At 37.3% G+C, this 57,671-nt stretch carries 53 protein-coding genes and 1 tRNA gene (2 of these 54 only partly in view); 22 read left to right on the forward strand and 32 right to left on the reverse strand.

Features of this window, described 5'->3' with window-relative positions:
• The 17 genes from J4051_RS01205 to J4051_RS01285 all read right to left on the reverse strand — a co-directional run.
• Nucleotides 1-112: the beginning of a cupin-like domain-containing protein gene (locus J4051_RS01205; protein WP_208231782.1), read on the reverse strand. Its footprint begins 773 nt before the window's first position; 112 of the gene's 885 nt are visible here — the first part of the coding sequence; its start codon is at nucleotides 110-112; its stop codon lies beyond the left edge, outside the window.
• Between the two features lie 213 nt (nucleotides 113-325).
• On the reverse strand, nucleotides 326-2,764 hold the full coding sequence (locus tag J4051_RS01210; protein WP_208231783.1) for an MMPL family transporter: 2,439 nt from the start codon (nucleotides 2,762-2,764) through the stop codon (nucleotides 326-328).
• Nucleotides 2,757-3,956 (reverse strand): DUF2062 domain-containing protein, encoded by a 1,200-nt coding sequence (locus J4051_RS01215; protein WP_208231784.1) that lies wholly within the window; start codon nucleotides 3,954-3,956, stop codon nucleotides 2,757-2,759. Before J4051_RS01215 ends, J4051_RS01210 begins: the two co-directional genes overlap by 8 nt.
• Nucleotides 3,957-3,971: 15 nt before the next feature.
• Nucleotides 3,972-4,343: a 3-hydroxyacyl-ACP dehydratase gene (locus J4051_RS01220; protein ID WP_208231785.1), complete on the reverse strand. Its 372-nt coding sequence runs from the start codon at nucleotides 4,341-4,343 to the stop codon at nucleotides 3,972-3,974.
• Nucleotides 4,344-4,370: 27 nt separating this feature from the next.
• Nucleotides 4,371-5,006: an outer membrane lipoprotein carrier protein LolA gene (locus tag J4051_RS01225; RefSeq protein WP_208231786.1), complete on the reverse strand. Its 636-nt coding sequence runs from the start codon at nucleotides 5,004-5,006 to the stop codon at nucleotides 4,371-4,373.
• Nucleotides 4,996-5,763 (reverse strand): polysaccharide deacetylase family protein, encoded by a 768-nt coding sequence (locus J4051_RS01230; protein ID WP_208231787.1) that lies wholly within the window; start codon nucleotides 5,761-5,763, stop codon nucleotides 4,996-4,998. The genes J4051_RS01225 and J4051_RS01230 overlap by 11 nt, the downstream gene beginning before the upstream one ends.
• Nucleotides 5,760-6,779 (reverse strand): beta-ketoacyl synthase chain length factor, encoded by a 1,020-nt coding sequence (locus J4051_RS01235; RefSeq protein WP_208231788.1) that lies wholly within the window; start codon nucleotides 6,777-6,779, stop codon nucleotides 5,760-5,762. The genes J4051_RS01230 and J4051_RS01235 overlap by 4 nt, the downstream gene beginning before the upstream one ends.
• Entirely contained in the window at nucleotides 6,776-7,972 is a 1,197-nt protein-coding gene (locus J4051_RS01240; RefSeq protein WP_208231962.1) for a beta-ketoacyl-[acyl-carrier-protein] synthase family protein, read from the reverse strand. The genes J4051_RS01235 and J4051_RS01240 overlap by 4 nt, the downstream gene beginning before the upstream one ends.
• 2 nt (nucleotides 7,973-7,974) lie before the next feature.
• Nucleotides 7,975-8,232 carry a phosphopantetheine-binding protein gene (locus J4051_RS01245; RefSeq protein ID WP_208231789.1) on the reverse strand — a complete coding sequence of 86 codons (258 nt, stop codon included), beginning with the start codon at nucleotides 8,230-8,232 and terminating at the stop codon, nucleotides 7,975-7,977.
• Nucleotides 8,220-8,846: a 3-oxoacyl-ACP synthase gene (locus tag J4051_RS01250; protein WP_208231790.1), complete on the reverse strand. Its 627-nt coding sequence runs from the start codon at nucleotides 8,844-8,846 to the stop codon at nucleotides 8,220-8,222. Before J4051_RS01250 ends, J4051_RS01245 begins: the two co-directional genes overlap by 13 nt.
• Nucleotides 8,847-8,851: 5 nt before the next feature.
• Nucleotides 8,852-9,913 carry a methyltransferase gene (locus J4051_RS01255; protein ID WP_208231791.1) on the reverse strand — a complete coding sequence of 354 codons (1,062 nt, stop codon included), beginning with the start codon at nucleotides 9,911-9,913 and terminating at the stop codon, nucleotides 8,852-8,854.
• Between the two features lie 6 nt (nucleotides 9,914-9,919).
• Nucleotides 9,920-11,065 (reverse strand): beta-ketoacyl synthase N-terminal-like domain-containing protein, encoded by a 1,146-nt coding sequence (locus J4051_RS01260; RefSeq protein WP_208231792.1) that lies wholly within the window; start codon nucleotides 11,063-11,065, stop codon nucleotides 9,920-9,922.
• Nucleotides 11,058-11,504 (reverse strand): acyl-CoA thioesterase, encoded by a 447-nt coding sequence (locus J4051_RS01265; RefSeq protein ID WP_208231793.1) that lies wholly within the window; start codon nucleotides 11,502-11,504, stop codon nucleotides 11,058-11,060. Before J4051_RS01265 ends, J4051_RS01260 begins: the two co-directional genes overlap by 8 nt.
• Complete coding sequence (locus J4051_RS01270; RefSeq protein WP_208231794.1) at nucleotides 11,501-11,944, reverse strand: hypothetical protein; 444 nt, start codon at nucleotides 11,942-11,944, stop codon at nucleotides 11,501-11,503. Before J4051_RS01270 ends, J4051_RS01265 begins: the two co-directional genes overlap by 4 nt.
• Nucleotides 11,941-12,816, reverse strand: a complete 876-nt coding sequence (locus tag J4051_RS01275; protein ID WP_208231795.1) for an LpxL/LpxP family acyltransferase — start codon at nucleotides 12,814-12,816, stop codon at nucleotides 11,941-11,943. The genes J4051_RS01270 and J4051_RS01275 overlap by 4 nt, the downstream gene beginning before the upstream one ends.
• A gap of 90 nt (nucleotides 12,817-12,906) precedes the next feature.
• Nucleotides 12,907-13,647: a 3-oxoacyl-ACP reductase FabG gene (fabG, locus tag J4051_RS01280; protein WP_208231796.1), complete on the reverse strand. Its 741-nt coding sequence runs from the start codon at nucleotides 13,645-13,647 to the stop codon at nucleotides 12,907-12,909.
• 259 nt (nucleotides 13,648-13,906) lie between these two features.
• Nucleotides 13,907-15,427: an HAL/PAL/TAL family ammonia-lyase gene (locus tag J4051_RS01285; RefSeq protein ID WP_208231797.1), complete on the reverse strand. Its 1,521-nt coding sequence runs from the start codon at nucleotides 15,425-15,427 to the stop codon at nucleotides 13,907-13,909.
• Nucleotides 15,428-15,533: 106 nt separating this feature from the next.
• Here J4051_RS01285 and J4051_RS01290 point away from each other — a divergent pair, with 106 nt between their 5' ends.
• Both J4051_RS01290 and J4051_RS01295 read left to right on the forward strand, forming a co-directional pair.
• The gene (locus J4051_RS01290) at nucleotides 15,534-16,781 is read left to right on the forward strand and encodes an NAD(P)/FAD-dependent oxidoreductase (protein WP_208231798.1); all 1,248 of its coding nucleotides are present in this window, start codon (nucleotides 15,534-15,536) and stop codon (nucleotides 16,779-16,781) included.
• Nucleotides 16,782-17,145: 364 nt separating this feature from the next.
• On the forward strand, nucleotides 17,146-17,376 hold the full coding sequence (locus J4051_RS01295) for a hypothetical protein (RefSeq protein ID WP_208231799.1): 231 nt from the start codon (nucleotides 17,146-17,148) through the stop codon (nucleotides 17,374-17,376).
• Here the strand turns inward: J4051_RS01295 and J4051_RS01300 are convergent.
• Nucleotides 17,373-17,963: a riboflavin synthase gene (locus tag J4051_RS01300; protein WP_208231800.1), complete on the reverse strand. Its 591-nt coding sequence runs from the start codon at nucleotides 17,961-17,963 to the stop codon at nucleotides 17,373-17,375. The genes J4051_RS01295 and J4051_RS01300 overlap by 4 nt on opposite strands.
• A gap of 137 nt (nucleotides 17,964-18,100) precedes the next feature.
• Here J4051_RS01300 and pdxA point away from each other — a divergent pair, with 137 nt between their 5' ends.
• The 9 genes from pdxA (at nucleotide 18,101) to J4051_RS01345 (ending at nucleotide 25,867) form a co-directional block, all read left to right on the forward strand.
• Nucleotides 18,101-19,147: a 4-hydroxythreonine-4-phosphate dehydrogenase PdxA gene (gene pdxA / locus J4051_RS01305; RefSeq protein ID WP_208231801.1), complete on the forward strand. Its 1,047-nt coding sequence runs from the start codon at nucleotides 18,101-18,103 to the stop codon at nucleotides 19,145-19,147.
• A 72-nt stretch (nucleotides 19,148-19,219) separates the two neighbouring features.
• Entirely contained in the window at nucleotides 19,220-19,759 is a 540-nt protein-coding gene (locus J4051_RS01310; protein WP_208231802.1) for a YceD family protein, read from the forward strand.
• A gap of 12 nt (nucleotides 19,760-19,771) precedes the next feature.
• Nucleotides 19,772-19,975 (forward strand): 50S ribosomal protein L32, encoded by a 204-nt coding sequence (rpmF, locus tag J4051_RS01315; RefSeq protein ID WP_066430995.1) that lies wholly within the window; start codon nucleotides 19,772-19,774, stop codon nucleotides 19,973-19,975.
• 181 nt (nucleotides 19,976-20,156) lie between these two features.
• Complete coding sequence (locus tag J4051_RS01320; RefSeq protein WP_208231803.1) at nucleotides 20,157-21,152, forward strand: beta-ketoacyl-ACP synthase III; 996 nt, start codon at nucleotides 20,157-20,159, stop codon at nucleotides 21,150-21,152.
• Between the two features lie 36 nt (nucleotides 21,153-21,188).
• Nucleotides 21,189-21,665, forward strand: coding sequence for an acetyl-CoA carboxylase biotin carboxyl carrier protein (gene accB / locus J4051_RS01325; RefSeq protein ID WP_208231804.1), 477 nt, complete (start codon nucleotides 21,189-21,191; stop codon nucleotides 21,663-21,665).
• Between the two features lie 88 nt (nucleotides 21,666-21,753).
• Complete coding sequence (gene accC, locus J4051_RS01330) at nucleotides 21,754-23,106, forward strand: acetyl-CoA carboxylase biotin carboxylase subunit (RefSeq protein ID WP_208231806.1); 1,353 nt, start codon at nucleotides 21,754-21,756, stop codon at nucleotides 23,104-23,106.
• A 452-nt stretch (nucleotides 23,107-23,558) separates the two neighbouring features.
• The gene (locus tag J4051_RS01335) at nucleotides 23,559-24,674 is read left to right on the forward strand and encodes an NAD(P)/FAD-dependent oxidoreductase (protein ID WP_208231808.1); all 1,116 of its coding nucleotides are present in this window, start codon (nucleotides 23,559-23,561) and stop codon (nucleotides 24,672-24,674) included.
• Between the two features lie 46 nt (nucleotides 24,675-24,720).
• A complete protein-coding gene (gene mtgA / locus J4051_RS01340) occupies nucleotides 24,721-25,416 on the forward strand; it encodes a monofunctional biosynthetic peptidoglycan transglycosylase (protein WP_208231810.1) in 696 nt (231 codons plus the stop codon).
• On the forward strand, nucleotides 25,394-25,867 hold the full coding sequence (locus J4051_RS01345) for a 3-oxoacyl-ACP synthase (protein ID WP_317192684.1): 474 nt from the start codon (nucleotides 25,394-25,396) through the stop codon (nucleotides 25,865-25,867). Before mtgA ends, J4051_RS01345 begins: the two co-directional genes overlap by 23 nt.
• A 104-nt stretch (nucleotides 25,868-25,971) precedes the next feature.
• On the opposite strand, the gene J4051_RS01350 is transcribed toward J4051_RS01345, so the two are convergent.
• From J4051_RS01350 to J4051_RS01375, 6 genes are all read right to left on the reverse strand, one after another.
• The gene (locus J4051_RS01350; RefSeq protein ID WP_208231812.1) at nucleotides 25,972-26,895 is read right to left on the reverse strand and encodes an ABC transporter ATP-binding protein; all 924 of its coding nucleotides are present in this window, start codon (nucleotides 26,893-26,895) and stop codon (nucleotides 25,972-25,974) included.
• Nucleotides 26,896-26,964: 69 nt separating this feature from the next.
• Complete coding sequence (locus J4051_RS01355) at nucleotides 26,965-29,130, reverse strand: prolyl oligopeptidase family serine peptidase (RefSeq protein WP_208231814.1); 2,166 nt, start codon at nucleotides 29,128-29,130, stop codon at nucleotides 26,965-26,967.
• 135 nt (nucleotides 29,131-29,265) lie between these two features.
• Nucleotides 29,266-30,255, reverse strand: coding sequence for an aspartate-semialdehyde dehydrogenase (locus J4051_RS01360; RefSeq protein ID WP_208231816.1), 990 nt, complete (start codon nucleotides 30,253-30,255; stop codon nucleotides 29,266-29,268).
• Nucleotides 30,256-30,377: 122 nt separating this feature from the next.
• Nucleotides 30,378-30,779, reverse strand: coding sequence for a large conductance mechanosensitive channel protein MscL (gene mscL, locus J4051_RS01365; RefSeq protein WP_208231818.1), 402 nt, complete (start codon nucleotides 30,777-30,779; stop codon nucleotides 30,378-30,380).
• A gap of 74 nt (nucleotides 30,780-30,853) precedes the next feature.
• Nucleotides 30,854-31,960, reverse strand: coding sequence for an alanine racemase (gene alr, locus J4051_RS01370; RefSeq protein ID WP_208231820.1), 1,107 nt, complete (start codon nucleotides 31,958-31,960; stop codon nucleotides 30,854-30,856).
• Nucleotides 31,953-32,600: a thymidine kinase gene (locus J4051_RS01375; protein WP_208231822.1), complete on the reverse strand. Its 648-nt coding sequence runs from the start codon at nucleotides 32,598-32,600 to the stop codon at nucleotides 31,953-31,955. The genes alr and J4051_RS01375 overlap by 8 nt, the downstream gene beginning before the upstream one ends.
• A 103-nt stretch (nucleotides 32,601-32,703) precedes the next feature.
• On the opposite strand from J4051_RS01375, the gene J4051_RS01380 reads away from it, so the two are divergent.
• The 8 genes from J4051_RS01380 to J4051_RS01415 all read left to right on the forward strand — a co-directional run bounded on the left by J4051_RS01380 (nucleotide 32,704) and on the right by J4051_RS01415 (nucleotide 42,514).
• Nucleotides 32,704-33,438 (forward strand): hypothetical protein, encoded by a 735-nt coding sequence (locus tag J4051_RS01380; RefSeq protein ID WP_208231824.1) that lies wholly within the window; start codon nucleotides 32,704-32,706, stop codon nucleotides 33,436-33,438.
• Nucleotides 33,439-33,441: 3 nt separating this feature from the next.
• Nucleotides 33,442-34,119: a 16S rRNA (cytidine(1402)-2'-O)-methyltransferase gene (gene rsmI / locus J4051_RS01385; protein WP_208231826.1), complete on the forward strand. Its 678-nt coding sequence runs from the start codon at nucleotides 33,442-33,444 to the stop codon at nucleotides 34,117-34,119.
• A gap of 204 nt (nucleotides 34,120-34,323) precedes the next feature.
• Nucleotides 34,324-35,694 (forward strand): dihydrolipoyl dehydrogenase family protein, encoded by a 1,371-nt coding sequence (locus J4051_RS01390; RefSeq protein ID WP_208231828.1) that lies wholly within the window; start codon nucleotides 34,324-34,326, stop codon nucleotides 35,692-35,694.
• A 13-nt stretch (nucleotides 35,695-35,707) separates the two neighbouring features.
• Nucleotides 35,708-36,298, forward strand: a complete 591-nt coding sequence (locus J4051_RS01395) for a uracil-DNA glycosylase family protein (RefSeq protein ID WP_208231830.1) — start codon at nucleotides 35,708-35,710, stop codon at nucleotides 36,296-36,298.
• An 868-nt stretch (nucleotides 36,299-37,166) separates the two neighbouring features.
• Nucleotides 37,167-38,585: an aspartate ammonia-lyase gene (gene aspA / locus J4051_RS01400; RefSeq protein ID WP_236027145.1), complete on the forward strand. Its 1,419-nt coding sequence runs from the start codon at nucleotides 37,167-37,169 to the stop codon at nucleotides 38,583-38,585.
• A gap of 255 nt (nucleotides 38,586-38,840) precedes the next feature.
• Nucleotides 38,841-39,263: an OsmC family protein gene (locus J4051_RS01405; protein ID WP_208231832.1), complete on the forward strand. Its 423-nt coding sequence runs from the start codon at nucleotides 38,841-38,843 to the stop codon at nucleotides 39,261-39,263.
• A 76-nt stretch (nucleotides 39,264-39,339) separates the two neighbouring features.
• Entirely contained in the window at nucleotides 39,340-41,031 is a 1,692-nt protein-coding gene (recJ, locus tag J4051_RS01410; RefSeq protein WP_208231967.1) for a single-stranded-DNA-specific exonuclease RecJ, read from the forward strand.
• Between the two features lie 202 nt (nucleotides 41,032-41,233).
• Nucleotides 41,234-42,514: an MFS transporter gene (locus J4051_RS01415; protein WP_208231834.1), complete on the forward strand. Its 1,281-nt coding sequence runs from the start codon at nucleotides 41,234-41,236 to the stop codon at nucleotides 42,512-42,514.
• On the opposite strand, the gene J4051_RS01420 is transcribed toward J4051_RS01415, so the two are convergent.
• Together J4051_RS01420 and J4051_RS01425 are read right to left on the reverse strand one after the other, a co-directional pair.
• A complete protein-coding gene (locus J4051_RS01420) occupies nucleotides 42,511-43,263 on the reverse strand; it encodes a UDP-2,3-diacylglucosamine diphosphatase (RefSeq protein ID WP_208231836.1) in 753 nt (250 codons plus the stop codon). The two genes, J4051_RS01415 and J4051_RS01420, sit on opposite strands and share 4 nt — an antisense overlap.
• A gap of 450 nt (nucleotides 43,264-43,713) precedes the next feature.
• Entirely contained in the window at nucleotides 43,714-44,163 is a 450-nt protein-coding gene (locus J4051_RS01425; protein WP_208231838.1) for a 6-pyruvoyl trahydropterin synthase family protein, read from the reverse strand.
• Nucleotides 44,164-44,281: 118 nt separating this feature from the next.
• Here J4051_RS01425 and J4051_RS01430 point away from each other — a divergent pair, with 118 nt between their 5' ends.
• Nucleotides 44,282-44,923 carry a 2OG-Fe(II) oxygenase gene (locus tag J4051_RS01430; protein ID WP_208231839.1) on the forward strand — a complete coding sequence of 214 codons (642 nt, stop codon included), beginning with the start codon at nucleotides 44,282-44,284 and terminating at the stop codon, nucleotides 44,921-44,923.
• Nucleotides 44,924-45,225: 302 nt separating this feature from the next.
• Here the strand turns inward: J4051_RS01430 and J4051_RS01435 are convergent, their stop codons facing one another.
• Complete coding sequence (locus tag J4051_RS01435) at nucleotides 45,226-45,726, reverse strand: GNAT family N-acetyltransferase (protein WP_208231842.1); 501 nt, start codon at nucleotides 45,724-45,726, stop codon at nucleotides 45,226-45,228.
• 260 nt (nucleotides 45,727-45,986) lie between these two features.
• On the opposite strand from J4051_RS01435, the gene J4051_RS01440 reads away from it, so the two are divergent.
• Nucleotides 45,987-46,060, forward strand: a tRNA-Ala gene (locus J4051_RS01440).
• Between the two features lie 77 nt (nucleotides 46,061-46,137).
• Here J4051_RS01440 and J4051_RS01445 read toward each other — a convergent pair.
• The 4 genes from J4051_RS01445 to J4051_RS01460 all read right to left on the reverse strand — a co-directional run bounded on the left by J4051_RS01445 (nucleotide 46,138) and on the right by J4051_RS01460 (nucleotide 54,815).
• Nucleotides 46,138-48,894: a PD-(D/E)XK nuclease family protein gene (locus J4051_RS01445; RefSeq protein ID WP_208231844.1), complete on the reverse strand. Its 2,757-nt coding sequence runs from the start codon at nucleotides 48,892-48,894 to the stop codon at nucleotides 46,138-46,140.
• A 66-nt stretch (nucleotides 48,895-48,960) separates the two neighbouring features.
• Nucleotides 48,961-50,322: an OmpA family protein gene (locus J4051_RS01450; protein WP_208231846.1), complete on the reverse strand. Its 1,362-nt coding sequence runs from the start codon at nucleotides 50,320-50,322 to the stop codon at nucleotides 48,961-48,963.
• A gap of 124 nt (nucleotides 50,323-50,446) precedes the next feature.
• On the reverse strand, nucleotides 50,447-51,640 hold the full coding sequence (gene kbl, locus J4051_RS01455) for a glycine C-acetyltransferase (protein WP_208231848.1): 1,194 nt from the start codon (nucleotides 51,638-51,640) through the stop codon (nucleotides 50,447-50,449).
• Nucleotides 51,641-51,662: 22 nt separating this feature from the next.
• Nucleotides 51,663-54,815: a UvrD-helicase domain-containing protein gene (locus tag J4051_RS01460; RefSeq protein WP_208231850.1), complete on the reverse strand. Its 3,153-nt coding sequence runs from the start codon at nucleotides 54,813-54,815 to the stop codon at nucleotides 51,663-51,665.
• A 211-nt stretch (nucleotides 54,816-55,026) separates the two neighbouring features.
• On the opposite strand from J4051_RS01460, the gene J4051_RS01465 reads away from it, so the two are divergent.
• The gene (locus J4051_RS01465; RefSeq protein WP_208231852.1) at nucleotides 55,027-55,635 is read left to right on the forward strand and encodes a superoxide dismutase; all 609 of its coding nucleotides are present in this window, start codon (nucleotides 55,027-55,029) and stop codon (nucleotides 55,633-55,635) included.
• 634 nt (nucleotides 55,636-56,269) lie between these two features.
• Here J4051_RS01465 and J4051_RS01470 read toward each other — a convergent pair.
• Nucleotides 56,270-57,671: the 3' portion of an amidophosphoribosyltransferase gene (locus tag J4051_RS01470; protein WP_208231854.1), read on the reverse strand. The gene runs 497 nt beyond the window's last position; the window shows 1,402 of its 1,899 coding nt (coding positions 498-1,899); its start codon lies off the right edge, out of view; its stop codon occupies nucleotides 56,270-56,272.

Genomic DNA, 57,671 nt, shown 5'->3' on the forward strand with positions numbered 1-57,671 from the left:
TCGTAAGATCCTCGATTAATACCGGCTTTTGTGGCTTGAAATAGTTGTTGATAAAGTCTTCCTTGCTGATGGATTTTACTCTGTTAATTGGTGATGTTTTGATGGTTCCCATAATGAAGGCTTTTGGTTGACAAATTACTTAAAGTTTTTCGGATTATTTCCCGCTGTTTTTTTCCCGCGGATTTCGCGGATTTCCGTAGAATCCTGTCATTCACTTTGATGATAATATGCGAAATATTCCGCAGAGTTTTTTGTTTCCCGCTGATTTTGTTTCCCGCAGATGACGCTGATTTCCGCAGATGGTTTTCTCAAACTTATGTCTGCGTTAATCTGCGGGAGATCTTTTTTCAGTTGAGTTTTTAGAAATTAATAAATTATACAATATCGGCTGCAATACAAACGAAATAAACATGGCTGTAAGAATTCCAATAATAGAAATGGTCGCTAAAGAATGTAGTGCTGGATGCTTGGCGAAAATCAATACCCCAACGCCCAAGATGGTGGTTAAAACAGACAAAATAATGGAGGTTTTATGTGTAGCCATGGATGATTTTCCTGACCGCATTCCGTTGGTCATAAAAATACTATAATCGACTCCCAATCCAAAAATAAAGCTGGAAATGATGATGTTGAAAATATTAAATTCCAGATGAAACAGTCCCATGATACCAATAGTAATAAACCAGGTTATGATAATAGGAAGGATCGTCACCAAAGTCAATCTGAAGTTTTGGTAAAATAGGAGCAACAATAGCACCACGACAATAACACAATAGACCAACAATTTGTTAAAATCGTTTTTAAGATGTCCCAACAATGTTTCATTTATCGCTTGACGATCAATAACAAGTGTGTTTTCCGAATTTTTAAAGGTGTTTTTAATCACATCAATATGCTCGTCTTTAACATTGACAACAGAGGTGATGGTCATGAAATTTTCGTCTTCGGCAATAAAATCGGAAATCGGGATCACATTGATTTTTCTGTAATCCTCAATCGATAAAGGTTGAAATTCGTGATTTAAAAGCGCGTAGAATTCTTGAAATGTGGTGGGTTTAAACCCGAATTTACTTCCGTTTTCAATTAATTCAGATTGGGTTTGCGATTTTAGTTCTGCAGTCCAAAACTGATCCCAAATACGGATAGATTCTTTTTGTTTTCTATCCGAACCGACCAAAGCGCCAACCGAATTGTAATTGATGATCTTGTTTTCTGTTTCCAAATCTTGAAGTTGATTGAAAATAGCATCGTTGGTTTCCAATACGTCTTGGTCGTTAGTTCCAAAGACGATAACGTATAATGACTTGGATGAAATATTGATCAGGGTGTCCAGTTTCGCTTCCGCAGATTTGATCGCTTCAGGTTGAAAATTTAAATTGGAAATATCCTGGTTAAAAGTCACGCGTTGGTAGCTAAATCCACTTAAAATAAGAAGAGCGGCAATGCTGGCAATTAGGATTTTATTTCTATGAAAATCGTACGATGCTATTTTATCAACTATAGAGCGTTTCTTATTCTTAATAAAACTTCCTTTATAAACCTGAGGAATAAACACCAAAGCAAAAACAGACGCACCCATAACACAGATGGCCGCAAAAACGCCTAAATCTTGAAGTGCAGGTGAATCGACAAACAATAAACATAAAAATGCCAATGCGGTTGTCAGGCCACTCATTAAAATCGGTTTTGAAACACCATAAAAAAGTTCTTTTGCCGTTTCGTTATTTCTGATGTGGGTCAGGATGTGCAACGAGTAATCCAATGTAACGCCTAAAAGTACGGCACCAATTCCCAGCGAAATTGCAGAGATTTCAGATCGGATCACTGATAAAACAGAGATGGCTAAAAGTCCGCCAAAAAGAGTCGGTACAAAGAGAATAATAGGGATGGTCAATTTTTTATAGAACACAATGAAAAGCGTCATCAGTAAAACCATGGCAATGGTTACGGTAATCTGAATGTCGTTTTTGATTTGTTGGGCATTGGCCACCGCAATCAGCGTTCCACCAAAATAGGAACTTTGTGCTTTGTCTTTAAAAACGCTATTCAGATCGTCTTGGAACTTATAGAGTTGTTCGGAAAACTTCGCATTGTCCGTGGTGTTATTACTTGGATATGTAGGCGTTATAAATAGGAGTAAATGTCGCCCATCTTTGCTGACCAAAAAACCATCATTTATGGTGAAATCATCTGAAACACCCAACTGCTGTAAATGTTTTAGAGCCATTAATGAGATGCCCAGCGGATCCTTTATGATGGTTTGTTTGGAAACAATCCCAGAAGGTGAAATCAGGGTTTTATAATTGCTCTCTGTGATTTTCGCAATGGAATCGGGCTGTAATTTATTTGAAATGCTGCTATAATCCTTAGTATTTAAAAATAATGGGACATTGTTATAAACGAAATCCATGGTTTCAAAAATGGTTTCATCTTCAATTTTTCCTTGAATGTCTTTTATAAATGAACTTGAGTGTGTAGAAAGAGAATCTAAAAGTTGAGAGGCATATTCGGTCAAGTCATCTGTCGTTCCGTTTTTTTCTTTTTCAATATTGACGATGATTTTATCGGTAAATTGTGCGGTCTTTAAGACTTTTTGTAATTGTTTGTTTTCTGAATTGCTCGGGATTAATTTGGAGATGTCTTCATCAAACTTAATGGTGGAAGCAGTCCAAATAAGAGTCCCGAAAATTATAATCAAAGCAATCCTAAAAACCGTTTTGTGCCTTTGGATCTTGTTATATAAAGCGTAGAAAAACTTAGCCATGTGTCAACACTTTTTTACTGTCAATAATTAAAAAAAACACATAACCCAAGAGCCCAAATATCAAAGCAGAAGTTGTGGAGAGCACCAAACTGCCAACAAGATAGGACTCCAAATGTAGCATCAAATCAAAATTTTCTCGAATGCCTTCCAAAGTGTAATGGGATTCGATGCCCAATACCCAATTTCCGGTTTGCAAGCTCAATAAAAGCACAAAAGGAATAAATGGAGGAAAACTGATATTAGAAAAAGCGAAGGCAATAAGCTTGTTGAGTCTCAATAAAATAGCCAAGAAAATGACAATTACGGTATGAAATCCCCAAAGTGGCGACAAGCCCAGAAAAACACCTAATGCGATGGACAAGGCTTTCTTTTTAGGAGAATCCTGATTTCTTAGAAAGTCTTCAAAAAAAAATCGTTTTAGACCTTTTTTTTTTAGTTTTCTGAAAAAATTGCGCGGTGTGATATAAAACAATCTAACAAGAAGAAACCAAATATAAAGAACGACCATACGTGCAATATCCATAAACGGTCGGAAGTGTGAGACCCGCTCCTCTAAGTCATAAAGTATTTCGATGGGTACGTGTACAATATCAATACCCGCCCAATAGGATTTGACGATGACTTCAATCTCAAATTCAAATTTTTTGGTGGCCTTCATGAATCTGATGGAGGTCATTTCCTTGATAGGATACAGACGAAAACCAGATTGTGAATCCTGAAGTTTCAGTCCCGTGGCGGCTTTCATCCAATAGGTGGACACCCGGTTGCCTTTGGCACTTCTTGCCAAGACATCGGCAGTGTTCATGTTGCGATCCCCAATAATCAACATATTTTTGTTTTCGGACGCCACAAGTGCTTCAATAAAATTAGGAATATCCGATGGAAAATGCTGACCATCAGTGTCTAAGGTTATGGCATAAACAAAACCCAAATTAACGGCATGTTTAAAACCGGTTTTCAAAGCATTGCCTTTTCCAACGTTTTGAGGCTGATGGAGTTGGATTATTTGTGGGTAATTTAATAAAATTTCTCGTGTGCTATCATTTGATCCATCATTGACGACAATGACGTCCTTGGTGTATTGTAAAACACCGTTTAAAACCCGTTCCAAAGTCTTCTCGTTGTTGTAAGTGGGCAAGACCACACAACAGCGTAAAGATTTTATTTGAGATTGGATTTCAGGGAGCGTCATAAATTTGAGACGTAATTAGCGTTTGTCAAAGGTAATATAACATTTCAATACTGGCGTTCCGTCTTGAAAAGAAGTGGTGTTTTTTACCTTAACATGCTGAAAATCTTCCTCTAAACTGATGTTGAATTTTAGGATCGAGTTTTCATTTGGATCCACCAACGATAAGAATTTGACATTGGATGCCGATTTCAAAAACAAGGATTGTTCGAGCTGATTTTCAGTAAGTTCTTTAATTATCTGCAACATGGCAACTCCTGGAGTTACTGGGAAATTGGGGAAATGACCGTTGAAAATAGGGTGTTCTTTTTGGAGGTCAATAATGGTCTCAAATGAATTCTGCTCCAGAGATTTAGAGGATTGAATTTCGTAGAAATTTTTTAGTAGCATAATTTGTCCTGTAAATCTTTCTCAAACTCAGTTCTTAAAGGCACTATTTGAAACCGTCGTATTTAATTTTCTGTTCTGAAAGGTAATCAATGTATAATCATCATTGGGTTCAATTAGTTTGACCTCATCAACTTCTGTAGTTGTACCCGAAAACTTAAGCTCAAACGACGCCATGAATTTTTTTAACCGTTTATCTTTCGGAACAAATTTCACCAAATAACCCTGATCAACTTTAAAATATTCCAAATCAAACTGTGATTCGTCAAACATATCACCTTTAATACTGTTAACAATCAACGAGTTTAGACTTCTGAACATTTTATTGGCGCCCAAATCGATGTTTTGTCGTTTTCCTTCGTTATTGACAAGCAGTTGGTCGTCTTTAAAAATCGCGGTATTTTGATAGGGTTTAAGATATTCCCATTTGACAAAATCGGGGGCTTTAAACACCAGTTTTCCTTCCGAAGTAATCTCATTATCTAAAACGGAGATATGTTTGGTTTGCACAAAATCACTGACTATGGTTTGTGTGTTTTGAGCGGTTTTTTGAACTTTCGCTTTGAATTTGGTTTGTTCTGATGCCGAAAGTTTTGTTTGTGAAATCCCGTTGAAAACAGATAGAACGGTAAACGCTAAAATGAGGAAGTGATTTTTAATTGTCATGGAGAAGTTCTTTTATGGTCACGGCTTGATACTCGTGTTCTTGGAGGAATTGCAATAAATGTTCCAAAACGAACAAAACATTTGATTGTTTGTCGTGAAGGAGAATTATCGCTCCGGGATGCACGCGTTTTGTAATGCGTTTGAGAATCTTCTGCGGATTACTGATAACCGTATCAAAAGAACGAATGTTCCAACCGATGACTTCATGTTCAGTCACTTTTAATGCCCTTGCCAATTTGGGAGTGGTCACCCCAAAAGGAGGTCTAAAGAGCGTCGTTTTTTTACCAGTGATCTTATGGATGCTATTGTCGGTTTGTTTGATTTCTTGCAACCATCTTTCTGTGGAATTAAAATCGATCATCAAGTCGTGGGAAAAAGAATGGTTACCGACGTCGTGACCATCAATGGCGATTGCTTTTAAAATTTCTGGATAGGTTTCAATATGTTGACCGAGGCAGAAAAAAGTTGCTTTCGCATTGTAATCTTTCAGAATCTGTAGCACTTGTAAGGTGAACTCTGGGTTTGGTCCGTCGTCGAAGGTAAGTGCGATTTTTTTCTCGGTAAGGACTTTATTAGAAGTGATTGGGTTTAGATAGAATTTCCAGCTCATGGAAAATGATCCTATCGCCATCATCAAAAACCATGATAAAAACAGTAATCCATACCACCATAATGCAATGCCAACAACAGTATCGACGATTGCCAAAATCAAAAACAAGATGATAGTAATGACAATTAGGATTCTGAAATTTCTCATCGTTTCAAAAGGATAAAACTGTGATCTCGACCTTTAAATTGATTGTAAAGCAGAATGATATGGTTATCAGATTTGATTTCTCCTTTAAAGATCATTGCTTCTGGAATCTCTTGACGGTACAGAATTTCATAGGCAGCCCACAACCCAAACGGGGAGGCTGTGTAAAATTCGCCACTGAGATGTTTGTAATGAAGTTGAGTAATATTTTCGAAAAGTTCGGCAGTTAAGTCGTAATAGCTGTCAAAAACATCGCCGTTTCTACCACTTATGAAAACATCAATCTCGGAAAGATCAACATCATTTTTTGTTAGAAACTGTTTTAAACTGTCCTGAATTGATTCGGTTGATATGGAGCTATAAACCTCCATATCAATCAGTTCTACACTATGTTCTGTTTTCTCCGAAGACACTACAAAAAACGACGCCCCTTCACTATACGGCACCTGAATTCCTAAACCGTCAGCATCTTCCATCATGCGCCGATAACTGATGATTTCCTTGCCCAACTCCTCGTAACCGCCAACAAGAACGTTTTCTGCTTCTTCTTGTTGCAGGAGTAATTGCGCATCCATTAATGCCCATTCAAATGATAATGCTGCTTGACTATACGTGTTATTGTAGGCTTTACACTTCAAGCCCAAAGCTATTTGTGCGCCCACGGTATTATGAGTGGATTGAATAAAAGCAGTAGGTGTTAGAAATTGTTCGTCGTTGGAAATTATGGCGTTCAGAAACTTCTCAGTATCATCGATACAACCCATTCCTGTTCCTGTAATAATAGCGTCAGGTTGGGTTATTTCAGCATCTTTTAAAGCTTTACTTGCTGCAGAAACCCCCATTTTCACACCTTCAGCCATACGTCTTAAGTTGGCTGGAGTGATATAATCTTTATAATTTGGATAACGGGCAGCAACGGTTTTTCCTGATAGTCCTTTTATCTCATTCAAAAACCCATCTGAATCAAAAGTGTCCTGGGCTGAAATAGTTACGGCGCTATGGATGTAGACTTTTTTCATGCTTTTGAGAAAATAAGCGTGGAGCAATTGCCACCAAACCCAAAAGAATTGGATAAGACATGCTGGATCTCTTTTTTAACTCCTGAAGTTATGGGTTTGAGTCCCGTTTCTGGCATTGGTGTCTTAAAATTGAGATTAGGAAAAATGTACTGTTCTTGTAGGGCCAAGATAGAAAATACCGCCTCTACAACCCCGGCAGCGGCTAAAGTATGACCTGTAAGGGATTTTGTAGAGCTGAAATCTGGAATTTGTTTATCAAATATACGTTCGAGCGCCCTACTTTCTGAAAGGTCGTTGTTAGTTGTTGCGGTGCCGTGAGCAATGATATAATCGATTTGATTGGGGTTCAATTTTGCTGTTTTTAATGCTTTTTGCATTGCTAAAAACGCGCCCTCTCCATTTTCAGAAGATGCTGTTTGATGAAAGGCATCATTGGCATTTCCATAACCAGAAAGGTAAGCGAGTACTTCTTTTTTTTCTTTTTGAACCACTGCGTCAGATTCCAAAACCAAATAAGCTGCAGCTTCACCTAAATTCAATCCGTTACGATGGGCATCAAATGGTGCACAAAGACTGTCTGATTGGATCATCAAGGTTTTGAATCCGTTGATGGTAAATTTTGAGAGCGCATCTGTGCCCCCAACAACAACGCGATCTAATTTTCCTGCTTTGATCAAACGTGTTCCAAGCATTATGGCGTTGGCTGCTGAAGAACACGCGGTGCTAATTGTAGTGACCAATCCGTGAATTCTGAGAGCATCAGCTATTTTTCGGGTAGAATCACCGGCATGATGAGTCGCTATATATTTTTGAGCTGTGATATCCTTGTCAAATTGCTTGATATATTTTTCGGTCATATCCATCCCTCCCACAGTTGTGGATGATATAAATCCGGTTCTATAAGTTGAGCAATCGGGAATGTTTGCATTTTCAAGTGCCGCTGTTGCAGCTAAAAGCCCTAACAATCCAGTCCTGGTGTAATTATGGACTTCAGGAAGTTGTAGTTGCCTTGTTAATTCTGCGTTGGAAAGGGAAACTTCGCCTACTTTTATCGCTTGAGAATGATTGGTTTGGATATGTCGTAGATCTCCAATACCAGTTTTTGATGCCAATAAAGACGTCTTGTTTTCTTCAACAGAATGACCTATTGCAGAAATTATACCCATTCCGGTAATTGCAACGCCCATATTTATTATTATTTGGCTCTGTTATCCGTAATATAATCTGCCAGAACAGCAATGGATTTAAAAATTTCTTTCCCTTCTTTTGGGTCCGTCAATTGGATGCCGTAATCCTTATCCATCATCACAATAAGTTCTAATGCATCAATGGAATCCAATCCTAATCCATCACCAAAAAGTGCATCATCATCTGCAATATCGGCAACGGTGAACTCTTCCAAATTCAATTGCTCTATAATCTTCTCTTTTAATTCCTGTCTTAAGTCTGCCATGTTTTAAATAATCTCTTAATTTCATTTGGATTATGTGCAATAATACCATTTTCTTCTACCAAATATAAGAAAGCTTCGTAGTTTTTATCATCAAAATCAACCCAACCGCACAAGACTTTCTCTGCTTTTTGTTGCCTTAAAAGACTTTGGGCATTAATCCATAAATGATCAGCATTAAAGCTGTCAAAGATAAAAAAACAATTCTCAGAATGTAGTTGATGTTTGATGCTTATTTCGCCAATACAAATATTGGGTAGGGTATATACAAATACTGAGGGACTCGGAAAGAAGTTGTCAGGATCACTTATAGATGTCTGGTAAGTTCTATCGGTATCGAGACTGGACGCTTTGTTGGACAAAACGATAGCGATATTATGCTCTGTATTTGAATCCAATTCTGCGTTTTTTAATAGGATATCAGCCGCCAAAAATGCCAGTTTGCTCAAATTGTCCATTTTGTAGAACTTCGAATAATTGGTGTTCAGATGCTGTGCTGCACTTTTAATAAATGGTTGAAATTCCTGAATGGGACTCGAAAATAGAAGCTTTCCATCAAGCGAAATGCTGCTGTTTTTAATCTGGCAATAGGATGATATGTGGTATGTTTTATCCAAAAACCTTAATCTTTTTTACAAACAAACATCGTGTGATATTCTCCAAGTTTTAAATCTTCCGTAATAGTCAAGCCTGCTTTTTGTATCAAACTTTTAAATACCGTAGACGGATACATTTTGCTATTGCCATTCGCCATCACCGTAAAATATAACGACGTGGCTTCCAAAATAAATTTTGACATGGGGAATTCTTGACGATCTGTAAATGTTTCAATGATGATCAATTCTGTGCTATCATTCATGGAAGTTACACAGGTGGATAAAATCTTAAGGATTTCATCTTCTGAAAAACAATCCAAAAACTGACTCATCCAAATGACATCGGCACCAGTTGGTATTTCTGGATTGGGTTTTAGCCAATTAATCTCATGTCCGCTGATGCGATTTTCAAATCCGGCATCTTGAATGTTTTTTAAGGCTTTATTTAATTGTCCGGGCAAATCGATGATTTTCACCTGAATATTGTCGTTATAATTAAAACACTGTAATGCGAACTTTCCGGTATTTCCACCAATGTCAAACAAAAGTTTCGGTTTATTTTTGAAAACGCGTTCTAAAGCTTCTTTAAAAATGCCGTCTGAATAATAATGGTCAAATTCAAACCACGATTGTTGCTCTTGTGGTGTTAATTGCGAAAGTCCTTCATAAATAGTATCCCATTCCCCTAACTCTTTTAATCCTGATGGTTTACCGGTTTTAATAGCTTTATCTAAATGAAATAGCCCTTTATAGCATATATCATGTGTAAAGTTGAGGTTGACATTGACCGCTTTGTCGTAATTTAGAAAATAGCCGATTTTGGTAAGTTCGTAGGTGCCATTTTCAGATTTATAAACAATATCCGCACTTTCAGAAAACTCGAGAAGTACCCCAAGTCCGTAGCGACTGATGGACAGTTTTTTGGAAAGATCATCAATGGTAATGCCGCCTTCGTCACGACTATCAAAGATCAGGTCAAATACCCCCAGTTTTTTTAAGGTAACTGACGATTGAAATATAAAAGGTGCGAAAGCTATTTTTTGTGCTTCCAATAAGGCATCTGCAGCTCTGATTGTTTTTTTGGTCATAAATTATTAAGATACTTTTCTGAAAAGGACAGCAGTATTGCAACCTCCAAATCCAGATGCTGTTTTTAAAAAGGTTTGTAATTTTTGAGGTGTTGTTTCTGTAATAATTTGGAGCGGTTTTGAAACGCCTAAAGTTTTAAATCCTGCGGAAGCAATCAAGGTATTTTGATGTAAAGATTGCATCCCGATAACGGTTTCCAACAAACCAGATGCGCCCAAGGTATGCCCAAAATAACCTTTTAAACTATTTAATGGCGTTTGGTTTAATCCTAATCTATCAAAAGCAATGGCTTCCATTTCGTCATTAAATAATGTTGCCGTGCCGTGCGCTGAAAGATAATCGATTTCATTTGGGGTAATATGTGCTTCTTTAAATGCCGATTTAATACTTCTGAACAAGCCTTCGCCAGTGCGGGAGGGTCCAGAAATGTGATTGGCATCATTGCAACTCCCTTCTCCCAAGATTTCTACGGCATCATCAGATAGATGATTTTTGTCTGAAGTTACCAAAACACTGACAGCCGCTTCACCTAAATTAATTCCTGTACGATCTTGATCATAAGGTTGACAAGGAGCGTCACTCATGGCGTGAAACGAGTTGAAACCCGAAAGCACAAAATCAGAAATTAAGTCTCCAGCGATGATAAAGATGTGGTCATAAATACCTTCTTGGAGGTAACGTTTTGCGATGGCAACGGATAAAATACCAGAAACACAAGCATTGGAAATCACGAGGGCATCATTTTTAAAACGGAAATAATCCTTGATGATTTGCCCTAATTGACCCAAATAGGCACGTTCTTTCGGAAAGTGATTTTGATCTTCTAATACATCAATATTTCCCTTGGTGGTAGAAATTATAAGTCCGACGCGAGTATTGATGTCAATGCCCGACGCTTTTATTGTCTTTGAAAGTGACAGCATCAACATTTTTTCTAAACGGGTGAATTCATTCTTTGATTCTAAGATTCTAAATTTTGCTTCTAATGTTTCGGTTGGAATTACAGCACCATAAAACGGTTTGTAAAATCGGGTGGAATCTTCCACCAGTTGGATACCACTTTTCTTGTTTTTGAGCTGATTGAAAACGTTATGCGTATCAAATCCTAATGACGAGGTGATATTATGATATGACAAGTAACATTTAGTCATGCAATAATCCGTGTTTTTGTTTCCAGACCCTATAAAATTCAGGTAGATTTAATGACATGTCTCCAACTTCAGAATTAGTGAAAACTTGAGTGGTTTCGCCAGTGCAAACCGTTTGACCGTTTTCGTTTTTAATACAATAGGAGAACACGATTTTTGCAGCTCGCGAATTTAAAAAAGTAGTTTCGATGGTGGCTACTTCTCCATAGCGCAAAGGTAATTTGTATTCTAAGGACATTTTTACAATCGGAATTGCAAAACCGTGTCTTTTTGCATCTAAATAAGATAAATCAAATTCCCTTCCGAAGGCTTCACGTCCATCCTCAAAATATTTCACGTAATTCCCATGCCAAACAACGTGCATTGAATCAACTTCATTAAATCGTACTCTGATTTGATGGGCGAATTTTAATGTGGAATTTTCTTGTTGTGACTTTTTCATTCCTCTTCTTTCAGAACAGTGTTCATTTGGGCGTTGGCAATTTCAATACCATTGCTAAAGGTAGAAAGTTTAACCGTGGACATGTGCATAATTTCGTGAATAATGGAGACGTCGGTGGTTATCACTTGGTCTACTTTTGGTAACTTTTGGATATTCAGTTTTTTTATGGAAGCGATGAATCCTTCTTTTGCACTTTGCTCTTTTACGTAATTTTTGAATCCATTATATAAGGCGGCGGCTTGCGCCATGTGTTCGATCAAGCCTGTTTCTGAAAATTCATCATTGTTCACAAAAAGATTATCTTTTGCAATTGTGAAGCCTATGGTTGCTTCTCCATCACTAAATTCCAACAATGAATCGACCATAATCATCGGTTCACGATGTGGAATCAGTTTTTTAATACCATGAAGGTCGGTAATAGGAATTTCTAATGCTTTCATTTTTTATCCTCCCAAAAATCATAAAAATTGAACCATTGCAACGGATATTTATGGACCATTTGTTCTACGCTTTCGGTATATTTTTTTAATAGGTCGTTTACATCCCCTTGTTTATAATCTATCCATTGTGCATATAAATGGTAATGACGTTTTGGTTCGCGCATGACATAAACAAATAATACAGGCACATTTAATCGGTTTGCCAAATAGAAAGGTCCCAACGGGAATTTTGCTTTCTTGCCCAAAAGTGTTTCCTCCAGACATTTCGTATTATCCATATAGCGATCTCCGGCAATACAAATGATTCTGTTTTGCGCCAATGCCGCATTAATTTCAAAAATATGGGATAAATCGTCATTGACCACTATAAAATGGGTCTCTTTTTTAACGAACTGCCCTAAATAGTCTTTAATATCCTCATGATCCTGATCTGTAATGACAATGCTGATGGAATCTTTAGCTAATCGTTCCTTAAAAAAGAACTGCGCCAACTCAAAATTTCCAATGTGCGCACTGATTAAAATGCCACCTTTGTTCATTTCCAATACTTCAGAAATTTTGACTTCCCCGTTAAATTCGTAGGTGTAATCACTTCTTAAACCGGATGAGATGGCGATTTTATCCACTAAGGTCTGACCAAATGTATAGTACGTTTTGTAGATGCTGATCATGGTTTTAAAACGCGAATAACCCAATCTCTTTCTAAAATACAACCGTAAACCCCTGACGTTTTTACCCGAAAACAAACAGAAGTAGGGCACAGGAAGATGCATTAATGCGTAGGCGGCGTTAATTCCGAAGTTCTTTATAAAAAACACAAAGACCTTAAAACCGAAAACAGTTCCCCTCGATTTACCATCCCATTCTGCCATTGCAATTCCGAAGTTTAGGCTTTTGATTTAAGCGCATTATTGAAGCCACAAATTTACACGAATTTTTCGGTTAAGAAATTGTAAAGTGCTTTAGTGCACGCCACCAGTTATGCCAATGACTTCTCCAGTGATATAGGATGCATTTTTTGATGCCAAGAAAGCGACCAAATGTGCTACTTCTTCAGGATTCCCAAATCGGTTCGCAGGGATCATCTTTTTAAGACTTGCTTCATCCAGATCTTCAGTCATGTCAGTTTTGATAAAACCAGGTGCCACAGCATTTACAGTGACATTGCGCTTGGCAACTTCTTGTGCCAATGATTTTGTAGCCGCAATAACAGCACCTTTAGCAGCCGAATAATTAGTCTGTCCTGAAACTCCTTTAAGTCCAGAAATAGACACCATATTAATGATGCGACCATAGCGGTTTAATAACATTTTTTCTATTACATGGTTGGTCACATTGAAGAATCCGTTGAGACTGATGTTGATGACGTCGTTCCATTCCTGAGGTTTCATCCACATAAAAAGTCCATCTTTTGTAATCCCGGCATTGTTTACCAAAACTTCAATAATCGCATCAGATTGTTGTTCTTGCCAACTATTTAATGCATTCTGAACATTTTCAATATTGGAGACATCAAATTGTATGATTTGACCAGATCCGCCAACAGCTTCCACTTCGGTTAAGGTTTGAAGTGCGGCTTCTTTATTACTGTTATAATTGATGAGAATATGATATTCTGAATCTTTGGCAAGTTGGATGCAGATGGCTTTTCCGATGCCTCTGGAACCTCCGGTGATTAGTGCGTATTTGTGCTGTTTGGACATTGATTGTTTTTTTTCCCGCAGATCGCGCAGATTTTCGCGGATCGTTTTGACACTAATCTACGGAATAAGCGATAAAGATTTTAAAGTTCGTATTTTTATTTTTTTTCCCGTTGATCACGCAGATTTTCGCGAATTATTTCTGAGTGGTTTGGCGAGTTTTACGAAAATAATTTTACAGTTTTATTTTTTCTCAATCAATAAAGTAGTTTTCATCGATCTCCTCTGGGCCGATCTGCGACATCTGCGGGAGACCTTAGTCTCATTGATCAATAAGAAAATCCTTCACCGCATTCACATAAGGATACATCACCACATCCTCCTTAAATACTGGAACAATGGCACGAATATCATCATACATCTGCTTTGTTTTTGTGGATACTTTATCCTTTACCTTCAAGTATTCAATGGCTTGTGTAATGGTGATCAACTCAATAGCGAGTACTTCGAATGCGTTTTCAATCACTTTTTTTGTGATCAAAGCAGCATTGGTGCCCATGCTTACAATATCCTGATTGTCATTGTTGTTTGGGATACTGTGCACATACATTGGATTGGATAGCATTTGGTTCTCTGCCGTTGTTGAGGTCGCGGTAAATTGAACGCCTTGCATTCCAAAATTCAGTCCGAGTTTGCCCAGATTGACAAATGGTGGCAAAATTCTATTGAGATTTGGATTGAGCAGGTAATTTAATTGGCGCTCTGCTAACATCGACGTTTTAGTCACTACCAATTTTAGCTTGTCCATTTCTAAAGACACATAATCCCCATGAAAATTCCCGCCGTGGTATACATTTTGATTTTTTACATCTATTATTGGATTGTCGTTTGCGGAGTTGACTTCTTCAATTAAAATCGTTTCTACCGTATTTAAGGTATCCAAAACGGGACCTAAGATTTGTGGCACGCATCGCAAAGAATAGTATTCCTGGACCTTGTCTTCAAAGAACGCTACATTTTTGACGTCATTATATAAATGGTGTTCGCGTTTTTTAATTAAGCTGCTATCCTTTAAATGAGCGCGCATGAGTTCTGCAATCTCACGTTGGCCTTGATGTTTTTTTGATTGGTTCAATTCAAAGGAGAGGTGATCATCATAGGCGCTTACAATTTCATTTATGGCTGAAGATGCTTTAATCATCCAATTTAAAAGCTTGCGCGTGTAAATAGTATTTACAATGCCGATACCTGTCATCACTGAAGTGCCATTCATAAGAGCAATGCCTTCACGCAGTTCTACGGAAATGGGTTGTAAGTTTTCTTTTTTGAAGACAGTTTCTGTCGGATGTTTTTCATCTTTATATATAACTTCTCCTTCACCGATCATCACTAACGCCAAGTGTGCCAATTGTACCAAATCGCCACTGGCACCAACGCCACCATGTTCATAAATAACCGGAGTGATATTTTTATTGATCAATTGGACCATCAGTTCTACAACTGATTTGTGTACCCCAGAATTCCCTAAACAGAGCGTGTTGAGTCGCGCTAACATGGCTGCTTTGACATACAATGGCGGAATTAGATTTCCAGTTCCCGAAGCATGACTTCTGATCAGGTTATACTGAAGCTGTTTGCGCTCTGAATCTTCAATTTTATACTGCGCCATCGGACCAAAGCCCGTGTTGACACCGTAAATAATCTTGTTTTCTGAAAATTTCTTTAAAAATTCGAGGCTCTCTTCGACCTTTTCAAGAATATTTTCTTCGATTTGGATCGATTGATTGCCAAATAAAATTTGTTGAAAATCGGTGATTCCTAAGGTTCCATTAAGTACTAACATTCAGATTGGGTTCACAATGTTTTTAAATAGTTCAATAACCAGAAGTAAAGTGGTTATTTTTGTGCTACAAATGTAAAATAATAAATCGTTTAAATCCATTTGCTTTATGAAGGATGTTCAGGTTGATGTTTTGATTATTGGTGCAGGGCCTTCAGGTTGCGTTGCCGCCGCTTATTTAAAAAAGCAAGGTGTCAATGTTAAAGTCATTGAAAAGAGTGTTTTCCCTCGTTTTGTGATTGGTGAAAGTTTATTGCCAAGATGTATGGACCATTTTGAAGAGGTCGATTTATTGGACTGTTTGATTGCACAGAATTTTGAAGTAAAGACTGGCGCCAGGTTCATAAAGGGCGACACCATTTGCGAATTTGACTTTGGTGAAAAATATACAGAAGGATATGATTGGACTTGGCAGGCTCCAAGAGCCGATTTTGATTATGCACTTACAGAAGAATTGAAAAGAAAAGGGGTAGACATTGCCTTTAAACAGGAAGTGATTTCGGTAGAGTTTAATAAAGATGGGTCATCGCAAACTACTGTAAAAGCTGATAATGATGAAACATTTGAAGTTCATGCAAAGTTTATTATTGACTCCAGTGGTTATGGGCGGGTTTTGCCGAGACTATTAAACCTTGACAAACCATCAACAATTCCTGAGCACTCTTCCATATTCAGTCATGTTCAAGAGCTTGAACGGCCAGCTGGAACCGAAGGTACGTTTATCACTTTTGATGTCCTTGATACGGATACCTGGTTTTGGGTCATTCCATTTAGCAATGGTAATACGAGTATTGGGTTTGTAGGTAAAACGGATTTCATCAATAGTTTTGAAGGCACACCCGAAGAACGACTTTCTGAAATGCTAAAAGAGTCGTCTTATTATTATGAACGATTTAAAGATGTTGATTTTCTATTTGAACCTAAAATAATTCAGAATTATTCTAAATCCGTGACCCAACTTTATGGGAAAGGTTATGCCTTAACAGGAAACAGTGCAGAGTTTTTAGATCCTGTATTTTCGTCGGGAGTCACTTTTGCCACGGAATCGGGATTAAAAGCTGCAAAATTAATCACCAAAGAATTACAAAACGAATCCGTTGATTGGGAAAAGGAGTATGCCGAGTTTATGAAAAAGGGTGTTTCGGTATTTGCTTCCTATGTCAAGGAATGGTACACGGGCAATTTGCAGACCATCTTTTTTGAAGGAACAGATAATCCTGATATTAAGAGACAGATCTGTGCGGTTTTGGCGGGTTATGTTTGGGATGAAACCAATCCGTTTGTAAAAAATCACGATAGATTGATCAAAACAGTCGCCAATATTATCCATTTGAACAAAAGAGCGTCGAAAGACTAAAAGACTAGTTAAGCATAATTTTTAAAAGCTTGTGGATTTGATTCTCACCCTGCGGAGATTTTTAGAGTTCGATTAATGGGCTGACTTCCATAATAAACGCTTAATTACTTTTGTCGGATGTTTTCTACATCCTGACTAAAATACTAACTGATAATTGTTTGCGTTATAAATTGTAAGTATTTTTAAATAATTTTTTTTATGTATTTGATGACGTATGCTAAAAATACATATATTTGGAATAGTGAATTAATAGCAGCTTAAAAACGACATGAAATGTATTTCATCGAAGAAATTTACACTTCGCAGATGATTTATGCCGTTTTCTATTTTGTTAATTCACTTTTTTTTATACATTTACATCATAATGATCAAACCTAATCTGAAAACTACCGCTTCTATCTTATTGATGTTAATCAGTATTGCAAGCTTTTCTCAAGACAGTGCTGGTGGAGGCCAAGGGCCTCCAACTCCACAAGGAGGCACAGTACCTCCAGGTTTACCAATCGATAATGGGTTAATCATTTTATTTGTTGCTGCGCTTATCTATGGAATTTATATTATTCTAAAGTACTCAAAAAAGCAAGCCCAAGCTTAGATTTTTAGCTCATATAGACGTTTGATATATTTTCCAAGAACATCAAACTCTAAGTTCACAAGACTGTTTTCCTCTAAAAACTTAAAGGTCGTATGTTCGTAGGTATATGGAATAATGGCAACGCTAAATTCATTCTTTAGACTATTCACTACCGTTAAGCTCACACCATTTACAGTAATAGATCCTTTTTCAATGGTAATATTATTTAGCTCGGCATCGTATTCAAAGGTGAATAACCAACTTCCGTTTTGAAATTCAATAGATTTACAAGTGGCAGTTTGGTCCACATGGCCTTGTACGATATGACCATCTAATCTATCACCAAGCTTCATGGCACGTTCCAAATTAACCTGGTCATCAATTTTTAATTTGCCTAAATTTGTTTTACTGAGCGTTTCCCTAATTGCTGTAACCGTATATAACGAGCCATTTAGGGAGGTTACCGTTAAGCATACGCCATTATGCGCCACACTTTGGTCTACTTTTAATTCAGAAGTGAAATTGCTCCTTAAAGTGATGTGAAGATTATCATTGTCTTGTTCCAAATTTGTGATGACGCCTAAATCTTCAATGATTCCAGTAAACATATTGTCGAATAATTAGTTAAATTTGCATTTGCATAATGGCTTACAAAGATAAGACTTTAATGAGGAATTGGGGATAATCTTCTGTTTAGAAAAGGATCTCATTTAAATGTCATTATACAAGAATAATTAAAATTAGGATGAAAAAAGAAGAGCAAATTAGAGTGGGAATTTCCATAGGTGACTTAAATGGTATTGGTGCTGAAATCATCCTGAAGACATTTGAAGATTCTCGAATGCTTGAATTCTGTACACCCATAATTTTTGCCTCAATAAAAACCATGTCCTTTTTCAAAAAGCATTTTGACAGTGGCATCAATTTTCATGGCATTAATGATTTGAATCAGGTGATTGAAGCAAAAGTAAATGTTCTGAATGTTTGGAAGGAAACTATCGAAATTAACTTTGGGGAAGAGGATTTAAAAGCGGGTGAATATGCTATAAAATCATTAGAAAGAGCTACTGAAGCTTTGAAAAACGATGACATCGATGTATTGGTAACAGCACCTATTAATAAATTGACCATTCAGTCAGACAGTTTCAACTTTCCAGGACACACCAATTATTTGGCCAAGGAACTCGGAGGGAACAGTCTTATGTTTATGGTCACTGACAAACTTAAGGTTGGTTTACTTACAGATCACGTTCCAGTTAAGGACGTGCCGCAACATATCAATGCAAAGCTTATCGAAGAAAAAGTACAGACCGTTTATGAATCGTTAGTTAAAGATTTCAGAGTGAGCAGACCAAAAATTGCCGTTTTAGGCATCAATCCTCATGCTGGAGACAATGGAGTTATTGGTAAAGAAGATGAGGAAATCTTAAAACCTACACTTCTGAAAATAAGGGAAAAAGGTAAATTGGTCTATGGGCCATATTCAGCGGATAGTTTCTTTGGCTCTAAAAACTATCAAAATTTTGATGCGATTATCGCCTCCTACCACGATCAAGGGTTGATTCCTTTCAAAACCATAACTTTTGGTGAAGGGGTCAACTACACCGCAGGATTGAGCAAAATAAGAACATCACCAGATCATGGAACAGCCTTTGAAATTGCGGGTAAAGGAACTGCAGATGAAAGCTCCTTCAAAGCAGCGGTTTTTACTGCTATTCAGATTTATAGGAATAGAAAGGAATATAAAAAACTAACCAAAAATCCTTTAAAAAAGGCATCTAAAAAGATGTAAACATTTTTTGTTAATAGCTTTTTTCTAATAAGAAATATTTTCTATATTTGCAGCCTCAAAATGAATGCGACCATGAAGCCCTTAAAAGAGTATGACATACAATTTGTAGGATTAAAATTAGGAAAGCACCATTTTGATTATCAAATTGATAAAAAGTTCTTTGAACATTTTGAGTATGATGATTTCAATGATGCCAATGTAAAAGTGAATTTGCTTTTTGAAAAGAAAGCAACACTCCTAGAATTGGATTTTGAAGCATCAGGTACAGTAAATGTAAACTGCGATACCACTAATGAACCTTACGACCAAACGGTTGAAGATGATTTTAATTTGGTCGTAAACTTTGGCGATGAGTACAACGACGAAGATGAGAATATTTTAATCCTACCCCATGGAGAGTATGAACTAAATGTGGCTCAATACATTTATGAATTGATTATTTTGGCATTGCCTATAAAACGCATCCATCCCGGAATAGAAGATGGTACCTTGCAATCAGAAATACTTGAAAAATTAAAAGAACTAAGTCCAAAAGACTTAGAAGAAAAAGAAGAATCAGAGGAGATTGATCCTCGCTGGAATACATTAAAAAAACTATTAACGGATAAATAATAACGATATAAAATGGCACATCCTAAAAGAAAAATTTCTAAAACCAGAAGAGATAAAAGAAGAACACACTATAAAGCAGTTGTTCCTACAATTGCAACGTGTCCTACTACAGGGGAAGCACACTTATTCCATAGAGCTCATTGGCATGAAGGAAAACTATACTACAGAGGTCAAGTGCTGATAGACAACTCTGAGAAAGAGGAAAACTTAGCATAACTACTATGCACGCATACAAAAAAACGCTCACACTTGGGCGTTTTTTTTGTGTTTAATTTTCGAAAGTCTTAAAAACAACTTAATTTGCATCATATTTGACTAAATAATCAGTAAATTCAACTATAGTTTACTGTTTTTGGCTGATTTTGGTCAAATTTTGGGTCATTTCTAAAACAAAACAATGAGTAGAATCACTGCTGCAATTACTGCCATAGGAGGATATGTGCCTGAATATGTGTTGACAAATCAAATTTTGGAAACCTTAGTCGATACGAATGATGAATGGATAACCAGTAGAACAGGAATAAAGGAACGAAGAATCCTCAAAGAAAACGGTAAGGGTACTTCTTATTTAGCCATCAAAGCCGCTCAAGATCTGATAGATAAAAAGGGTTTAGATCCAAAAGAAATAGAATTGGTGATTGTTGCCACCGCAACTCCAGACATGAAGGCTGCTGCTACAGCCGCCTACACAGCTACACAAATTGGTGCAGTAAATGCATTTTCATTTGATTTGGAGGCAGCCTGTTCAAGTTTTTTGTATGGAATGTCCGTTGCTGCCCGTTATATTGAATCCGGAAAATATAAAAAAGTATTATTGATAGGAGCGGATAAAAACTCATCAATGATCAACTATAAAGATAGAGCCACATGTATCATTTTTGGTGATGGTGCAGGTGCAGCGTTATTTGAACCCAATACAGAGGGGTTTGGCCTTCAGGATGAGCTATTGAGAAGTGACGGAGATGGAAGAGAGTTTTTGCAAGCGACCTATGGAGGTTCGTCATATCCATCAACTCCAGAAGCGATAGCCGAAGGCAGACACTATATTTTTCAAGAAGGGAAGATGGTTTTTAAGAACGCTGTTTTTAATATGGCTGACGTGACCGAAAAAATATTGGTCAGAAACAATCTACAAAAGGATGATATTTCTTGGTTGGTGCCACATCAAGCTAACAAACGTATTATTGATGCCACTGCAAGCAGAATAGAGCTTGAAGATAGCAAAGTCATGGCGAACATCCATAAATATGGAAATACCACATCGGCAACTCTACCGTTGCTCTTATTTGACTATGAAAAGCAACTAAAAAAAGGAGACAAATTGATATTTGTGGCTTTTGGCGGTGGTTTTACTTGGGGTTCAGTGTACCTTACCTGGGCTTATAATTCATAAACTAACTAATCTTTAAATATTTAAATTCTAATTATTATGGATATAAAAGAAATTCAAAACTTAATCAAATTTGTTGCTAAATCTGGCGCAAGTGAGGTTAAATTGGAGATGGAAGATATCAAAATTACCATTAAGACAGGTAAAGATGATAGAGGAGAGTCCACAACCTATGTGCAACAAATTCCAATGGGTCCTGCTCCTGTAGCACAAGCCCCTGCACCGCAAGTTGCATCACAAGCACCCGTGACTCCGGCTGCTGATGAAAATTCAAAGTTTATAACTATTAAGTCGCCTATTATAGGAACGTTTTATCGTAAGCCTTCTCCGGATAAACCAATGTTTGTTGAAGTAGGCAAAACCATAAATGAAGGTGATGTTTTGTGCGTTATTGAGGCGATGAAATTGTTCAATGAAATTGAATCTGAGGTTTCAGGGAAAATCATTAAAATTTTAGTTGATGATTCTTCTCCAGTTGAATTTGATCAGCCATTATTTTTAGTTGATCCATCATAATTCGAAGTTTAGAAGTTTAGAAGTTAAAAGTTTAGCGTTTTAACGCTGAATGGTAAACTATAAACCATAAACTCTTAAACCGAAAAATATGTTTAAAAAAATATTAATAGCCAATAGAGGTGAGATTGCACTGCGCATTATTAGAACCTGTAAGGAAATGGGCATCAAAACGGTAGCTGTATATTCTACTGCTGATGCAGAAAGTCTGCATGTTAAATTTGCGGATGAAGCTGTCTGTATCGGACCTCCACCAAGTAGCGAATCGTATCTGAAAATGTCCAATATTATTGCGGCAGCAGAGATTACCAACGCTGATGCCATTCATCCTGGATACGGGTTTTTGTCTGAAAATTCAAAGTTTTCAAAAATATGTGAAGAGCACAATATTAAGTTTATTGGTGCGTCTCCCGAAATGATCGAAAAAATGGGAGATAAGGCTTCAGCCAAAGCGACCATGAAGAAAGCAGGCGTACCGTGTGTTCCCGGAAGTGATGGCATATTAGAATCTTATGAGCAGACCGAAAAACTATCAGTTGAAATGGGTTTTCCGGTAATGATAAAAGCCACAGCAGGAGGAGGCGGAAAAGGAATGCGTGCCGTTTGGAAGAAAGAAAAGCTTAAAGATGCTTGGGATTCTGCACGACAAGAAGCAAGAGCAGCTTTTGGTAATGATGCGATGTATCTGGAAAAACTTATTGAAGAACCACGTCATATCGAAATACAGATTGTAGGTGATTCTCGTGGAAAAGCTTGTCATTTATCAGAACGTGATTGCTCCATACAGCGTCGCCATCAAAAACTGACTGAAGAAACCCCATCGCCGTTTATGACCGATGAACTTCGCAATGAAATGGGATTGGCAGCGGTTAGAGCGGCAGAATATATTAAGTACGAAGGCGCGGGAACAATAGAGTTTTTGGTGGACAAACATCGAAACTTCTATTTTATGGAGATGAATACCCGTATTCAGGTGGAACATCCTATTACAGAACAGGTGATTGACTTTGACTTAATTAGAGAGCAGATTCTTGTGGCTGCAGGGGTACCAATTTCTGGTAAAAATTATACGCCGAAACTACATTCTATAGAATGTCGAATCAATGCTGAAGATCCCTATAACGATTTTAGACCGTCTCCAGGAAAAATAACAACACTTCATGCACCTGGAGGACATGGCGTCCGTTTGGATACGCATGTGTATTCAGGCTATACGATTCCTCCAAACTATGATTCGATGATTGCAAAGTTGATTACCACTGCGCAAACACGGGATGAAGCCATCAGTAAGATGAAACGTGCTTTGGACGAGTTCGTCATTGAAGGAATCAAGACTACCATTCCGTTCCATCGACAATTGATGGACCATCCAGATTATTTGGCCGGTAATTATACCACTAAATTTATGGAAAGCTTTAAAATGGAAGCTCCGGTTGAAGATTAACTATACAGACTCCGAAAGAAATTTCGGAGTTTTATTTTATTGGCGAATCTATATTTTTTCAAATTAAGGATCTCTGATATATTTGGGTGGTTTTAGCATTTTTTGAATCGACTTAATTGAGATTTTTGCCGGCGCAGAGTTTACTTTATATTTTAATAGATCTACTACTCAGGATATTTTAAAGGGTCAAATCGTTCTGAATCCTTTGTCTGTTGTTTAAATCGTAGGAAGTTGTTGAAGTCATTAATTTTGAAGATGTTTCATTCTATGATTCAATAAATAAAATTTCTGAAAGCCTCGACAATTTCTGTGAGAGATTCCAAATTCTAAACAAATACATTAATTTTATTTAAAAGGAAATGGCACATTTCGATGAGTTCAATGTTAAAATAGCGAATTCCTTTCTTTAGAAACAAGAAACAAGAAACAAGAAACAAGAAACAAGAACAACGATGAATCTCTCCTATTGGGAAATAAAAAGCTACCTCTCCAACATTGATTATACCATTGTCGGTAGCGGAATTGTTGGACTCAATTGCGCTTTACGGTTGAGGGAACGCTTCCCGAAAGCCACTATTGTTATTCTTGAACGAGGGTTTTTACCACAAGGAGCGAGCACTAAAAATGCTGGTTTTGCTTGTTTTGGTAGCCTCAGTGAGATTTTGGATGACCTCAATACACATTCTGAGGATGAAGTCATTCAATTGATAGAAAAACGGCGTAATGGATTGGCATTATTACGTCAGACATTATCTGATGAAGCCATCGACTATCAACAGCATGGCGGCTATGAATTATTTGACCATAGTGACCATGAAGGCTATGACTATTGTATGTCGCAAATGGGCAAAGTGAATGCACTCCTAAAACCACAATTTAAGGCCGATGTCTTTCAAATTAAAGAGAACCTCTTCAATTTTCAAAATATTCAAAATGAACTAAGTTTTACACCATTTGAAGGGCAAATTGACACCGGAAAAATGATGCGATCACTTACTGATTTGGTGTTGAACAAAGGCATTCTAATCCTAAATTCAGTTTCTGTAGAGCATTTCGAAGACCTTAGTGAAAACGTGTATATAAAAACTGATAAATTCGAATTTAAAACGAATCAATTGCTAATTTGCACCAATGGTTTCGCATCGAAACTCATAAACGCTGAAGTGAAACCAGCAAGAGCACAAGTTTTAATCACAAAACCTATTGAAAACTTAAAAATTAAAGGGACCTTTCATCTCGATAAAGGGTTCTATTATTTTCGTAATATTGACTCGCGAATTTTATTGGGTGGCGGACGTAATCTCGATTTCAAAACCGAAGAAACCACAGAAATGGCCCAAACCGCAATTATTCAAAACAAGTTGGAAGAATTTTTGAAAACAACAATTTTACCAAATATGCCTTTTGAAATCGAACACAGATGGAGTGGCATTATGGGCGTTGGTAGCACTAAAAAGCCGATTGTAAAGCGACTAAGCAATAAGGTGTTTTGCGGCGTTAGATTAGGAGGTATGGGTATTGCCATTGGCAGCCATGTGGGTAGAGAATTAGCTGATTTGGTGGATTAATAAGCTGCATCCACTAACCTGTTTGTAGGTTAAAATGTAAAAATTAATGAAAAAGATATTGAGATTTCTTTTTAAAACCATCTTATGGCTCTTGACCTTTCCTATTATAGGTGTGGTTGTTTTCAAATGGGTGCCGGTTCCGGCAACGCCCTTGATGGTCATCAGATATTTTGAACAGAGAGAGGCTGAAAAAGAAACCGTTTGGAAACACAATTGGGTGTCTATTGATGAGATTTCCAAAAACTTACAATTGGCGGTAATTTGTAGTGAAGATCAGAATTTTTTAAAGCACAACGGTTTTGACATGAAAGCTATCGAGAAGGCATTTGACAGCAATCAGAAAAGCGGAAAGATGAGGGGCGGCAGCACCATTAGTCAACAGACTGCAAAAAACGTGTTTTTGTGGCCACAACGCAGTTGGCTCAGAAAGGGAATGGAAACTTATGTCACTTTTTGGATCGAATTAATTTGGTCCAAGGAACGTATTATGGAGGTTTATTTAAACAGTATTGAGATGGGGAATGGAATATATGGTGCTGAAGCCGCTTCTCAATATTGGTTTAAGAAATCTGCTTCAAAATTGAGCAAAAGCGAGGCGGCAGCAATTGCGGCTATTTTGCCACGACCTCTAAAATATCGTGCCAATCCGCCAACAAACTATATTGCCAGCCGGAAATTATGGATTATGAAGCAGATGAGTTTTCATGGCGCCTTAAATTATGAGAAGAAGAATGAAAAATGATCTCCAACTGAAGCGAGAACTTTATATGAAATGTGTCAATTTTGTTGAAGATCGTTATTCTAAAATTCAAAATCAAATTAATGGGATTCAGGAATCTCTCACATCAGAAACCAAAAGTAGCGCTGGTGATAAGCACGAAACCGGCAGGGCAATGTTACAATTGGAACGTGAAAAGGCGGGGCAGCAATTGGCTGAAGTAGAAAAACTAAAAGAAGCCTTATCTAAAATTGATGTGGATAAGACCTCTGAAATAATAGGTATGGGAAGTGTGATTACTACTTCAAGTGCTAATTACTTTATAGCTATTAGTGCGGGCCAAATGACAGTTAATTCACAATCCTTTTTTGTCATTTCGCCAAATACACCAATTGGATTGTTGTTGATGGGTAAAAAGTTTGGAGATGCCATCGTTTTTAGGGATCACACGTTTGTGATTGAATCCGTTGGTTAACTGGTTAACTGAAAAGACCTCACAGATTTTTCAAAATCTGTGAGGTCTAAAATTATCATTCAAATTTGAGGTAGTAGTCTTTCGAAATCTATTCAAAAAAAGAGTTATGGTGCAACCTCTAAATAAATTTCTTGATTGATTTCAAGCTTGGACTTATTCTCGAAAAAAATAATATCATCATCGGTATGTCCTTCAATTAAATAATAGTGGCCCTTAAAGTAATTGCGGTAAACTTTCACTTTTAAATCAGATTTATCAACCCTTTGAAGTTGATGCGCGTAGATTATTTGATCATTAATGAGATTGAATTCGTCGAAAAATGACGCCGTTAAAGGCATTTCTGGGCTTTTATAAAGTTCTTGAGGCGATTTGTTGGCGATGATTTTCGAATCGTGTAAGACAATCATTCTGTCAGCATAAGCCAAAACGTCTTCACTATCATGGGTAGCCACAATGCAAGCGATATTTTTTTCTTTTAAATAGTTAAACACGCTTCTGCGCAAGGATTGTTTATGAAAGTTATCAATATGGCTAAAAGGTTCGTCTAATAAGATGATTTCGGGTTGTTTCGCCAAAGCTCTTGCCAATGCCACACGTTGTTTTTGTCCACCACTTAAAGTCTTCACTTTGGTTTTAGCAAAGTCTTCTAACTCGACCACTTCCAAAAGCTCCTGAACGCGTTCTTTTTTTTCTTTTGGAAAGAAATTTGATAGATGTTTGCCAATATTTTCTTCAACGGTTATGAATGGCATCAAATCGAACTCTTGGGCGACGTACTTCATAAAATCATAGCCTACCACAAGATTATATTTTGGGCCTAAAATTTCAATGTCATTCCAGAAAATATTTCCTTCATTTAAGTCATATTCTCCATAAATCACTTTTAACAGCGTCGATTTTCCCGAGCCGCTTTCCCCAATAATGGATACATGTTCGCCTGTATTGACTGAAAAATTAAGATTATTGAGCACAGGAGTATCTGCGCTTTTTTTAGTGTAAGTGAAGGTAATGTTTTGGACGTTTAGCATCTGTAACTTATAAAGAGACCTGTCAGGTATCAAAAAGCCTGACAGGTCTGAAAATCAACTCTAAATTAGTTATCCTTTTATCTTTGATTTGGTTGAATTTGGAAGTGCTTTATAACCCATATTATAGAGCGTAAATCCAAAAATATCAGCGTATTGCTCTATAGTTTTACTCACAGGAGTTCCGGCACCATGTCCAGCATCAGTTTCAATCCTAATTAATGTTGGATTGCTTCCTGTCTGCTTGCTCTGTAATTCTGCGGCAAATTTAAAACTGTGTGCAGGTACTACGCGATCATCATGATCTCCCGTTGTAATCATTGTTGCAGGGTATTCTACACCTTCTTTAACATTATGGATAGGCGAATAGCCTTTTAAGTAGTCAAACATTTCCTTGTTGTCCTCAGACGTTCCATAATCATACGCCCAGCCAGCTCCTGATGTGAAGGTATGGTAGCGTAGCATATCCAACACGCCAACTGCAGGGATGGCTACTTTTACTAAATCTGGACGTTGGGTCATGGTTGCTCCAACTAAAAGCCCTCCGTTTGAACCGCCTCTAATAGCTAAATAATCTGATGAGGTGTAATTGTTGTCAATCAAGTATTCTGCGGCAGCAATGAAATCGTCAAATACATTTTGCTTTTCCAATTTGGTTCCTGCATCATGCCATTTTTTACCATATTCACCACCACCACGTATGTTAGGTACGGCATAAATACCACCTTGTTCCATCCAGACCGCGTTAGCAATGCTGAAAGAAGGTGTCATTGAAATATTGAATCCACCGTAGCTATACAGAATAGTAGGATTTTTACCGTTGAGTTCGACCCCTTTTTTATAGGAAATAATCATGGGTACTTTGGTGCCGTCTTTTGAAGTATAAAAGACTTGCTTACTTTCAAAATCGTCCGCATTAAAATTAATTCCTGGTTTTATATAAACTTCAGAAACACCGTCTTTTGGGTTAAAAGTGTAAATGGTACTTGGGGTGATGTAATTGGAAAATGAGTAGTAAACAATTTCGTCTTCTTTCTTGCCTCCAAATCCGCCAGCACTTCCAACACCTGGCAATTCAATTTCTCTTACCAATTTACCATCATAGTCGTATTGCTTTACTTTAGAGACCGCATCGACCATATAACTAGCAAATATATAACCACTGCCTGTAGAAGCACGGAGTACATTTTCTGTTTCAGGAATCAAATCCTTCCAGTTTTCTGGACTTGGATCGGAAGCATCAACAGTAACGACCTTTTGATTAGGAGCATTTCTATTAGTTATTAAATAGAGCTTACTTCCAACGTTCTCAATGACTCCAGTATCGCTGTCAGCGGTATTCAAAATGGTAATCATTTTGCTGTTTGGTTGCGATAGATCCTGCATTAATAGTTTTGTTCCAGAAGTGGAGTTTCTTGGATAGATGAACAGATAGTTTCCGTCTTCAGTCACACTACCACTTACGTAGCGGTGTTTTTGTGCTTCGGTACCACCAAAGATTAATTGGTCCTGCTGCTGTGAGGTTCCTAATTTGTGGTAAAAGAGTTTATGTTGGTCTGTTTTAGCTGAAAGTTCACTTCCTGTAGGCTTGTCATAGCTTGAATAATAGAAGCCTTCATTGTTTTTCCATGAAATGCCACTAAATTTGACATCTACAATCGTGTCTTCAATTTGTTTTTTGGATTCGACATCCATGATGATCACTTTTCGCCAATCACTTCCACCTTCAGAAATTTGATAGGCAGCAAGTTTCCCACTTTTGGAGAAATTAAGACCCCCTAAAGAGATGGTACCGTCTTTACTAAAGGTATTTGGATCTAAAAAGACTTCTTCGTCGTCTTCGCCAGTTTTCTTTCTGTAAATAACCGATTGGTTTTGCAGACCGTCATTTTTGTAATAATAGGTATAATCACCCTCAATAAATGGAGCACCTACTTTTTCGTAGTTCCATATCTCTTCCAAGCGCTCTTTAAGCTCTTGGCGATATGGGATTTGTGCTAAATAATCTCCGGTTACTTCATTTTGGGCTTTTACCCATGCTCCGGTTTCTTCGCTACGGTCATCTTCAAGCCAGCGGTAAGGATCTTTTACTTGTTCTCCAAAATAAGTATCAACGGTATCTACCGTTTTGGTTTCAGGGTAGGTCACGGCAATAACATTGGATTTCTTAAGTTCATTTTCATTTTTACAGGCGGTAATCGTCGTTAAAACTACCATGGCAAGCGCTAAATTTCTCATAAAAGTAAACGTGTTAAATGTTGTGTTTCAAAAATAAACAAAAAAGCCCCTACAATCGGGAGTAAGAGCCTTTTTAATATAATGTTAAGAAATCTATCGATTGATAAACATTTCTGTTTTTATTGAATTACCTATTTAAATCAGATTCTTATCAATTAAATATTCTGCAATCTGAATGGTATTGGTAGCGGCACCTTTTCTTAGATTGTCACTAACGATCCATAGGTTTAGAGTGTTTGGTTGAGATTCATCGCGTCTGATTCGGCCAACAAAAACATCATCTTTTCCATTGGCATAAATTGGCATTGGATAAGTATTGACATCAAGATTGTCCTGCACCACTACACCAGAAGTTTGGCTTAGTAGTTTGCGAATTTCGGTAACATCAAAATCTTTTTCAAATTCAATGTTTACGGCTTCGCTATGTCCGCCTTGAGTTGGAACTCTTACAGCGGTAGCTGTAACTGCTATAGAACGGTCATCCAGAATTTTTTGGGTTTCCCTGACCAATTTCATTTCTTCTTTGGTGTATCCGTTTTCTTCAAAGACATCACAATGTGGGATGACGTTTTTATTAATTGGATAGGGATAGGCCATTTCTCCTTTTATCCCAGCCAACTCATTTTCTAATTGCTTTACCGCTTTCACACCAGTTCCTGTAATGGATTGATAGGTAGAAACAACGATTCTTTTGATTTTGTATTTCTTATGTAGTGGTGCCAGGACCATCACCATCTGAGTGGTTGAACAGTTTGGATTGGCAATAATTTTATCGTCTTTTGTAAGCGCACTGGCATTGATTTCTGGAACGATCAATTTTTTTGAAGCGTCCATTCGCCACGCCGATGAATTATCAATGACCGTAGTACCTACAGCTTCAAACTTTGGAGCCCATTCTAAGGACGTATCGCCCCCAGCAGAAAAGAAGGCGATGTCTGGTTTTTTTGAGACAGCTTCTGCCAAACCTATCACTTTATGAGTCTCATTTTTAAAGGTAATTTCTTTCCCAACAGATCTTTCAGAGGCTACGAGCATCAATTCTGTAAAAGGGAAATTACGCTCTTCAAGGATATTTAACAACACTTCGCCAACCATGCCTGTGGCGCCAACAACAGCTACTTTCATAATAAAAAAATTTAAGTCGCTAAAGTAACCATTTATTCAATCTATTTAAAGAAGATTATATAAAAAAAGAACCCGATTCCTTATCAGAATCGGGTTAAAGTTAGAATATGGGTGTAGCGTGATTATTTTTTTAATGCGTCTCTGATTTCTTTCAATAGATCAATTTCAGATGGACCAGCTGGAGCCGCTGGAGCTGCTGGTTTTTTGGTTTTATTGTATGCTTTAACAATCATAAACAATACAAAACCAACAATAAGTAAATTAATAATGGAATTAACCCAATTGCCGTACATAATGGCGTTTTCAGGTTTAACAACTGTTCCGTCAGCATCAACATCAGCAGGAGATAAAACGTACTTCAAGTCCGAAAAATCGACACCGCCAGTAAAATTACCAACAATAGGCATCATGATATCGGTCACAAAACCGTTAACTACCATACCAACAGCACCGGCAAGGATAACCGCAACTGCCAAATCAATGACGTTGCCCGTCATAATAAAATTTTTAAATTCTTTCCACATAATAATTGAATTAAGTTAGTTATTAAGTCACGAAATTAAGAAAAATATGCAACTGTTAAATTTCTGCAATGATTTTATTTTTTGATAATCCGTTTGACACGTTGTGAAATGGCCGAAATCAATTCGTATGAAATCGTATTTGCAGAATGCGCCAATTCGTCGGCGGTGTTCGAGGCGTCAAATACGATGACTTCATCACCTTCATGACAATCAATTCCTGTGATGTTAACCATAATCATATCCATGCAAACGTTTCCTACAATCGGCGCTTTTTTGCCGGAAATGATCACATAGCCTTTTTCATTGCCGTAAGGCCTGCCAATACCATCAGCATGACCAATTGGGATTGTGGCCGTTTTCATGGATGACGCACTTTTATAAGCACGATTATAACCTACAGTTTCGCCTTCATCAATGTCGTGTATTTGAGAAATGACGGATTTTAACGAGGCAATGGGCCTGAAGTTTTTGTTTTCCTTTTCAGAATTACCGAAACCATATAATCCAATCCCACTTCGCACCATATCAAAATGGGCATCAGGATAGTTTAATATACCTGAAGTATTACACATATGTAGCATAGGCTGGTAACCGAACAGGGTTTTAAACTTTTCTGAGATGTTTTTAAAGGAATTTATTTGATGCAGCATAAATTCTTTTTCGGATAGATCTTCACTTGCAGCCAAATGAGAGAATATGGATTCAATTCTGACTGCGTTCGATGAATTTAACTTTGAATATATGCTTTCAACTTCGTTTTCAGAAAAACCCAATCGGTTTAGTCCAGTATTAAACTTTAGATGTATCGGATAGTCTTTTTGATTCTTATCCGAAGCTATCTGCATAAACCTATTGAGAACTTTCTCATTATAAATGCTGGGTTCCAAACAACGGTCTATGATGCTGCTAAAGCCTATTGGCAAGGGATGTAACACCAAAATAGGTTTTGTAATCCCTGCATCTCTTAAAGCAACGCCTTCTCCCGTATAGGCGACAGCAAAATAATCAACATCCAAGTTTTGCAGAAAAAGGGCGATTTCATCGGCATCATTACCGTAGGCAAATGCTTTGACCACTGCTAAAAACTTGGTGTTTTCTTGAAGTTTGGATTTGAGATATTCAAAATTGTGCTTTAAGGCCGAAAGATCAATTTCAAGCACTGTTTCTTGCGTTTTAGGCATTGGAGTTTTTTGAATTTTCGGTGAGTTCTACGGCATCGTTGACCTTCATGCCTCTTATTTTATCGTTTAACATGGCCTTGTAAAATGCACCACGGCTTAAGGGTTCATATTCATCCACCTCGCCTAGAAGTACCAAGGCATCGCTTTGGGCTTTTCTGTAACTATATTGTGCCAAGTTTCCGGTACGTGTACATATAGCATGTACCTTAGTGACATATTCGGCAGTGGCCATTAAATAGGGCATAGGCCCAAAGGGATTGCCTTTAAAATCCATGTCCAAGCCAGCTACTATAACACGAACGCCCTTGTTGGCCAAATCATTACAAACCCGAATGATTTCATCATCAAAAAACTGCGCTTCGTCAATCCCGACCACATCGCATCCGTCGGCTAATATTGGAATATTGGCTGCAGCAGGTACTGGTGTTGAACGAATTTCATTGGAGTCATGAGACACGACCATTCCTTCATCGTAGCGTACATCAACAGCTGGTTTGAAGATTTCAACTTTTTGTTTTGCAAACTGCGCACGCTTAAGACGCCTGATCAATTCTTCAGTCTTACCAGAGAACATAGAGCCACAAATAACCTCAATCCACCCAAATTGTTCTTTAGGATTTACTGTATTTTCAAGAAACATTTCGTAATTTTAACACTAAAACAAAGCCTGCCTTCGTTTGTCATAAAGGTGGCGCAAATTTATTAAAAATCAAAAGCATAAATTAGAATTAAAGTTAAAAGTTATGAAGAAGAAGTTGGAGTCTGAATTAATGAGTATTGCCCATCGTATTCTGAAATTGAAGGGCAGAGAGAATGTGAAGGAAATGCACCGCGAAGTGGGCCTGCTATATGAGAAATTGAGTGTTTTGAAATTTGCCAATGAAAATTTAGAAAAACCTATGCCTACTATAGGGGTTGATTCTTCATTTTTTGAGATGTTGGATGTGGCATTCAACAATAAAATAAGCGACAATATTGAACGTGACGATAAAATTTATGTCAATCTTGATGAGGTAGAAGACGATGGTATTATGGAGCCGGTCATGGAAAAAATTAAGGATATGGTTGCTCAAATGCCCCATGAAACACATCAAATTGATGCCTTTTTTGAACAATCACTTCCTAAAGCAACCGAGGAGGACAAAGATGATTTTGAAGAATTGACCGCAGGTTTTAAGAACATGCCGGTTTTTGATCCTGTTCCAAATTCCAAGGATCATTTGAAGAAATCGTTGAACGACAAACTTAAGAATGGACTTAATATTGGTCTGAATGATAAAATTGCATTTATCAAACATCTTTTTGATGGCCATCGCGAAGATTATGATCGCGTACTTTCTCAAATCAATACGTCAAGTTCTTTGGATGAAGCTAAAAATTTAATCCAAAATATTGTCAAACCTGATTATAACAATTGGATAGGAAAAGAAGACGTCGAAGAGCGTTTTATGAATATTATAGAAGGTAAGTTCGACTAATTAATGAGTAAATTATTCATCGTTCCCACCCCCATTGGCAATTTGAAAGACATGACTTTTAGGGCGGTTGAGGTTCTAAAAGAAGTCGATTTAATTTTGGCAGAAGACACGCGCACTTCAGGGAAACTCTTAAAACATTTTGAAATTGCAACGCCTTCCCAATCCCATCACATGCACAATGAGCACAGAACGGTGGAGCTTTTGGTTCAAAAGATAAAATCAGGAACTACTGTTGCCCTAATTAGTGATGCAGGAACGCCCGCTATTTCCGATCCTGGATTTTTGTTGACCCGCGCCTGTATTGAACATCAAATTGAAGTGGATTGCCTTCCTGGAGCAACTGCTTTTGTACCGGCATTGGTAAATAGCGGAATGCCCAATGACAAATTTGTATTCGAAGGATTTTTGCCAGTCAAGAAAGGAAGACAAACCCGATTGTTGCTTTTGGCAGAAGAAACCCGAACGCTCATTTTTTATGAGAGTCCACATAAACTCATTAAAACCTTAGCGCACTTTTGCGAGTACTTTGGTGAAGACCGACCCGTTTCCGTTTCGAGGGAGATGACCAAACTTTATGAAGAGACTATCAGGGGAACTGCAAAAGAAGTCTTGGCGCATTATACCGCCAAACCTCCAAAAGGCGAAATTGTGATTGTGGTTGGTGGCAAGCCAAAGGATTAGCTTTTTAAGTTTTTAGGACGATCCCTAAAAAGAGATAGTAAAGGTAGATTTTAAATGATGACACCGATATTATCGAGCATTGACGTCTTTATTCTAACAGCGCAGCGGTCTTGATTCCTTTCTCTGATATTTCTGGTTTTATTTCTAAACTTTAGATTTTTCATAACATAATTTGTCGGAAGATTCGATATCTTAATGCTTAATATGAAAAACACTAAAAACAAACATTATGACGTTTTCGTCATTGGCAGTGGTATTGCAGGACAGACGGCTGCTGAAATTTGTAGGGAGCACAAATTGAGTGTTGCCATTGCAGATAATAGAGAATTTGGCGGTACTTGCGCCAATAGAGGATGTGACTCCAAAAAAATATTGCTTCAGTTTTCTCAATTGATCTATCATAGCAGAAATTTGAAAGACCATGGTGTTAAGAAGCTACCAAAACTGAATTGGAAGAAAGTCCAAAAGTTTAAGCGATCGTTTTCTGATCCAATTCCGCCAAATACAGAAGAAAAATTAAAAGAGTTAGGCATTTCCATGTATCATCAATCGCCTAAATTCATCAGTAAAAATGAGGTTGAGGTGGAAGGGAAAGTGGTGGCTGCCGACCATTTTATTATTGCCACGGGAAATATTCCGAGGGAACTTGATATCGAAGGCAAGGAATTTCTGAAAGTGAGTGAAGATGTTCTGAATTTTAAGAAAGTCCCAAAGTCCATTACCTTTATCGGCTCTGGTTATATTGCCATGGAATTTGCCTGTATGTTGGCAACTTTGGGCTGTAGGGTGACTATATTAGAAAGGGATAAGACGTCTCTTGCTAAATTCGATGATTATTTGGTGGAAAAATTAATCGCAAAACTTGAAAGTTTAGGTGTCAAATTTATTTTTAATGCTGATGTCACCGGAGTTCAGAAATTAAAAAAGAATTTAAAGGTTTCTTATTCACATGATGGTAAATCAAAAACCTTTAAATCCAGAAAAGTTATTAATGCTACGGGAAGAGTTCCGGCAATAGCAGCACTGGAACTTGACAAAGCAGGTATAGAGGCAGATAAGGACGGAATTGTGGTCAATGACTATTTGCAGAGTAAATCGCATCCAAAAGTTTATGCCTGCGGCGATGTTTCTAATAAATCGCCATCGCTCACACCACTTTCAGGCCTTCAAGGTTATATTGCTGGGAACAATGTGGTCAAAGAAAAATCAAAGACTTTGGATGTGCCATGTGTGCCTTCAACGGTATTTACCACACCAAACTTATCATCAGTTGGTTATGGCGAAGAAGAAGCCAAAGCGCGTTATAAAAACGTCAAGGTTTATCAAGGGGATTGTAGCAATTGGTTCAATGCGAAAAAGGAAAATGAAGATACCTATGCTTACACAATTTTAGTCAATGAACGTACAGATGTAATTGTGGGCGCCCATATATTGAGTTCTAAAGCCAACGAAAGTATTAATGTGTTTGCAACTGCAATCTATAATAAAATGACCGTTAAGGAATTTAAGCGCATGATGTTGACCTATCCTTCGTATAGCATGGATTTTAAGAAGATGATGGAAAACAAAGATTAGTGACATAGAATTAATGCAAGATTTACTTCACAATATAAGAAACTGCAGTCTCTGTAAAGCTCATTTACCACTCGGGCCAAGACCTGTAGTCACTGCACACCAAGATTCAAAAATCGTGATTATTGGTCAGGCCCCGGGAACGAAAGTACATGCCTCTGGAATCCCTTGGGATGATGCCAGTGGCAAACAATTGCGAAAATGGTTGGGCGTGACCGTGGAAGAGTTTTATGATGAGAAAAATTTTGCCATTATACCGATGGGATTTTGTTATCCTGGGAGAGGTAAAGGTGGCGATTTACCACCGCGACCAGAATGTGCACCACAATGGCACGATCAACTCATGGAATTTATGCCAAATGTTGAATTGGTACTTTTAATAGGCATGTATGCTCAAAAATACTATTTGAAGAAACAGGCCAAGAAAACCCTAACGGAAACTGTTGCCGATTGTCAAGATTATTTGCCTAAATATTTTCCCTTGCCACATCCATCGCCCCGCAATCGGTTTTGGTTGACGCGGAATCCGTGGTTTGATAAGGAGGTTGTGCCAATATTAAATCAGGAAATTAAAAAAGTTTTAAAATCCACCCGATCCAGCAAATAGATCAAGATGAATTATGCAATTAAATTCATTTCACTTTTTTATATAATTATTTGAGAATAAACTAAAAAACCTCTTGACCGGAATCTTGTTGAAGAAATGAGCTAATGAATCAATTTTATCGTTTGGAATATCCTTTAATACAAATACCATAGCTAGTACCCATATTAGAAAAAGTATAAAGCAAACACCTAATATAAGCACAATTGCTACGGATGCTATTTCCAGTATTTCTAAATATTTAAAGCTAATATAAAGTGACCGATCGTATTGATTTAAGACATGAAAATCATGACATAACTTTGGGCAATTTTATTAGATATAACAATAATAGAGAACTTAATTTTATCAATGTCTCATTATAGGTAATGTTGAAATTTCAAGAAATTTAAGTACCAGATAATTTCTTGAAATCCAGGTTAGACTAATCAACTTAACTCAGATAAATACTATTTTTGGACGCTATAAATTCTGAATTTATCTCTCTTTAAACCTGATTTTAAGGCCTTCATTTCATTATCACTAAATCTTCACATATAAAACACGATGAAATTGTCAAATACATATAATAGGCCCCTTCATTTTTTAAATTAACAGTTTGAATATTGATAAATGAGGATTGCTAAATTTCACCATAATTGGCGTTTTTTCCTTTTTTAAATAGGCATTGCGTATTGCGCTTAATTCATTAGATTTAGCGCTTTATTTGTTTTTCGTCATTATTAATTTGAATGGAAATACAAATGTAATAATTTGATATTCAATTTGTTAATCATATAATTAAGTTTGTATATGATTGATTTGCAATGATTTAAGTCTTATTGCAATTTTAATTGAAAATTGTATTAAATAAATGATAACACAGAATATAATGAAAACCAGAATAGAAGAAGATTTACTTGGTGAATTAGAAATTGATGATGATGTTTATTATGGAATTCATACCCAGCGCGCCATCAATAATTTTAAGATTTCAAAATCTAAAATTCTTGACTATCCTTTATTTATAAAAGGGTTGATTGTGACTAAAAAAGCCTGTGCCTATGCAAATAAGGAGATTGGAACTATATCTTCAGAAAGAGCTGATATGATTATTGAGGCCTGTGATGAAATATTGGCCAATTTAGATACCTACGTAAAATATTTTCCGTCCGATATATTTCAAGGCGGTGCTGGCACTTCGGTCAATATGAATGCAAATGAAGTCATTGCTAACGTGGCTCTGGTAATGAATGGCCATGAGAAAGGCCGTTATGATATTTTACATCCAAATGATCATGTCAACAAATCACAATCTACCAATTGTGCCTACCCTACAAGTCTAAGAGTTGCGATGTACTACTATATGAACCATCTTTTGGAAAAAATCAATCTTCTTACGACACGTTTGGACATCAAAGGAGCGGAGTTCAAGAAGGTATTAAAAATGGGTAGGACTCAATTACAGGATGCTGTTCCAATGTCTTTAGGTGATGAGTTTTCGGCATGGGCCGCAAATTTAAAAGAGGAAACCAAAATGCTAAAAATCTGTAGAGACATCATTCTGCCGGTGAATCTAGGAGGGACTGCTATCGGTACACGTGTAAACGCTCCAAATGGTTTTTCTAAACTTTCAGTTGGCTATTTGGCAAAATTCACCAAAGCAAGTTTTGTTGAGGCCGAAGATTTAATCGAAGCCTCTTTTGATTGTGGTGATTATGTTATGATTTCAGGAGGCTTAAAAAGAACCGCGGTGAAGCTGTCCAAAATATGCAATGACTTGAGATTATTGTCTTCAGGTCCTCGTTGCGGTTTTCAGGAAATTAATCTACCAGAAATGCAGGCTGGGTCATCAATTATGCCGGCCAAAATCAATCCGGTTATTCCCGAGGTGGTCAATCAGGTGTGTTTTAAAGTCATCGGAAATGATGTGACGATTTCATTTGCCGCAGAAGCAGGTCAATTGCAATTAAACGTGATGGAACCGGTTATTGCACAGTGTGTTTTTGAATCGATAGAATTGCTCTCCAATGCCTGTGTTTCGCTTGCTGATAAATGTATTTCGGGAATCACGGCAAACGAAGCCCATACAAAGGAAATGGTCTATAATTCAGTGGGGCTGATCACATTTTTGTGCCCATATATTGGGCATCACATGGGTGATTTGATTGGTAAGGAGGCCATTGCAACGGGAAAAACCATACGCAAGATCGTTCTTGAAAAAGAGCTGCTGACTGAACAGGAATTGGACCTTATCCTCAGTCCTGTAAACTTAATGCACCCTGAGTACACTGCATTGGCTCAGAAATAATTTGGGATGACATATTTTGAAAGTTGCGCTGCTCTAATCTGATTTTAAATCATTGGTTTTTCTATTGGGATAGCGTCTCACTTCATTTTCAAAATCGACTTGGTCGACATACACAAATTATCCAATTCCCATATTCTATATATTGCTCTATTCAGGAAGGATAATCTTGATATTTAATGGTATTTTTGGATGAACGAATATAACCTTGGAGGTATATCTCATTTTTGAATACTTCCTAATTTAAAATTGATCAAAATGGAAGATAAAGTCATCACGCATTGGAAGGGAAACTCGCAATTTGAATCCGATAACCCCAGCGGAAAAACCTTATTAATGGATACTTCAGCAGAACATGGCGGCTATAATTCGGGACTGCGTCCTAAGGCCATGATGCTTGCGTCACTTGCGGGCTGTTCAGGTCTCGATGTGGTGTCGGTCCTCAACAAGATGAAAGTCACTGTGTCTGATTTTAGGATGGATACCTACGGCGAATTGACCGAAGAACATCCTAAATATTACCATACAGTGTCTGTGGAATACCATTTTTATGGAAAAGACCTGGATGAAGGTAAAATCAAAAAAGCGGTGGATTTATCCATAGAAAAATATTGTGGCGTCATGGAAATGTTTAGAAAATTTGCCAAAGTGAATACTTCGATCCATTATCATAATAAATAGTTTTGAACAAAGACCTGTCAGGTCTGAGATCAATTAAAACTTGAAACATTTTAAACCTGAAACCAGAAACGAAAAAATGCGTTGGACCTTAAAACCAAAGCCAGAGCTATTCAAAATAAAGCAGTTATCTGAAGCGCTTCAGGTGGAGCATTCTATTGCTTCGTTGTTGCTTCAGCGGGGCATTGAGACTTACGAAGACGCCAAACAGTTTTTTAGGCCAAGTCTTGATGAGCTGCATGATCCTTTTTTAATGAAGGATATGGATAAAGCGGTAGAGCGGATTGAAAAAGCAATCGGTGAAGGCGAAAACATTTTGGTGTTTGGCGATTATGATGTAGATGGCACCACGGCAGTGGCCTTGATGTCGTCCTACCTAAAAAACAGAACCGATTCGGTTGCCACATATATTCCTGATCGTTACGATGAAGGTTATGGCGTTTCCATAAAAGGCATAGACTTTGCCCATGACAATGATTTTTCTCTAATAATTGCTCTCGATTGTGGTATAAAAGCAATTGATAAGGTGGCTTATGCGAAAGAAAAAGGCATTGATTTTATTATTTGCGACCATCACCGACCTGGCGCTGAACTTCCAGATGCCGTGGCCATTTTAGATCCGAAACGTGAGGATTGTACCTATCCTTATGACGAATTATGCGGTTGTGGTGTGGGTTTTAAATTGGTTCAAGCATTAGCTTCCAGAGAAGGTAAATCCATTGAAGAATTAACCGAATATCTCGATTTAGTGGCTACGGCTATTGGGGCTGATATTGTTCCTATTACTGGTGAAAACAGAACCTTGGCGTATTTTGGATTGCAGGTAATTAATGGAAATCCGCGCGCAGGCATTAATGCGATTATCGAACAAACCAAGAAAACAGAATTGACCATTACCGACGTGGTTTTCATCATAGCGCCGCGGATTAATGCGGCAGGCCGTATGAAACATGGCAATCACGCCGTAACATTGTTAACGGAAGAAGACGAAGTGCTTGCGCAAACCTATGCCCAAGAAATAGAGCAGTTCAACACCGATAGAAAAGAAGCCGATCAGCGAATCACCCAAGAAGCTTTGCTACAAATTGAAGAATTTAAAGAGCAAGAGCGCATTACTTCAGTAGTTTATCATGACTCGTGGCATAAAGGCGTTATTGGTATTGTGGCGTCGCGCTTGATTGAAACGTATTACAGACCAACCTTGGTGTTTACCAGAAGTGGCGATCGGTTGGCGGCCTCGGCCCGCTCTGTATCTGGATTTGACGTGTACAATGCCTTGGAGGCATGTAGTGTCCACATTGAACAATTTGGAGGTCATAAGTATGCGGCAGGTTTAACGCTCAAAGAAGAAAATTATGAAGCTTTTAAACAGGCCTTTGAAGATGAGGTTTCAAAAACGATAGACAGGTCTTTATTGACTCCAGAAATCCGAGTGGATACTCAAATTGATTTCCAAGATATTACACCCAAATTTTACCGGATTCTGAAACAGTTCGCTCCTTTTGGACCAGGTAATATGGCGCCTGTTTTTATGACTGAAAACTTACAGGATACAGGCTATGGAAAATGTGTTGGTGGTGACGACAAACATTTAAGAATTACCGCCAGACAAGGAAACTCACAGAATATAGTGGGTATCGGTTTTAACTTGGGTGATAAATATGATTTGATTACTGATAGGAAACCTTTTAAAGCCGTGTATTCTATTGATGAAAACCATTGGCAAGGCAATGTAAGTTTGCAATTGAAATTAAGAGATATTAAAGCATAATTAGCGAACAATTTTTTTGTTCGACCGGCAAGGGGTTCAAAACCTTGTAGGTCTGATTTCAAAAATCTGTAATTAGGAATCACTACTATTCCAAAATTTTACGAAAAACTATAATAAGAACCGTTCTTGTTTTACATTTGCATTCAAATTAAATCACCTTTTCGGGATCGAAAATCCGCAGGCCCAGAAAGATCCGATCTCTATGCAACAAAAGCCAATCAAAAAAGATCCTTACGCCGCACTTCGGATAAAAGAATTCAATATTTTTTTAATGGTACGCTTTGCACTGGTTTTTGCATGGTCCATGCAGTTTATCATCATTGAATGGGAAGTGTATTCTATAACTAAAGACCCATGGTCTCTTGGTTTAATTGGTTTGATGGAAATTATTCCAGCTGTAGGAATTGCTCTTTTTGCTGGACATATCGTTGATCAAAAGGAAAAAAGAGGACTTCTTATCAAATGTATTTTAGGGTTTTCAACCATCAGTTTCGGATTGTTTTTATTGACCTGGCCAAGGATTGTGGGAGATTGGTCAACTAATGAAATCCTTTATAGTGTCTACTTCTTGGTGTTTTGCGGCGGATTGGTCAGGGCTTTTATAGGTCCGACGATATTTTCGTTGATTGCATTGATCGTTCCTAAAAAATTATACCCAAACGCCGCAACCTGGAGCAGTTCTACATGGCAAGTGGCCTCAGTTCTTGGACCCGCACTGGCAGGTTTTAGTATCAGTTGGATTGGTGTACATTGGTCGATGTGTTTGATTATGGCCTTTGCACTATTGGCACTTATCAACTTACTTCGTATTTCAAAGAAGCCAATCTTAAATCCAAAAATCGGGGAACCGATTATGGACAGTCTTAAAGAAGGCGTAAGATTTGTATTCAAAACTAAAGCGATATTGGGTGCTTTGACCTTGGACATGGTTGCCGTGCTTTTTGGAGGCGCTGTAGCTTTATTGCCCATATTTGCTCAGGATATTCTGAAAGTTGGACCAGAAGGCTTTGGTGTGTTAAGGGCGGCTCCGGCAGTGGGTGCGTTTTTAACCATGTTGATCACAGCCTATATACCAATCAGTAAAAATGCAGGAATGAAATTGTTAGCGGCCATATTCGGTTTTGGGGTGAGTATTATTGTATTTGGTCTGTCTTCGATATTTTGGATATCAGTCGCAGCACTGTTCTTCAGTGGAGTTACGGATGGCGTATCGATGGTAATTCGTCAGACTATTTTACAATTGAAAACACCAGATCATATGCGTGGACGTGTGGCCTCTGTAAATTCTATGTTTGTTGGGTCTTCGAATGAACTTGGGGCTTTTGAAAGTGGATTGACAGCAAAGCTTATGGGAACCGTGACCGCCGTTGTTTTTGGAGGCACAATGACAATATTGACGGTGGTGACCACAGGAATTGTCTCTCCATCGTTTAGAAAATTGGATTTACGTAAGGATATAGAAGCGCATGGAAAGGAGGTTTAATACGTCTTCAATTCCATTTTATCACCATCAAAAACGCCATAAGTATAAAATTGGATCCAATCACCAAGATTGATATAGGAAGAGGAATCAGTTAATTTAACTTCCATGGGAAGATGTCTATGACCGAATATAAAATAGTCGCGATGCTTTTCCTCTAATTTTCGCTTGGAATATTGCACCAACCATTCTTTGTCCTCACCTAAAAATTTGGCGTCGTCATCACCAGATATCAATTTGTTTTTAACGGACATATATTGGGCAAGTTTTACCCCTAAATCAGGATGCAGCCATCTGAAACACCATTTAAAAAACGGATTTGTGAACACTTTTTTCATGCGTTTGTAGCCTTTGTCATGAGGACCCAAACCATCACCATGCCCGATAAAGAAGGTTTTATCGTTAAAGACAAATTCCTTTGGCTTATGAAAAACTTCAATATTGAGTTCTTCCTCAAAATACCCGTGCATCCATAAATCATGATTGCCAACAAAATAGTAAATGGGAATCCCAGAGTCGCTTATCTCAGCAAGTTTACCTAAAGTTCTTGTGAATCCTTTTGGAACAACAGTTTTGTATTCAAACCAAAAATCAAACAGATCTCCCAGCAAAAAAATCGCCGCGGCATCGTGTTTGATCTCATCTAACCAAGCCACAAACTTCTTTTCTCGTGGAAACGATTCTTCTTTTGTAGGAGCTCCTAAATGGTTATCAGAAGCAAAATATACTTTTTTCCCTTTTGGAATATTCATTAATCAGCTATTTAAATTCCTGCGCCTGCCTGTCGACAGATAGTAAGTCAGGAAACCTTTAGGTTCAACGACGTTAATCTCATGATTTAAAGACGGGTCTGGTTGATACCTATCTACTAAAAAAATTATTGTTCTCAAATAAAGTTAAAACTATGTGCTTAAGTGCATCCAGGTTTAGCTTCTAAAATTTTTGACACGAATTTCACAGATTTTCACGGATTCCTTCCTGAAATTTGTGAGAAAATATTTCGCCATCTATTTCACGAATGCAACAGACTTTCAGTCTGTTTTAAAAACCCCCCGCCAGAACATTTGTCGGGGTGGTATGGCACTTTTGTCTATAGTGGTTTAGTTTCTTTGAAACAGAAATCATGTCCTCAGAATAACAAAGTGCCCGACAACTTCCTACTGGAGACTGCCAACTGAATACTGCCCACTGAAGACTGATCACTAATTATCATTCGCATACCATTCCGCAAAACTGGTGTCAGTTTCCTGAAGTTTTAAGGAATGAAGTTGAATGGTCTCTGGTAAATGTTTTATAATTTTTTGGGCAAAATCAATCACCATCATTTCACTGGTAGGTTGATAATCCACCAAAAGTACACTGTGACCCCTATCTTTTAACTCTTTTGCCAACTCCACATGTGGTGTGTTTTTATTGAACACAGTAGCGTGGTCAAAGACATCAACGATTTCGTCTTTCACGATTTTTTTCAAATCTGAAAAATCAATCACCATCCCAAACTTAACATTTTCAGAATTACGGATTGGCGTTCCAATAACTGTAACTGACAATTTATAACTGTGTCCATGGACATTTTTGCACTTGCCATCATAGCCATAAAGGGCGTGACCAGTTTCAAATGAAAATTGTTTTGTAATTCGAATTTTGCTCATATAGCATCAATTTACCGCAAAGATATTCAAATTGTAAAAAGGAATCCCTTTTTAGATTACATTTGGCTGATTATTGCTTATATTCAATTGTACCTCACGCTTTTAATTCCTGTATTTGATGAATCCTATCTTTCAAGACATTGCTTTTGTTGAGAATCCTTTATACGAGAGGATTATTGATGATATCGTTTCTCAAAAATATGCCATTGTTGAAGACTTTTTTAGCGACGATGAGGTGCAAGTGCTTAGACAATCACTAATTGATAAGCATAAGGAAGATGCCTTTAAAAAGGCTGCAATTGGTAATAGGGTTAATGAAATAATTGTAAAAACTATTAGAGGTGATATTATATTATGGATTGATGAATCCCATTCAAATACCGCTGAGGGACTATTCTTTGATAAAATCAACAATCTGGTCAGCTATCTCAACAGAACCTGTTTTTTAGGAATTCTTTACAAAGAGTTTCATTATGCCTTATATCCGACGGGCACTTTCTATAAACGACATATTGACACCTTTCAGAATGATGATAGACGAAAGCTGTCGTTTGTGTGTTATTTGAATGAATCGGGTTGGTTACCAGAAAATGGCGGCGAGTTGGTATTGTATTTAGACGATAATGGCAAGGAGATGGAAAAGATTATCTATCCTTTTCCAGGTCGTGTGGTTATTTTTGAAAGTCAGATCATTGAGCACGAGGTCAGACCCGTCAAGACCGAAAGACTGAGCATTACAGGTTGGTTGAAAACCCGATAGGTTACTTGTTTTTTCTTCGGTTGTACACATAAATGACAACCAATACAATTGCTAATATTAAAAACAGGCCGTTGCCACTTAAAAATTCGAGAGTTTCCATAGTTGTATTTTGAAATATATGCGGCCAAAGTTAAACGTTTTGTTTGGTTGGCAAGAAGAGTTGTCAAAATTTTATGATCAATGGAAGACCTCTCGAAATCATCCATAATATAAGGTGATAGGTAAAGCATAAAACTAATCATTGGGATCACTTTTAGTTCAGAAAGTAACTCTACTGATATCTCTAAAACTGATTATGGAATTCATAAGCGGCGCTCATAACAGTAAAACGGATGTTCGCTTTGCTTAGGAAAATAGATGGAGCCTAAACGCGTGTAATCACGACGTTCGTAAAAGGTTTGGTTTCTATGGTTTTGAGAAAAGGTATCTAGTCTGATGGAGTCGTAACCATTGTCAAGCCCAAATTTTTCGGCAAAATCCATTAGTTTTTGAGCAAAACCACGTCCTTGAAATTCGGGATGTACTGCCAATCGGTGTATATATAGATTTTTATCATTAGGGGTCAGCCATTTGATAGCTTGGTATTCTTCGTCCATAAAAGAAGAAATCACAATCGTTCCAACTATTTGATGGTCATGGATCAATACATAAAGTTCATCCCTTTCGATATCTTTCTCAAAGGCTGCGGCATTTGGATAATGCTCGTTCCATTGGAAGATGCCTTTGCTTATCATAAACTTAGCACAGGCTTTAGTCAATATTAAAATTGATTCAATATCTGACGAAGTTGCTTTCCTGATCATTTTAATTTTTTTTGATAAAATTAGTGTTTAAAGTAGATCTAATAAGTATAAAGGTTCCCATAGAATTGTTAAAAATATAGAAGGTTATTTACAATGTGTAGATGATTTTGAGTGGATTGGGGAATAATACTATCTTGATGATAATTTAGTAGAGGAAAAGAAGCTAAAAAAGAAAAAAATATTTTAAGTTTGCGGCTTAGTCAAAGAAGACGAAACATATTTTAAACTTCCGTAGGAAGGAAGTGGCGTAAAAATAATTTGGGGATGTAGCTCAGTTGGCTAGAGCGCTTGGCTGGCAGTCAAGAGGTCGTCGGTTCGAACCCGTCCTTCTCCACAGAAAAAAGCAATGCGAAAGCGTTGCTTTTTTTGTTACCATACTTTTTAAAAATAACACTTTTTCTAAAGCTCTTATTAACTCACGTCTTTTTCGGTAAAATCGATTTCAGGATTGCAAATTTCTATAATCAGTTTTTTAAGTTCTTCATAAAAATCGTCCAAGGTTTCTTTTGTGATGCTCTGGTCTTTATCTCTACTTCTTGACGATGGCTTTTTTCCAAACTTCAAAAAATAATCGCCTTGAAGATTCTTAAAAGAAATTACACCTGCTTCAATGGGCTGAGATATGCGCTCTGTTCCATTAAGCATATAGGCATAGGCCAAAACTTGAAAACTTTTGCTATACTTATTATAATCTAAGGTGATGTCTTCCCAATCTATAATTTCTACTTGTCCTTGGTTAACTTTTCCTGTTTTGTAATCAATTATTCTGAGTGTACCGTCAAACTCATCAATTCTGTCCACAGTACCTTTTAAACGAACATTAAAATCCAATTCAGGGATGTCCAATGGAATGTCCAATTCGGTTTCCAGATCGATAATCTTAATCTGATGTCCAGCTTTCAAAGTTTCGATTTCTTTATTAATGAAATTTGAGATATAACGTTTGGCAACCTCTAGAATAATGAGATTCTTGCCTTTAGTCATATCACCCTCCCTATAAAACTCCTTAAAGTGTTGTGTGACACTAGCGCTTATTAGCGTTTTCATTCTCTTTAAGTGTGCTTTGGTCAGTAGTTGTCCTTTATAAGGTGTATAAAAATCTTCTAAGGTTTGATGAATGACACTTCCTAGAGTATTAGCGGCTACGGTCTCTTCAACATCTTCAAAACTCTGAATTTTCAAAACTTTCTGATAATAGAAATCTAACGGGTTTCTAACGTAATTTGTCAATGACGATGGCGAGAATCCATTGCCGGCAATCTGCTGTAATCGTGTGATAACACTTTCTGTTTTTCGAATGGCTTTAGGCTGCTTTTGTGCAACTTCCACTTTCGGAACGACGATGCTATGTTTTAAATTGTGGATGTTTTCAATTTGGAGTTGTGTAATAAATCGACTTTTTTCACCACCATTTAAAACATCAGGCTCTGTATTGTAGATGATATACACATTTTTTGCACGCTGCAACAGTCTGTAAAAGTGATAAGTGTAAACCGCATCTTTTTCTTTATAGGTTGGGAGGCCGTTTTCAAGTTTCACATCAAAAGGGATGAATGAATTGGTGCTTTTTCCCGCCGGAAGAATACCTTCATTAACTGACGATATGATGACCGTTTCAAAATCCAATACGCGAGACTCTAACATCCCCATAATTTGAAGCCCCTGCAGAGGCTCACCTTTAAAATCTAAAGTTTCACTACTCAATAACTCCTTGTAGAGATAATAAAGTGTGGTACTGTTGCTAATGAGGTTGTATTTAGTATTATAGTGTTGTAACTCGTTAAATATTTGATTAAATCTATAAAGATATTCGAGTGCCAAGAGATTTTTTGATTTCTCTAAATCCAACTGTGCTTTTAGCGTTAAGATAAGTTGTGAGCAGTTTTTAAATGCTTTTTCAGAGCTATCCTGCCACGACTCGAATAGAAGGCTTACAACCTCGTGCTTTGACTCTGCAAGAGCTTTCAACTTCTCAACCGATATTGTAACAATATTGTTGCTCTGAATATAATTTATGATCTGATTGCTATAATTAGTCTCCTCAAGCGTTAATACAGACTGTATAAACGAGTGCGATAAAATAGCCACCACATCCTTATAATAGAGAGTGTTATTATGATTCTTCTGAATTTTGAATACTAAATCAAATAAAGATGCCAATGGTACCGATTTAAGTGGGAGCCCCATGGTGATGTTGATAGCTTCTACTTTTTGTGGAATGGAGTTGAGCAAAGGCATTAACAGGGTTTCATCACCTAAAACAACTGCGGTTTTTTTTAAATCGGACATAGGTAAGGTATCCAGTAATTCTCCAATATACTTTACTTGACCAATATTTTTTGGAACGGCAATAGTGTGAATGTTTTTTTCTGAGCGATAAATATCGCCGATCCACGACATCTCATTTTTTTTGAAAAACGGCCAATGTTTAAGATGTTGTCTGATAAATAGGCCTGCATCGTGTATTGGGTTATTTATAAAGGTTGCGTCAGTATCCCAATAGATACTTGCCAGTTCCTGTTGTAGTAACTCTTGGATAATGCGTTCTTCGGCCTTGTTTAAGGCATTGAAGCCGATAAAAATATGTGTTTTATCTTTGTTGGAACCTATATAAGGTTCGATGCCATTTACTGCTTCCCTATAGACTAAACCTTGATATCCTTTTTTATTTTGGATCAATGCATCTCGGAATGCTTTGTAGTAGGTTTTAAGTCGATTCCAGAATGCCAAATAATTTTTGGTATAAGGTGTTTGTTCTTCTGATAAAGACCAATGGTGGATTTCTTTAATGGATTTTAAATAATCGAAGATATGATCAGGATCTATCAGATACCGGTCTATTTCGTTAAAATCCTGAAGTAGGAGTTGGCCCCATTTTGAAAACTGATCAAAAGTCTCTTGCTGTGGTTCTGGAGTGAGCTTTTTGTATACTTGATAAAATTCAAAAAGAAGTTCTGTATTACTGGCATAACTAAGATCAGAAAGACTTTCAACAAACTCTTCAATAGATAAAATCTCGGGCGCAAATATCGTTTGTTCGACGGCATGAGAAAGAATATCCTTTAAAAAAGTACCCGCTCTCTTGCTTGGCAGAATAAAAGTGAGTTGTGAAATATCCAACCCTTTCGTTTGTATGTCGTCTATAACTTCTTTTAAAAAACTCCTCATGGTATAAAAATAAAAAACGCCCCGAATATCGGAGCGTTTTTTTTTAATATTTATAGTTTTTAAAACTTAGTTTGTAAGTTTTACTTCTACACGTCTGTTGTTAGTTCTACCAGCAGCAGTTTTGTTAGTGTCAATTGGATTAGCTTCACCAAAACCTTTTGCAGTTAAACGATCTTTGTCAATGCCGTTAGCAATTAACCAATCTTTTACCGCATTAGCTCTTCTTTCTGACAACAATTGGTTTGATCTTTCAGATCCAACACTATCAGTGTATCCTTCAAGAGCAAAAGTAGCTTCTGGGAATTCTTTGAAGATGGCGTTCATAGCCTCTAAAGTTTGTTGAGATTCTTTTTTGAATGTCGCTTTACCAGTATCAAATAAGATCGTTCTAGCATAGTCATTCAACTGTTTCATCTTTTCAGCACTTGGCTTAACCTCAGGACAACCGTGGTTTGCAACAGTACCAGGAACATCTGGACATTTATCATCTTTGTCTAACACACCGTCTCCATCTCTATCTGGCCAAGGACATCCTTTGTTAGCGGCAGGACCAGCTTCGTTAGGACACTCATCTAAATGATCTGGAACACCATCACCATCAGCATCTGGACAACCTTTCAATGATTTCAATCCAGCAACATCAGGACAGTCATCTAAATGATCTGGAACACCATCACCATCAGTATCAGGACAGCCATTAAATTCAGCTAAACCAGGAACGTCTGGACAATCGTCTTTTGAATCTTCGATGCCATCACCATCAGTATCAGGACAACCATTGAACTCTGGTAAACCAGGAACGTCTGGACAAGCATCATCCTTGTCGTAAATACCATCACCATCAGTGTCTTTTCCACCAAATTTAAGTGCTAAACCAACAGTATGTTGGAAATGTGTAGCTAAGTAATCTTCAAAAGCATGTTTGTAAGCAGATTGAACTGTTACACCAATGTTTTCAGAAAACCATAAGTTGAAACCTAAAGTTCCGTTTACAGTACCTGCTCCAATGTCATCAACCCAAGTGTAACCACCACCTACTCCTAGGTAAGGCTCAATAACTTTTGAATTAATTAGGTTAGCAAAGCTATATTTAACTGTACCATCTAAAGCATAGTAAGATAAATCATCAGCTGATGCATCACCTATTTTGCTGATTTCGTTGATAGTACCAGCTGCAGTTAAAGAAAAACCGTCTGATAAATATCTAGAAACAGAAATTGAAGATAATGAAGGTAAGACGTTGTAGTGGTCACCAAAATTGAAGTACTCATCAAAGATACCACCTTGTCCGTCTTCACCCGTTGGGTAAAAGTCAACTGCGTTTACGCCAACCCCAATTGCCCAAGGGTTGTTTGCGTCTTGTGCGTTGGCGTTGCTAAAGCTAAATAGAAGCAACATAGCGAAAAATAATCTGCTAAGATTTTTCATATTCTAATAATTTAATTTTTAAGTGTTAATTAAGAGCAAAAGTAAGTTGTTATACTTTATTAACAAAGACAAATATATAAAAATATTGAATAATTGCCTTAAAATAGGCGTGTTTGGACTTATTTTAAATAATATTCAATGTTTTTCCGACTTTAATGAAAGCGGCAATGGCTTTATCCAAATGTTCTTTCGTGTGGGCCGCTGATAATTGTACCCTAATTCGTGCCTGGTCCTTTGGTACAACTGGGAAAAAGAAGCCTATGACATAGATGTTTTCCTTAAGAAGCATTTCTGCCATTTTTTGAGATAATTTTGCGTCGTAAAGCATGACCGGAACTATTGCCGAATCACCATCTATAATATCAAAACCAGCTTTTTGCAATGCTTCTTTAAAGTATTTGGTATTTTTTGTCAGTTGATCTTTTAGTGTCGTGTCATTGGCAAGCATTTCAAACACCTTAATAGAAGCACCAACAATTGCTGGAGCAAGAGAATTTGAAAACAGATAAGGTCTTGAGCGTTGACGTAGCATTTGAATGATTTCCTTTTTTCCTGTAGTATAACCACCCATAGCGCCACCCATCGCTTTTCCTAAAGTGCCAGTAATGATATCTATTCGGTCCATAACCCCTTTTTCTTCTAAGGTGCCACGTCCTGTTTCTCCAATAAATCCAGTGGCATGACATTCGTCAATCATGACCATAGCATCATATTTATCAGCCAAATCACAAATTTTGTCCAAAGGTGCTACCAGTCCATCCATAGAAAATACGCCGTCGGTCACAATGACCTTAAAACGCGCGCCATTTTCATTAGCTGCAATAAGTTGCTTTTCGAGATCTTCCATATCGTTATTTTGATAACGATAACGTGCCGCCTTACATAAACGAACTCCATCAATAATAGATGCATGATTTAACGAGTCAGATATAATGGCATCTTCTGCGCCCAATAGTGGTTCAAATACGCCGCCATTGGCATCAAAGGCCGCCGCGTATAGGATAGTGTCTTCTGTGCCATAAAATTCAGCAATTTTTTGCTCCAATGTTTTATGGATGTCTTGAGTGCCACAAATAAATCGTACTGAAGACATACCAAAACCATGACTATCCAAAGTGTCTTTTGCAGCTTGGACTACGTCAGGATGGGAGGAAAGCCCTAAATAATTATTGGCGCAAAAGTTTAGAACAGTTTGGCCTGTATTAAGGGTAATTTCTGCGCCTTGAGGAGAAGTGATAATGCGTTCTTCTTTATAAAGCCCCGCTTCTTTAATGTCTTCAAGTTCTTTTTGTAAGTGTTGTTGTATTTTGCCGTACATAATAATTGAATTTGATGCAAAGTTAAAATTCTTTTACTTGAATGTCCTCATTTATGTATACAAGTATTTTTTTCAGGACCTTAAAACCCATTTGTTCGAGAATAACTTGGTACTCCATAATTTGATTTTGATGTGTTGGACGTTCAGCACCAGTCTTATAATCAATAATAACGGCTTCACTTTTAGTATTGACCACAATACGGTCAGGTCTGGAAATGAATCCTCCGGATGTAAGAATGTCTCTTTCGTTATAAACGGTAAGGTCAGGCAAGAAATAAGCTTTCAATTGGTCATGATGGACGATGTGATTTATAATTGGTTTTAGTTCAGAGCTTTGTTGAGCATTGAGATCGCCTTTACTTTCAAATTCCTCAAAAACAAAATTGATATCGTTTTCCGTTTCAATCTTGGACATGATCAAATGCACTAAATTCCCTTTTTCAATGGCGGCTTCTTGTTCAGTATTCCATAAATAACCGGCATTGGTGACAATGCGCAGATCATGATTTTCTTTGGCTACAGAAATAAAGCGTTCTTGGATAGTTGATTGTTCAACTTTTTTTGCCGGAAGGATCCGATTCGAACTCCCAAAAGTGTAGGTCTTTTCAGAGTCATTCCATACTCCAGCGGATTTAAGATAGCTGATGAATAATTCTGAATACAGTGTTGGCTTGTCCTTATTTCCTTTATTGACAACGTATTCTGATACAATATAGAGCTGTTCAACTGCTCGCGTGAGGACAACGTACAAGAGATTCATACTATCCAATTCTAATTGTGCCTTATAATCGGCATACATAGTTTGTCCTAGTTCTCCAAGATCCTCCAAATCTTTGTTGACATTGATGAATACATTTGAAAAACCATTGAATGCCTCCGGATTGACTGGGAACCACATTTTAGGTGACATATCGAAATATATATCCTGATTGGCATAAGGGAAAATTACGATAGGAAACTCCAAGCCTTTAGATTTGTGAATGGTCATAATCTGAACGGCGTTGTTGCCTTGTGGCGAGGTGATGGAGAGTTTTTCCTTTTTGATTTCCCAATGAGAGGTGAAATTAGAAAATCCGGCATTGTGTTTCTGCGAATAATCCAATACTTCATCCAAAAAAAACTGAATATAGGCGTTGGAGGTTTTGTTTAAATTGAATTGCCTGACCACGCTTTCTACAGCTTCATAAAAAGGTAGTTGTAAAAATTGATTAAAATCGAAAAACAGGTCGAATTGGTTCAGTGCTTTGAACATTTCAAAAGCATCTAAATGAACAAGGCCTTGAAAAAACCGGTGCTTATCTTCCAATTGAATGTGATGTTCAGCCAAATAACTCAAGGTCTCAATTTTCAACATGTCGTTATAAGGTTGAGAAGCCAATGCAATGATGCTGGTCAGAAATTGTACCTCAGGCGAATTTTTAAGCAGTAATGATTCTGAGGAAATAATAGGAACACCTTTAACGCTCAGATACTCCGCAAGTGCGATCCCTTCTTTTGATTTTCGTGCAATAATGCAAATATCCCGCAATTCAAAGTTGTTCTCCTGCGCCTTTTGGATGGCTTCCAATACTTTTCGGCCGTAAGTTTCATCTTTATCCTCAGATTCAAATTCCAGAAACGAAAGCTCAATAAAACCTTCACCTTTCAAGTGACGATGTTGGCGACTGGCTTCATAAATTTCACGATGTGATGGGTCAGAAAATGCAAAAGTGGAGATGTGTTTAAAAAAATTGTTGTTGAAATCTACAATGGTCTCTAAACTTCGATAGTTCGTAGGTAAATTTTTAATATGCTGTTCGATTTGAAAAGGTTGCTCTCGTTTCGTATATAAATCTATAAACTGCTCGGCTTTGCCGCCCCGCCATCTATAAATAGCCTGTTTGGCATCGCCCACCAACATAGCAGAGCCTGTTTCACCTTTTAAGTTTTGACTTGAGATGGCATTATCAATTAACGGGATTAGGTTTTCCCATTGTTTCTCGGAAGTATCTTGAAATTCATCAATAAAATAATGTCTGTATTTTTCACCTATACGCTCATAGATAAATGGCGTAGGCTGCGATTTTATTTCAGTGCTGATGAGGGAATTGAATTCTGAAATAAGTACTAGATCTTCGTCGGTCTTTATCTCTTGAAGACTTTTATAAATTGCATTTAACACAGATAAGGGCGTAATATTTTTAAGAATATTCCTTAGAAACTTAAATTGAATGATGCTTTCTTTAGTCTGTTCAAAAAACTTGACGATTGTTGGTTGAATCGTGTCTATAGTTGCCATTTTATGGGCATCAACACGTTTTGGGTAAAGTGGATTTCCGTCTAATAAATCAATTTGCCATTTTAACTGATTGAGATTGACATCGAAGTTGCTCTCAGCTAATTTTAAAAAATGTTTAGGCAGATAACTGCTTGAAAAATCGTTAAACAGCAAACCATTATGCTCAATGAGATCTAATGTCTTTTGTGCGTTTTGAATAATGTCAGTTTCTAATAAGACAATTTGACTTAGAAGCTGTGTTTTTAGTGCTTTAAAATCATCAATTGATTTGTCCTTTAAAGATTCAAAATACGGAATGTCATTTTCATTGATGAGCAATTGGGCAATTTGATTAAAATCGAAGGCCACATCCCAACTTTTGTCGTCATCGGCCTTTTCGATGGCAAAATCTACAAGTATTTTAGTGAGTTTCTTTTCAGTTCCAGCTTTATCGATCAGTTGATCTACTGCTTTTGACAGAATCGTTTTGGTGTCCAATTCCACCTCAAAATTGAGAGGCAGTTTCAAATCATGAGCGAATGTTCTTATGAGACGATGATTGAACTTATCAATTGTAGAAATGTCAAACGCTGCATAATTGTGGGCAATGGTATTTAGGATTACTTTTGATTTGTCATGAAGTGTTTTAGGGTCTATATTAAGTTCGTTGGATAACATCTCGAACATTGGTGTCGGATTTTCTAATATGTTAGGATCTGAAAATACGATAAGCATTTCTACGACACGCTCTTTCATTTCAGCAACGGCTTTATTTGTAAACGTTAAAGCCAATATGTTTTTAAATGCATTTTGCTGATGGGAAGTAAAAAGTATCTTTAAATATACTTTTACCAATGTAAATGTTTTTCCACTACCTGCCGAAGCATTATAGATCAGGAAAGGATGTTTGACTTCCATTATTTAGATTTTTTATACAAGATAAAAACTATACCTGATTTATGTGATGAAATTTGAAATTTTCCACAGCCCAGCCCATTTCATACTGACTTATGTGCCAACGTTAAACTTTTCTTAACACTTAAACACGAAGCGTTTAATATTTTTTAATGCACGCTTTTATACGTAAATTTGGGTTGAATAAATATTAACACTTAAAAATTAAAACACTATGGCTTTCGAATTACCGAAATTAGAATATGCATATGATGCTTTAGAGCCTCATATCGATGCAAAAACAATGGAAATACATCATTCAAAACATCACCAGGGATATACCAATAACTTAAATGCTGCTATTGAAGGCACTGATTTGGCAGGAAAAACTATTGAAAATATCTTGATCAACTTAGATATGGACAAAAAAGCTGTTAGAAATAATGGTGGCGGTTTTTACAACCATTCCCTGTTTTGGGAAATAATGAACCCAGAAGGTAAAGGTCGTTTGTCTGGAGAACTAAAAGATGCTATTGAAGCAGCCTATGATTCAGTTGATGCTTTTAAAGATGAGTTCAGTAAAGCTGCCGCAACTCAGTTTGGCTCTGGATGGGCTTGGTTATGTGTGCACAAAGGCGGTAAAGTAGAAGTTTGCTCAACACCAAACCAAGATAATCCATTGATGCCAGGAGTTGGTTGCGGTGGAACACCAATTTTAGGATTGGATGTTTGGGAGCATGCATACTATTTGAAATATCAAAATAGAAGACCTGATTATATCAACGCATTTTTTAATGTGATCAATTGGAATGAGGTTGAAAGACGTTACGCAGAAGCGAAATAAACTTTAAAACTACCCCTGAAAAGGTTAAATCAACCTGCAAGGTTTCTAAAACCTTGTAGGTTTTTTAATACTTTATAGCAATCTAAGCGAATCTGAAAAGGTTCGCTTTTTTTATGTGGAATTGTAGATTTTTGAAAAAGACCATGCTGGGATTTGAATTTTGAGATACCCGTATTCGCGGGTATTCATGAAAAAAGGTGGACGAGTGTCCACCTTTTTTGCCCCAAATCTACCATAAACTTAACCTACTTATGTTATGGTGGAACAAATATAAGAGGACTAAAATGTAATAGTTCAATTTATTAGATAAACTACGAATAAATTAGGCTGAATGATAGGTTTCGACAAAAAAAGCCTAAATGAGCGTGTAACAATTAAAGTGATTGTTGGATTGAGCGTTACTATAAAGTTAACAATCAACTTTATATCCTACAAAAAAAGGGGCATAAAAAAAGGTAAACAGAAGTTTACCTTTTTTTGCCCCAAATCTACCATGAACTTAACCTACTTATGTTATGGTGATACTAAAGTATATTGAATTTCAACAACTTGATATAAAATTTAGATGAATTACCAAATTATCCGATTAACAGGCATTTTGTTAGGCAAAGTGGGTAAATGTCATCTTTTAAATTTAATAAGCGCGCTTGTTATTTCCTTCATAAAAATTAATAAAGGCTCTATTGACAACACGATTTCCTCCAGCTGTAGGGTAGTTTCCCGTAAAATACCAATCTCCCAGATTTTTAGGACACGCTATATGTAGGTTTTCAATGGTTTGAAAGATTGCTTTTACTTCTGTTTTGACGCTATCATCACAAATAAGCTCTCCAATCTTATCTGAAATTTGCTCTGCGCTAAATTGGTTGTAGAGTTCTTTTACAAAATTTCTAACCTCTTTGTCCTCCAAATGTACTTGTTCTATACACTTTTTATAGACTTCTTCTATAAGATGGTATTTGTCATTTTCTTTCAGCAGCTCAAGCATGGCTCTAAAAGCAATTAAGTCTTCCAATTTTGCCATGTCAATGCCATAACAATCAGGATAACGAATTTGAGGAGCGGAGGATACCACTACTATCTTCTTTGGATGGAGTCTATCCATCATTTTAATAATACTCTTCTTTAAAGTAGTACCACGCACAATACTATCATCAATGATAACCAGATTGTCCGTAGGTTTTATGACACCATAGGTGACATCATAAACGTGGGCCACTAAATCATCTCTACTGCTATCCTCAGTGATAAACGTCCTGAGTTTGACGTCTTTAATAGCAATCTTCTCTATTCGAGGGCGTTCTGATAATATTTGGGTAACCTTTTCTGCAGAAAGCTCACCGTTACCATTAAGAATGGCTTCAGTCTTCTTTTTGTTGAGATGGTCTTCTACGGTTTCAATCATACCAAAAAAGGAGGTTTCAGCCGTATTTGGAATATATGAAAACACCGTGTTTTTTGTGTCGAAATCAATAGCTTCCAAAACCTTTGGCATGAGCAGTTTGCCTAGTTTTTTTCGTTCTTGATAAATTTCGGCATCACTACCTCGTGAAAAATAAATACGTTCAAAGGAGCAAGCCTTGCGCTCAGTTGGCTCAAGAATTTTCTTAATTGCCGTTTCTCCTGATTTTTTTGTGATAATTGCATGGCCAGGCGTTAATTCTTTGACATCCTCAAAATTGACGTCGAATACGGTTTGTATGACCGGACGTTCAGAAGCGACCACCACAATTTCATCATCCTGATAATAGTATGCCGGTCTGATTCCAGCAGGATCACGAAGTACAAAAGAGTCTCCATGTCCTAAAAGTCCTGCTATTGCATACCCCCCATCCCAGTCCTTGGCAGAACGTTTCAGGATTTTACCGACGTTGAGTCGATCAGCAATCAATGGTGAACATTCGTTTTTATTATAACCCTCACGTTTCAATTGCTTGTATTTTTTGGCAACCGCATCATCCAAGAAATGACCAATTTTCTCCATTATAGTAACAGTGTCCGCCTTTTCTTTTGGATGTTGCCCTATTTTAACCAAG

Source organism: Gelidibacter pelagius, assembly GCF_017581925.1.
Lineage (GTDB): Bacteria > Bacteroidota > Bacteroidia > Flavobacteriales > Flavobacteriaceae > Gelidibacter > Gelidibacter pelagius.

Bases quoted from the DNA above. Each gene is read 5' to 3' on its own strand.
- J4051_RS01360 (WP_208231816.1), bottom strand. From the start codon at position 30,255: ATGAAAGTAGCTGTTGTTGGCGCCACAGGCATGGTTGGCGAAGTGTTG.
- J4051_RS01255 (WP_208231791.1), bottom strand. From the start codon at position 9,913: ATGACCAAAAAAACAATCAGAGCTGCAGATGCCTTATTGGAAGCACAA.
- J4051_RS01335 (WP_208231808.1), top strand. From the start codon at position 23,559: ATGAATCTCTCCTATTGGGAAATAAAAAGCTACCTCTCCAACATTGAT.
- J4051_RS01275 (WP_208231795.1), bottom strand. From the start codon at position 12,816: ATGGCAGAATGGGATGGTAAATCGAGGGGAACTGTTTTCGGTTTTAAG.
- J4051_RS01290 (WP_208231798.1), top strand. From the start codon at position 15,534: ATGAAGGATGTTCAGGTTGATGTTTTGATTATTGGTGCAGGGCCTTCA.
- accB (WP_208231804.1), top strand. From the start codon at position 21,189: ATGGATATAAAAGAAATTCAAAACTTAATCAAATTTGTTGCTAAATCT.
- aspA (WP_236027145.1), top strand. From the start codon at position 37,167: ATGAAAACCAGAATAGAAGAAGATTTACTTGGTGAATTAGAAATTGAT.
- mtgA (WP_208231810.1), top strand. From the start codon at position 24,721: ATGAAAAAGATATTGAGATTTCTTTTTAAAACCATCTTATGGCTCTTG.
- J4051_RS01460 (WP_208231850.1), bottom strand. From the start codon at position 54,815: ATGGAAGTCAAACATCCTTTCCTGATCTATAATGCTTCGGCAGGTAGT.
- J4051_RS01395 (WP_208231830.1), top strand. From the start codon at position 35,708: ATGCAAGATTTACTTCACAATATAAGAAACTGCAGTCTCTGTAAAGCT.
- J4051_RS01355 (WP_208231814.1), bottom strand. From the start codon at position 29,130: ATGAGAAATTTAGCGCTTGCCATGGTAGTTTTAACGACGATTACCGCC.
- J4051_RS01230 (WP_208231787.1), bottom strand. From the start codon at position 5,763: ATGAGAAATTTCAGAATCCTAATTGTCATTACTATCATCTTGTTTTTG.
- J4051_RS01435 (WP_208231842.1), bottom strand. From the start codon at position 45,726: ATGATCAGGAAAGCAACTTCGTCAGATATTGAATCAATTTTAATATTG.
- mscL (WP_208231818.1), bottom strand. From the start codon at position 30,779: ATGTGGAAAGAATTTAAAAATTTTATTATGACGGGCAACGTCATTGAT.
- J4051_RS01390 (WP_208231828.1), top strand. From the start codon at position 34,324: ATGAAAAACACTAAAAACAAACATTATGACGTTTTCGTCATTGGCAGT.
- J4051_RS01350 (WP_208231812.1), bottom strand. From the start codon at position 26,895: ATGCTAAACGTCCAAAACATTACCTTCACTTACACTAAAAAAAGCGCA.
- recJ (WP_208231967.1), top strand. From the start codon at position 39,340: ATGCGTTGGACCTTAAAACCAAAGCCAGAGCTATTCAAAATAAAGCAG.
- pdxA (WP_208231801.1), top strand. From the start codon at position 18,101: ATGAAAAAAGAAGAGCAAATTAGAGTGGGAATTTCCATAGGTGACTTA.
- J4051_RS01225 (WP_208231786.1), bottom strand. From the start codon at position 5,006: ATGACAATTAAAAATCACTTCCTCATTTTAGCGTTTACCGTTCTATCT.
- J4051_RS01235 (WP_208231788.1), bottom strand. From the start codon at position 6,779: ATGAAAAAAGTCTACATCCATAGCGCCGTAACTATTTCAGCCCAGGAC.
- J4051_RS01465 (WP_208231852.1), top strand. From the start codon at position 55,027: ATGGCTTTCGAATTACCGAAATTAGAATATGCATATGATGCTTTAGAG.
- J4051_RS01405 (WP_208231832.1), top strand. From the start codon at position 38,841: ATGGAAGATAAAGTCATCACGCATTGGAAGGGAAACTCGCAATTTGAA.
- J4051_RS01345 (WP_317192684.1), top strand. From the start codon at position 25,394: ATGAGAAGAAGAATGAAAAATGATCTCCAACTGAAGCGAGAACTTTAT.
- J4051_RS01295 (WP_208231799.1), top strand. From the start codon at position 17,146: ATGATCAAACCTAATCTGAAAACTACCGCTTCTATCTTATTGATGTTA.
- J4051_RS01260 (WP_208231792.1), bottom strand. From the start codon at position 11,065: ATGACTAAATGTTACTTGTCATATCATAATATCACCTCGTCATTAGGA.
- J4051_RS01245 (WP_208231789.1), bottom strand. From the start codon at position 8,232: ATGGCAGACTTAAGACAGGAATTAAAAGAGAAGATTATAGAGCAATTG.
- J4051_RS01270 (WP_208231794.1), bottom strand. From the start codon at position 11,944: ATGAAAGCATTAGAAATTCCTATTACCGACCTTCATGGTATTAAAAAA.
- J4051_RS01450 (WP_208231846.1), bottom strand. From the start codon at position 50,322: ATGAAAAATCTTAGCAGATTATTTTTCGCTATGTTGCTTCTATTTAGC.
- J4051_RS01380 (WP_208231824.1), top strand. From the start codon at position 32,704: ATGAAGAAGAAGTTGGAGTCTGAATTAATGAGTATTGCCCATCGTATT.
- J4051_RS01445 (WP_208231844.1), bottom strand. From the start codon at position 48,894: ATGAGGAGTTTTTTAAAAGAAGTTATAGACGACATACAAACGAAAGGG.
- J4051_RS01375 (WP_208231822.1), bottom strand. From the start codon at position 32,600: ATGTTTCTTGAAAATACAGTAAATCCTAAAGAACAATTTGGGTGGATT.
- J4051_RS01210 (WP_208231783.1), bottom strand. From the start codon at position 2,764: ATGGCTAAGTTTTTCTACGCTTTATATAACAAGATCCAAAGGCACAAA.
- fabG (WP_208231796.1), bottom strand. From the start codon at position 13,647: ATGTCCAAACAGCACAAATACGCACTAATCACCGGAGGTTCCAGAGGC.
- J4051_RS01285 (WP_208231797.1), bottom strand. From the start codon at position 15,427: ATGTTAGTACTTAATGGAACCTTAGGAATCACCGATTTTCAACAAATT.
- J4051_RS01300 (WP_208231800.1), bottom strand. From the start codon at position 17,963: ATGTTTACTGGAATCATTGAAGATTTAGGCGTCATCACAAATTTGGAA.
- J4051_RS01420 (WP_208231836.1), bottom strand. From the start codon at position 43,263: ATGAATATTCCAAAAGGGAAAAAAGTATATTTTGCTTCTGATAACCAT.
- alr (WP_208231820.1), bottom strand. From the start codon at position 31,960: ATGCCTAAAACGCAAGAAACAGTGCTTGAAATTGATCTTTCGGCCTTA.
- J4051_RS01310 (WP_208231802.1), top strand. From the start codon at position 19,220: ATGAAGCCCTTAAAAGAGTATGACATACAATTTGTAGGATTAAAATTA.
- J4051_RS01220 (WP_208231785.1), bottom strand. From the start codon at position 4,343: ATGCTACTAAAAAATTTCTACGAAATTCAATCCTCTAAATCTCTGGAG.
- J4051_RS01265 (WP_208231793.1), bottom strand. From the start codon at position 11,504: ATGAAAAAGTCACAACAAGAAAATTCCACATTAAAATTCGCCCATCAA.
- J4051_RS01215 (WP_208231784.1), bottom strand. From the start codon at position 3,956: ATGACGCTCCCTGAAATCCAATCTCAAATAAAATCTTTACGCTGTTGT.
- J4051_RS01425 (WP_208231838.1), bottom strand. From the start codon at position 44,163: ATGAGCAAAATTCGAATTACAAAACAATTTTCATTTGAAACTGGTCAC.
- J4051_RS01430 (WP_208231839.1), top strand. From the start codon at position 44,282: ATGAATCCTATCTTTCAAGACATTGCTTTTGTTGAGAATCCTTTATAC.
- J4051_RS01415 (WP_208231834.1), top strand. From the start codon at position 41,234: ATGCAACAAAAGCCAATCAAAAAAGATCCTTACGCCGCACTTCGGATA.
- J4051_RS01320 (WP_208231803.1), top strand. From the start codon at position 20,157: ATGAGTAGAATCACTGCTGCAATTACTGCCATAGGAGGATATGTGCCT.
- accC (WP_208231806.1), top strand. From the start codon at position 21,754: ATGTTTAAAAAAATATTAATAGCCAATAGAGGTGAGATTGCACTGCGC.
- rpmF (WP_066430995.1), top strand. From the start codon at position 19,772: ATGGCACATCCTAAAAGAAAAATTTCTAAAACCAGAAGAGATAAAAGA.
- rsmI (WP_208231826.1), top strand. From the start codon at position 33,442: ATGAGTAAATTATTCATCGTTCCCACCCCCATTGGCAATTTGAAAGAC.
- kbl (WP_208231848.1), bottom strand. From the start codon at position 51,640: ATGTACGGCAAAATACAACAACACTTACAAAAAGAACTTGAAGACATT.